The sequence below is a fragment of the Variovorax sp. FW301-JW7 genome (assembly GCF_058788795.1).
In genome coordinates this window covers 458,719-511,896 of the sequence record NZ_JBYTBC010000001.1, presented here as the reverse complement: position 1 = coordinate 511,896, position 53,178 = coordinate 458,719, and the positions used below count along the sequence as shown (strand labels likewise).

General features: G+C 68.2%; 58 protein-coding genes and 2 tRNA genes (2 of these 60 cut by a window edge). 27 read left to right on the top strand and 33 right to left on the bottom strand.

The window, feature by feature from the left end; all coding sequences use genetic code 11:
- From AC3WQM_RS02185 to AC3WQM_RS02165, 5 genes are all read left to right on the top strand, one after another.
- Positions 1-208: the 3' portion of a UBP-type zinc finger domain-containing protein gene (locus tag AC3WQM_RS02185; RefSeq protein ID WP_492676766.1), read on the top strand. 56 nt of this gene lie to the left of the window's left edge; the window shows 208 of its 264 coding nt (coding positions 57-264); the start codon falls outside the window, past its left edge; it ends in the stop codon at positions 206-208.
- A 101-nt stretch (positions 209-309) separates the two neighbouring features.
- Positions 310-1,014, top strand: a complete 705-nt coding sequence (locus AC3WQM_RS02180; protein WP_492676764.1) for a glutathione binding-like protein — start codon at positions 310-312, stop codon at positions 1,012-1,014.
- 35 nt (positions 1,015-1,049) lie between these two features.
- Positions 1,050-1,126 (top strand) — tRNA-Pro (locus AC3WQM_RS02175).
- A gap of 330 nt (positions 1,127-1,456) precedes the next feature.
- A complete protein-coding gene (locus AC3WQM_RS02170; RefSeq protein WP_139140528.1) occupies positions 1,457-1,642 on the top strand; it encodes a hypothetical protein in 186 nt (61 codons plus the stop codon).
- A 561-nt stretch (positions 1,643-2,203) separates the two neighbouring features.
- Positions 2,204-2,280 (top strand) — tRNA-Arg (locus AC3WQM_RS02165).
- A 164-nt stretch (positions 2,281-2,444) separates the two neighbouring features.
- Here the strand turns inward: AC3WQM_RS02165 and AC3WQM_RS02160 are convergent.
- Positions 2,445-3,446: a methyltransferase domain-containing protein gene (locus AC3WQM_RS02160; protein WP_492676762.1), complete on the bottom strand. Its 1,002-nt coding sequence runs from the start codon at positions 3,444-3,446 to the stop codon at positions 2,445-2,447.
- A gap of 367 nt (positions 3,447-3,813) precedes the next feature.
- Between AC3WQM_RS02160 and AC3WQM_RS02155 the strand changes: the two genes are divergently transcribed.
- Positions 3,814-5,406 (top strand): MORN repeat-containing protein, encoded by a 1,593-nt coding sequence (locus tag AC3WQM_RS02155; protein WP_492676761.1) that lies wholly within the window; start codon positions 3,814-3,816, stop codon positions 5,404-5,406.
- Positions 5,407-5,459: 53 nt separating this feature from the next.
- Here the strand turns inward: AC3WQM_RS02155 and AC3WQM_RS02150 are convergent, their stop codons facing one another.
- Entirely contained in the window at positions 5,460-5,999 is a 540-nt protein-coding gene (locus tag AC3WQM_RS02150; RefSeq protein ID WP_492676760.1) for a hypothetical protein, read from the bottom strand.
- A 145-nt stretch (positions 6,000-6,144) separates the two neighbouring features.
- On the opposite strand from AC3WQM_RS02150, the gene AC3WQM_RS02145 reads away from it, so the two are divergent.
- Complete coding sequence (locus AC3WQM_RS02145; RefSeq protein WP_492676758.1) at positions 6,145-7,410, top strand: hypothetical protein; 1,266 nt, start codon at positions 6,145-6,147, stop codon at positions 7,408-7,410.
- Between the two features lie 19 nt (positions 7,411-7,429).
- On the opposite strand, the gene AC3WQM_RS02140 is transcribed toward AC3WQM_RS02145, so the two are convergent.
- Positions 7,430-8,044: a hypothetical protein gene (locus AC3WQM_RS02140; protein WP_492676757.1), complete on the bottom strand. Its 615-nt coding sequence runs from the start codon at positions 8,042-8,044 to the stop codon at positions 7,430-7,432.
- Between the two features lie 144 nt (positions 8,045-8,188).
- On the opposite strand from AC3WQM_RS02140, the gene AC3WQM_RS02135 reads away from it, so the two are divergent.
- A complete protein-coding gene (locus AC3WQM_RS02135) occupies positions 8,189-8,509 on the top strand; it encodes a hypothetical protein (RefSeq protein WP_489058352.1) in 321 nt (106 codons plus the stop codon).
- Here the strand turns inward: AC3WQM_RS02135 and AC3WQM_RS02130 are convergent.
- Positions 8,506-8,718, bottom strand: a complete 213-nt coding sequence (locus AC3WQM_RS02130; RefSeq protein ID WP_492676755.1) for a hypothetical protein — start codon at positions 8,716-8,718, stop codon at positions 8,506-8,508. The two genes, AC3WQM_RS02135 and AC3WQM_RS02130, sit on opposite strands and share 4 nt — an antisense overlap.
- Positions 8,719-8,994: 276 nt before the next feature.
- Between AC3WQM_RS02130 and AC3WQM_RS02125 the strand changes: the two genes are divergently transcribed.
- Together AC3WQM_RS02125 and AC3WQM_RS02120 are read left to right on the top strand one after the other, a co-directional pair.
- The gene (locus AC3WQM_RS02125) at positions 8,995-10,626 is read left to right on the top strand and encodes a YadA family autotransporter adhesin (protein ID WP_492676754.1); all 1,632 of its coding nucleotides are present in this window, start codon (positions 8,995-8,997) and stop codon (positions 10,624-10,626) included.
- A gap of 134 nt (positions 10,627-10,760) precedes the next feature.
- Positions 10,761-12,044 (top strand): acyl-CoA dehydrogenase family protein, encoded by a 1,284-nt coding sequence (locus AC3WQM_RS02120; protein WP_492676753.1) that lies wholly within the window; start codon positions 10,761-10,763, stop codon positions 12,042-12,044.
- Between the two features lie 21 nt (positions 12,045-12,065).
- Here the strand turns inward: AC3WQM_RS02120 and AC3WQM_RS02115 are convergent, their stop codons facing one another.
- Together AC3WQM_RS02115 and AC3WQM_RS02110 are read right to left on the bottom strand one after the other, a co-directional pair.
- Positions 12,066-12,347, bottom strand: coding sequence for a hypothetical protein (locus tag AC3WQM_RS02115; RefSeq protein WP_489058355.1), 282 nt, complete (start codon positions 12,345-12,347; stop codon positions 12,066-12,068).
- A gap of 348 nt (positions 12,348-12,695) precedes the next feature.
- Positions 12,696-13,523, bottom strand: a complete 828-nt coding sequence (locus AC3WQM_RS02110) for a crotonase/enoyl-CoA hydratase family protein (protein WP_070060971.1) — start codon at positions 13,521-13,523, stop codon at positions 12,696-12,698.
- A 104-nt stretch (positions 13,524-13,627) separates the two neighbouring features.
- On the opposite strand from AC3WQM_RS02110, the gene AC3WQM_RS02105 reads away from it, so the two are divergent.
- On the top strand, positions 13,628-15,505 hold the full coding sequence (locus tag AC3WQM_RS02105) for a PhoX family protein (protein ID WP_492676752.1): 1,878 nt from the start codon (positions 13,628-13,630) through the stop codon (positions 15,503-15,505).
- A gap of 42 nt (positions 15,506-15,547) precedes the next feature.
- On the top strand, positions 15,548-15,937 hold the full coding sequence (locus AC3WQM_RS02100; protein WP_095745624.1) for a DUF488 domain-containing protein: 390 nt from the start codon (positions 15,548-15,550) through the stop codon (positions 15,935-15,937).
- A gap of 10 nt (positions 15,938-15,947) precedes the next feature.
- On the opposite strand, the gene AC3WQM_RS02095 is transcribed toward AC3WQM_RS02100, so the two are convergent.
- Positions 15,948-16,559 (bottom strand): glutathione S-transferase, encoded by a 612-nt coding sequence (locus tag AC3WQM_RS02095; protein ID WP_492676751.1) that lies wholly within the window; start codon positions 16,557-16,559, stop codon positions 15,948-15,950.
- 125 nt (positions 16,560-16,684) lie between these two features.
- Between AC3WQM_RS02095 and AC3WQM_RS02090 the strand changes: the two genes are divergently transcribed.
- Positions 16,685-17,143 (top strand): Lrp/AsnC family transcriptional regulator, encoded by a 459-nt coding sequence (locus tag AC3WQM_RS02090; RefSeq protein ID WP_062481605.1) that lies wholly within the window; start codon positions 16,685-16,687, stop codon positions 17,141-17,143.
- A gap of 3 nt (positions 17,144-17,146) precedes the next feature.
- Here the strand turns inward: AC3WQM_RS02090 and AC3WQM_RS02085 are convergent, their stop codons facing one another.
- Entirely contained in the window at positions 17,147-18,049 is a 903-nt protein-coding gene (locus tag AC3WQM_RS02085; RefSeq protein ID WP_307635602.1) for an SDR family oxidoreductase, read from the bottom strand.
- A gap of 165 nt (positions 18,050-18,214) precedes the next feature.
- Between AC3WQM_RS02085 and AC3WQM_RS02080 the strand changes: the two genes are divergently transcribed.
- The gene (locus AC3WQM_RS02080) at positions 18,215-19,087 is read left to right on the top strand and encodes a CoA transferase (RefSeq protein WP_492676750.1); all 873 of its coding nucleotides are present in this window, start codon (positions 18,215-18,217) and stop codon (positions 19,085-19,087) included.
- 6 nt (positions 19,088-19,093) lie between these two features.
- Here the strand turns inward: AC3WQM_RS02080 and AC3WQM_RS02075 are convergent, their stop codons facing one another.
- From AC3WQM_RS02075 to AC3WQM_RS02065, 3 genes are all read right to left on the bottom strand, one after another.
- Positions 19,094-21,175 carry an esterase-like activity of phytase family protein gene (locus AC3WQM_RS02075; RefSeq protein ID WP_492676748.1) on the bottom strand — a complete coding sequence of 694 codons (2,082 nt, stop codon included), beginning with the start codon at positions 21,173-21,175 and terminating at the stop codon, positions 19,094-19,096.
- Positions 21,176-21,317: 142 nt separating this feature from the next.
- Entirely contained in the window at positions 21,318-22,241 is a 924-nt protein-coding gene (locus tag AC3WQM_RS02070; protein WP_492676747.1) for a hypothetical protein, read from the bottom strand.
- Positions 22,242-22,245: 4 nt separating this feature from the next.
- Positions 22,246-23,166, bottom strand: coding sequence for a DMT family transporter (locus AC3WQM_RS02065; RefSeq protein ID WP_492676746.1), 921 nt, complete (start codon positions 23,164-23,166; stop codon positions 22,246-22,248).
- 291 nt (positions 23,167-23,457) lie between these two features.
- Here AC3WQM_RS02065 and AC3WQM_RS02060 point away from each other — a divergent pair, with 291 nt between their 5' ends.
- The gene (locus AC3WQM_RS02060) at positions 23,458-24,099 is read left to right on the top strand and encodes a DUF1294 domain-containing protein (RefSeq protein WP_492676745.1); all 642 of its coding nucleotides are present in this window, start codon (positions 23,458-23,460) and stop codon (positions 24,097-24,099) included.
- A gap of 19 nt (positions 24,100-24,118) precedes the next feature.
- Here the strand turns inward: AC3WQM_RS02060 and AC3WQM_RS02055 are convergent, their stop codons facing one another.
- Positions 24,119-26,506 (bottom strand): YgiQ family radical SAM protein, encoded by a 2,388-nt coding sequence (locus AC3WQM_RS02055; protein WP_492676744.1) that lies wholly within the window; start codon positions 26,504-26,506, stop codon positions 24,119-24,121.
- Between the two features lie 156 nt (positions 26,507-26,662).
- On the opposite strand from AC3WQM_RS02055, the gene AC3WQM_RS02050 reads away from it, so the two are divergent.
- Positions 26,663-27,604: a bifunctional helix-turn-helix transcriptional regulator/GNAT family N-acetyltransferase gene (locus AC3WQM_RS02050; protein ID WP_492676742.1), complete on the top strand. Its 942-nt coding sequence runs from the start codon at positions 26,663-26,665 to the stop codon at positions 27,602-27,604.
- Positions 27,605-27,731: 127 nt separating this feature from the next.
- On the opposite strand, the gene AC3WQM_RS02045 is transcribed toward AC3WQM_RS02050, so the two are convergent.
- From AC3WQM_RS02045 to AC3WQM_RS02030, 4 genes are all read right to left on the bottom strand, one after another.
- A complete protein-coding gene (locus AC3WQM_RS02045) occupies positions 27,732-28,514 on the bottom strand; it encodes a 3-hydroxybutyrate dehydrogenase (protein WP_099790010.1) in 783 nt (260 codons plus the stop codon).
- A gap of 44 nt (positions 28,515-28,558) precedes the next feature.
- Entirely contained in the window at positions 28,559-29,308 is a 750-nt protein-coding gene (locus tag AC3WQM_RS02040; RefSeq protein WP_492676740.1) for an acetoacetate decarboxylase, read from the bottom strand.
- Positions 29,309-29,410: 102 nt separating this feature from the next.
- Entirely contained in the window at positions 29,411-30,649 is a 1,239-nt protein-coding gene (locus AC3WQM_RS02035; RefSeq protein WP_492676739.1) for a patatin-like phospholipase family protein, read from the bottom strand.
- A gap of 73 nt (positions 30,650-30,722) precedes the next feature.
- Positions 30,723-31,175 carry a CHRD domain-containing protein gene (locus AC3WQM_RS02030; RefSeq protein WP_492676738.1) on the bottom strand — a complete coding sequence of 151 codons (453 nt, stop codon included), beginning with the start codon at positions 31,173-31,175 and terminating at the stop codon, positions 30,723-30,725.
- 106 nt (positions 31,176-31,281) lie between these two features.
- Between AC3WQM_RS02030 and AC3WQM_RS02025 the strand changes: the two genes are divergently transcribed.
- A complete protein-coding gene (locus AC3WQM_RS02025) occupies positions 31,282-31,836 on the top strand; it encodes a DUF924 family protein (protein ID WP_492676737.1) in 555 nt (184 codons plus the stop codon).
- Here the strand turns inward: AC3WQM_RS02025 and AC3WQM_RS02020 are convergent.
- Positions 31,833-32,762, bottom strand: a complete 930-nt coding sequence (locus AC3WQM_RS02020) for a YihY/virulence factor BrkB family protein (RefSeq protein ID WP_492676736.1) — start codon at positions 32,760-32,762, stop codon at positions 31,833-31,835. The two genes, AC3WQM_RS02025 and AC3WQM_RS02020, sit on opposite strands and share 4 nt — an antisense overlap.
- 46 nt (positions 32,763-32,808) lie before the next feature.
- Between AC3WQM_RS02020 and AC3WQM_RS02015 the strand changes: the two genes are divergently transcribed.
- The 3 genes from AC3WQM_RS02015 to AC3WQM_RS02005 are packed head-to-tail and all read left to right on the top strand — an operon-like array spanning position 32,809 to position 35,003.
- Entirely contained in the window at positions 32,809-33,399 is a 591-nt protein-coding gene (locus AC3WQM_RS02015; protein WP_062481071.1) for a chromate transporter, read from the top strand.
- On the top strand, positions 33,396-33,995 hold the full coding sequence (locus AC3WQM_RS02010; RefSeq protein ID WP_070060988.1) for a chromate transporter: 600 nt from the start codon (positions 33,396-33,398) through the stop codon (positions 33,993-33,995). The genes AC3WQM_RS02015 and AC3WQM_RS02010 overlap by 4 nt, the downstream gene beginning before the upstream one ends.
- Positions 33,996-34,040: 45 nt before the next feature.
- Positions 34,041-35,003 (top strand): aldo/keto reductase, encoded by a 963-nt coding sequence (locus AC3WQM_RS02005; protein WP_492676735.1) that lies wholly within the window; start codon positions 34,041-34,043, stop codon positions 35,001-35,003.
- A gap of 3 nt (positions 35,004-35,006) precedes the next feature.
- On the opposite strand, the gene AC3WQM_RS02000 is transcribed toward AC3WQM_RS02005, so the two are convergent.
- A complete protein-coding gene (locus tag AC3WQM_RS02000; protein WP_492676734.1) occupies positions 35,007-35,528 on the bottom strand; it encodes a GNAT family N-acetyltransferase in 522 nt (173 codons plus the stop codon).
- Between the two features lie 42 nt (positions 35,529-35,570).
- Between AC3WQM_RS02000 and AC3WQM_RS01995 the strand changes: the two genes are divergently transcribed.
- The 3 genes from AC3WQM_RS01995 (at position 35,571) to AC3WQM_RS01985 (ending at position 37,763) form a co-directional block, all read left to right on the top strand.
- On the top strand, positions 35,571-36,170 hold the full coding sequence (locus AC3WQM_RS01995; RefSeq protein ID WP_492676732.1) for a helix-turn-helix domain-containing protein: 600 nt from the start codon (positions 35,571-35,573) through the stop codon (positions 36,168-36,170).
- Between the two features lie 101 nt (positions 36,171-36,271).
- Positions 36,272-36,442 carry a SoxR reducing system RseC family protein gene (locus tag AC3WQM_RS01990; RefSeq protein ID WP_143605928.1) on the top strand — a complete coding sequence of 57 codons (171 nt, stop codon included), beginning with the start codon at positions 36,272-36,274 and terminating at the stop codon, positions 36,440-36,442.
- 115 nt (positions 36,443-36,557) lie between these two features.
- Entirely contained in the window at positions 36,558-37,763 is a 1,206-nt protein-coding gene (locus AC3WQM_RS01985) for an NAD(P)/FAD-dependent oxidoreductase (RefSeq protein ID WP_492676731.1), read from the top strand.
- Between the two features lie 8 nt (positions 37,764-37,771).
- Here the strand turns inward: AC3WQM_RS01985 and rlmB are convergent, their stop codons facing one another.
- From rlmB to AC3WQM_RS01965, 4 genes are all read right to left on the bottom strand, one after another.
- On the bottom strand, positions 37,772-38,518 hold the full coding sequence (rlmB, locus tag AC3WQM_RS01980; RefSeq protein ID WP_492676729.1) for a 23S rRNA (guanosine(2251)-2'-O)-methyltransferase RlmB: 747 nt from the start codon (positions 38,516-38,518) through the stop codon (positions 37,772-37,774).
- 124 nt (positions 38,519-38,642) lie between these two features.
- Complete coding sequence (locus AC3WQM_RS01975) at positions 38,643-39,632, bottom strand: hypothetical protein (protein ID WP_492676728.1); 990 nt, start codon at positions 39,630-39,632, stop codon at positions 38,643-38,645.
- Between the two features lie 4 nt (positions 39,633-39,636).
- Positions 39,637-40,155, bottom strand: a complete 519-nt coding sequence (locus AC3WQM_RS01970; protein ID WP_492676727.1) for a ribosomal protein L7/L12 — start codon at positions 40,153-40,155, stop codon at positions 39,637-39,639.
- 60 nt (positions 40,156-40,215) lie between these two features.
- Positions 40,216-40,938 carry an ABC transporter ATP-binding protein gene (locus AC3WQM_RS01965; protein ID WP_095947226.1) on the bottom strand — a complete coding sequence of 241 codons (723 nt, stop codon included), beginning with the start codon at positions 40,936-40,938 and terminating at the stop codon, positions 40,216-40,218.
- A gap of 36 nt (positions 40,939-40,974) precedes the next feature.
- On the opposite strand from AC3WQM_RS01965, the gene AC3WQM_RS01960 reads away from it, so the two are divergent.
- Positions 40,975-41,601, top strand: coding sequence for an arylesterase (locus AC3WQM_RS01960; protein ID WP_492676726.1), 627 nt, complete (start codon positions 40,975-40,977; stop codon positions 41,599-41,601).
- Positions 41,602-41,688: 87 nt separating this feature from the next.
- On the opposite strand, the gene AC3WQM_RS01955 is transcribed toward AC3WQM_RS01960, so the two are convergent.
- Both AC3WQM_RS01955 and AC3WQM_RS01950 read right to left on the bottom strand, forming a co-directional pair.
- Positions 41,689-41,892, bottom strand: a complete 204-nt coding sequence (locus AC3WQM_RS01955) for a hypothetical protein (RefSeq protein WP_055796387.1) — start codon at positions 41,890-41,892, stop codon at positions 41,689-41,691.
- 104 nt (positions 41,893-41,996) lie between these two features.
- Positions 41,997-43,190: a PLP-dependent transferase gene (locus AC3WQM_RS01950; RefSeq protein WP_095745643.1), complete on the bottom strand. Its 1,194-nt coding sequence runs from the start codon at positions 43,188-43,190 to the stop codon at positions 41,997-41,999.
- A gap of 134 nt (positions 43,191-43,324) precedes the next feature.
- On the opposite strand from AC3WQM_RS01950, the gene AC3WQM_RS01945 reads away from it, so the two are divergent.
- From AC3WQM_RS01945 to AC3WQM_RS01935, 3 genes are all read left to right on the top strand, one after another.
- A complete protein-coding gene (locus tag AC3WQM_RS01945) occupies positions 43,325-44,080 on the top strand; it encodes a M48 family metallopeptidase (protein WP_492676725.1) in 756 nt (251 codons plus the stop codon).
- A gap of 80 nt (positions 44,081-44,160) precedes the next feature.
- On the top strand, positions 44,161-45,042 hold the full coding sequence (locus AC3WQM_RS01940; RefSeq protein WP_492676723.1) for a helix-turn-helix domain-containing protein: 882 nt from the start codon (positions 44,161-44,163) through the stop codon (positions 45,040-45,042).
- A 74-nt stretch (positions 45,043-45,116) separates the two neighbouring features.
- On the top strand, positions 45,117-45,584 hold the full coding sequence (locus tag AC3WQM_RS01935) for a VOC family protein (protein ID WP_492676722.1): 468 nt from the start codon (positions 45,117-45,119) through the stop codon (positions 45,582-45,584).
- Positions 45,585-45,615: 31 nt separating this feature from the next.
- Here the strand turns inward: AC3WQM_RS01935 and AC3WQM_RS01930 are convergent, their stop codons facing one another.
- The 9 genes from AC3WQM_RS01930 to der all read right to left on the bottom strand — a co-directional run.
- A complete protein-coding gene (locus tag AC3WQM_RS01930) occupies positions 45,616-46,140 on the bottom strand; it encodes a phosphoribosyltransferase (RefSeq protein ID WP_062480750.1) in 525 nt (174 codons plus the stop codon).
- Between the two features lie 18 nt (positions 46,141-46,158).
- On the bottom strand, positions 46,159-47,490 hold the full coding sequence (locus AC3WQM_RS01925; RefSeq protein WP_101490073.1) for an adenylosuccinate synthase: 1,332 nt from the start codon (positions 47,488-47,490) through the stop codon (positions 46,159-46,161).
- Positions 47,491-47,513: 23 nt separating this feature from the next.
- Entirely contained in the window at positions 47,514-48,674 is a 1,161-nt protein-coding gene (locus AC3WQM_RS01920; protein WP_447744891.1) for an ATP phosphoribosyltransferase regulatory subunit, read from the bottom strand.
- 44 nt (positions 48,675-48,718) lie between these two features.
- Positions 48,719-48,907, bottom strand: coding sequence for a DUF2065 domain-containing protein (locus tag AC3WQM_RS01915; RefSeq protein ID WP_489058385.1), 189 nt, complete (start codon positions 48,905-48,907; stop codon positions 48,719-48,721).
- A 37-nt stretch (positions 48,908-48,944) separates the two neighbouring features.
- Positions 48,945-49,832, bottom strand: a complete 888-nt coding sequence (gene hflC / locus AC3WQM_RS01910) for a protease modulator HflC (RefSeq protein WP_062480758.1) — start codon at positions 49,830-49,832, stop codon at positions 48,945-48,947.
- A 17-nt stretch (positions 49,833-49,849) separates the two neighbouring features.
- On the bottom strand, positions 49,850-51,226 hold the full coding sequence (hflK, locus tag AC3WQM_RS01905) for an FtsH protease activity modulator HflK (protein ID WP_492676721.1): 1,377 nt from the start codon (positions 51,224-51,226) through the stop codon (positions 49,850-49,852).
- A gap of 74 nt (positions 51,227-51,300) precedes the next feature.
- Positions 51,301-52,470 (bottom strand): GTPase HflX, encoded by a 1,170-nt coding sequence (gene hflX / locus AC3WQM_RS01900; RefSeq protein ID WP_070061004.1) that lies wholly within the window; start codon positions 52,468-52,470, stop codon positions 51,301-51,303.
- A gap of 53 nt (positions 52,471-52,523) precedes the next feature.
- Entirely contained in the window at positions 52,524-52,769 is a 246-nt protein-coding gene (hfq, locus tag AC3WQM_RS01895) for an RNA chaperone Hfq (RefSeq protein ID WP_056582504.1), read from the bottom strand.
- A gap of 164 nt (positions 52,770-52,933) precedes the next feature.
- Positions 52,934-53,178, bottom strand: the 3' end of a protein-coding gene (der, locus tag AC3WQM_RS01890; RefSeq protein ID WP_489058387.1) for a ribosome biogenesis GTPase Der. Its footprint extends 1,099 nt past the window's final position; 245 of the gene's 1,344 nt are visible here — the last part of the coding sequence; its start codon lies beyond the right edge, outside the window; the stop codon is at positions 52,934-52,936.

Sequence of the window (53,178 nt, the reverse complement as noted above, 5' to 3'; positions counted from 1 at the left end):
CCACGGCTGCGAAGACTGCCTGAAGACCGGCGACACCTGGGTGCACCTGCGCCTGTGCGTGCACTGCGGCCATGTGGGCTGCTGCGACTCGTCGAAGAACCGCCACGCCACGAAGCATGCGCGGGCCGAAGGGCATCCGGTGATCCAGTCGATCGAGCCCGGCGAGCACTGGATGTGGTGCAACGCGCACGAACGACAGGTGGGATGACCAGCGGCTGAACGGCCAATGCCCGCACCCGCACGCGTCTGGAAGCGCGTGTATATGCTGCCGTTCTCCCGTCACAACCCTCTCACTCTGGAGCCCGCGACATGCCCGCATCGCCCATCGAGGTCTATTCCTGGCCCACGCCGAACGGCCACAAGATTCACATCATGCTCGAGGAGTGCGGCCTGCCGTACCACGCGCACCCGGTGAACATCGGCACCGGCGACCAGTTCGCGCCCGAGTTCCTGAAGATCAGCCCGAACAACAAGATCCCCGCCATCACCGACCCCGACGGACCGGACGGCCAACCGATCTCGCTCTTCGAATCGGGCGCCATCCTCGTGTACCTCGCGGGCAAGACCGGCAAGTTCTTGCCCACGGGCGACCGCGAACGCTACGACGTGCTGCAGTGGCTCATGTTCCAGATGGGCGGCGTCGGCCCGATGCTCGGCCAGGCGCACCACTTCCGCATCTACGCCCCCGAGAAGATCGCCTATGCCGTCGATCGCTACACCAACGAGGCCAGGCGCCTGTACGGCGTGATCGACCGGCAGCTGTCGAAGCACAAGTTCATCGCCGGCAAGAGCTATTCGATTGCCGACATCGCCATCTTCCCGTGGCTGCGCAGCTGGGAAAACCAGGGCATCACCCTCACCGACTACCCGCACCTGAAGGCCTGGTTCGACGGCATCGCCGCGCGCCCCGCCGTGCAACGCGGCGTGAAAGTGCTGGCCGATCTGCGCCGCCCGATCACCGATGACAAGGCGCGCGAGATCCTTTTTGGCAAGACACAGTACGAGAAGCGCTGAGCGGGCCTTTATTCGGGCTAGAATGGAAGGCTTGGCGGGGTGTAGCGCAGCCTGGTAGCGCATCTGGTTTGGGACCAGAGGGTCGAAGGTTCGAATCCTTTCGCCCCGACCAAAAGAAAAGTGAAAGCCTGCAACGATGAAAGTCGTTGCAGGCTTTTTTCTTTTCCGGGCCGCTCGCGATCACCGCGAATCTCACCGCCCTTTAGACGTTTCGTAGCACGACCCACGGCTTTCCGTACATCGGGCAACGCCGCTGCCTTGTTGTTACACCGTCAAGACAACCTTTTTCTTAAGGAACTACCCGCGAGGCCCTCGGCGCTCACGCAGAATCGAGCCAATCGTGATCGTGTTTACAAAGTAAGCGGAATCGCGTTTACAAAGCCGAAGAGCTGAGTCAGGGATGGACGTCGCAACAGAACCCTCACCCCTGGACCCTTTTCCGATGCTGAATTACTTTTCCCGCTGTTCTTGCGGCCTCAGGCATCTCGCACGCATCGAGCGCCGGCCATGGATGCGACTCTTCTCGAGCCTGCGCTTCTACCAATGCAGCGCCTGCGGAAAGAAGCAACTGGCGTCCGAACGCGCGGTGAACGACGCGGTCTGGAAGTACCGCTCGGAAAACGTCTGACGCCCCCTCGGCCCCAGCGATCCTCAGAGGCATCGGACGGTCGAAACGCCGTCCTTAGCAATCTGTTGCGCATGCAGCCCTTTCGCTGCATGCCTTGCGCCCCCACAGAATCGAACGCGGGTGCTTCACGGTTGCGCAAACCGCGAAGCAGCATCGGGGAAAGAGTGTCCACACCTTCCCGGTTTGAACTCTTCTGTGATGCTGGTGAATCTGTTTTTCCGATGTTCCTGCGGGTTGGCCGGTCTTCGTCGCGTCGAGCGGCGGGCGTGGATGAGGGTGTTCCCCGCCCTCAGGCTCTACCGGTGCAGCGCCTGCGGCAAGAAGCAACTCGTGTCCAAGCAGGCAGCCGAGACCGCCAGGGTCTCGTCCCGCGCCATCCCCGCGCATTCGCCCCCTCAGCAGCGACCACCCACGAAGGCGTCGTGCCTGGAGGGTTGTAGGTAGAATCCGCGCTTCCCCGGTCAGAGGCAGAAGCGTCCAGACCGTTGATTTTTCGGTCTGCTGCCGCACTGCGTGCGGCCCGAGGACTGAAGGCTGCGGCCCTCGTTTCTCGACCGGAATCTGCCCGTAGCTCAGTTGGATAGAGCACCTGCCTTCTAAGCAGGTTGTCGGGGGTTCGATCCCCTCCGGGCAGGCCAATTTTTGGCTCCACGTTCCCCCCACAAAGAGCCGGAAACAGCCATTTCCCCTCCGTAGAAGCCGGCGTTTTTGCGCCACGAGCAACGGAGGCCGCCGACCCTGCTCACCCTTTCCCTTGGTCGCTGCGGCGGATGCCCGTACCTGCTTGGTGGTAGGCGCCAGATCAGCGACCGCGCCGCAGGGCGTGCACGACTGAACGCATGGGCGCAGTGACCTTCCAGGAGTTCGAATCCTTCAAGGCCTTGATGGTTGCCTTCAGGTTTGCCATCTGTGCCTGAAGTGCCTCGATCTCGGTATCTCGCGAAGCCATTGCCCGTTCCAGAGCCGCAGGCTCCGCCTTCTCCACGGCATCGCGCTCCACATCAACGAACATCGCTTGCCAGCTCGCGGCCGCCTCTGCGGCATTCGCACCTGGTTGGGCGTGTACGATGAATTCGTTCTGGTGGTATTCGGTCGGGAAATGTCGAGTGCACTTGAACGAGTGGTAGCCCAGTTCGGCCATCCGCCCCATGAGCTGGGCGAACGACGACGGGGTGAACACCCAGCAATGCACATCATGGTACGTCTGGTTCTCCAGCACGTCGCGCGCCAGCATCTCAATGTCGACCGGCGGATGCAGCAATGCTAGGCGCGAGCGGTCGAGCGTTCCGTCCCAGACGTGCCACGTATCGACCTCGGCAACGTTCGCCACGTCGTCGATCACCTGCCGGATCTGAGGAATACGCGCGCCAACGAGATAGGCGGACAGGACATCGGCCAGCACGGTTTCAGTTCGCAGCAGGTCGAAGGTGTAGCGCCGGTCTGGGATCGCCAAGCGCAGGCTCCCCGTGGGCTTCAGCACCGCCTCGATTTCCTTCAGCCAGGCGATGAGGTTGGGAACATGCTCGATGACGTGCGAGGCGACAAGGAAATCCACGGGAGCCACGGAAGCTGCGATCTCCGGTAGACCCTTCTCGCCCCAGACTCCACCGACATGAACAAGGTTGTCCACGTTGACCTGCGGATCGTCGCCGTACTTCTCGCGCAAGGCTGGCGTGTCTACGTGGTCAACATAGAACACCCCGGGCGATTCCCTTGGAATGATGGGCTTGTCCAGTGCTCCGATCTCGATCCCCGCCGCAGCCTGAAGATCGATCCCCTCAAGTAGTTTTTCGATGCGAGTCATCGCACCAGTATTGCACGGTCCTCGGCCCTGACCGAAGCCAGGATCGAGGCGCAATTCAGGGCGGTTAAGGCTCCGTGGCGTCGGCCCAGCGACCAACTTCCCACAGCCGATCAAAAACGGCGCACTGGCGACCTGACGACCTGGTTGCGCGCACCCTTCAATCCCCTCCGAGCACCATTTCCCCTCTGTCGTCCGCGTCCTGACCGCAGGTCGGAAAGCCCTGCCTCCCATCCGAGGGGCCGGCATGCGCCTCTCGTCTCGCCCCAGGCGACACGCCCCACCGATTCCCGTGGCCTCCCACAAAAGCGGTATTTGGTTTGCAGATCGCTCCGCTAGATTCGGCCGATCACAGACCGAGGAGAACGTCATGACGATGGCGACCACCGCACGAGAACCTGCGCCCATTTCCACTCTCATGCGCAGAGGGCGTCGGTGCCCCAGGCAAGCGACCCGGTTCCCGCACTTTTTGCTGTCGGCACTCGTCCTCTCGGCCTGTGTGGTCGCCGTCCCCATGGAAGCCCGGGCCCAGGTCAATCCCGAGATCGCGAATTGCCTTGAACTCAAGGACGAAGCCACCATCACCCAGGCCGACCTTTGCTCGGCCCACATCGGTTGCCGTTTCGTATTGAGCGCACAGAAGACCTGCGCGCGCGCCAAGGGCTACCTCGAGCGGCTGCAGGCAGCCATCGGCGAAGGCACGCGCAACTTCCTCGGCTTCTACCGCAAGGAGGTCACGCCCGATGCGATGTTCACCGCGGTGCTCAACGGAGATGACCGCGAGAACGAGCGCAAGCTCGGCGGCCTGGCGCAGCCGCAGCGCCTGTCGCAAGAGATCGGGGCACGCGTGCGCGAAGTGGGCACGGGCGACATGCTGTCGGGCAAGAGCAACGGCGACACGACCTGGGTCTACTACGGGCAAGTCAAGGACGGCAAGGCAGACGGCACCGGCACACGCGTCTTTTCCGACGGCGAGATCCAGCGCGGGCAGTTCAGTACCAATCGCGTGCAGGGCGCCGCCGACATGCTGTATGCCCCCAACGGCAATCGCTACGTGGGAAACGTGGTCGATGACAACCGTGAAGGACAAGGTCTGCAGGTACTCCGCGACGGCGGGACGAAGTCAGGCAGCTGGAGCAAGAACGCGTCCTTCCAGGGTACTTTCTTGCGCGCCGACGGCACACGCTTCGAGGGGAGCATGAGCACCAATTGGCGCACGCAAGGACGTGAGTACCGCGCCGATGGCACACTGGCCGAAGAGGGCCGCTACGAAAGCGGCAAGCTGTCGGTAGGCACGCAGTACGACTTGGCCGGCGTTCGCACCGAGGTCAATCTGCCGGCCGCGCGCGAAGCCGCTGCCCGCGAGACCGCCGAGAAGACCCGGCTCGCCGCAGAGGCCGAGAAGCAACGCAAACGCGAAGAGGCCGCACGCGCCGAACAGCAGTTCCAGGCCAGCCTGCAAACCATGAACCCCGGCCAGTTGTTCGCACGTGCCGACGAGCTGAACGCGCAGGGCGACCGCGCCCGTGCGCGCGAAGTGCAGCGCACGTTGATGAGCCGCTTTCCCGATCACCCGCTGGCGGCCACGGCGGCGCGGCAGATGACGGGTGAGTCCGGTGGCGGCTCGTCGCCAGGAGGCGCCGCCAATGCGGCCGGTCGCCCCGCAGGCACGCGCCCTTCCAGTCAGACGTGCGAGGCCATGAAGCAGTCGGTCATCGCGACGAAGGTCGCACCCAATGCCTCGATCACCGCCAGCCAGGAAACGGTGATGTTCATGACGAAGACGGTGCTGGACATGATCGCCGCCAACTGCCCCACCGAGCCCGGCGTGACACCCGCCCAGATCGCCTCGGAACGCCAGACGCGTCAACAGCAGTACGCAGCCGCCGAGAACGCCTGCAATGCCGTGCAATCCGGCGGGCGCCGGTGTGTTGCGCAGAATCATTTCGGGCCCGGCCGTTGAGGCCCTGCGAGCGCAGGCCTCACGGCGTCACGCGCCGCCGTTTTTCGCGGGCCTCAGCACCTCGCCCTGAACTGCTGATCCCGCGCCTCCTTGCGCTGCTCGGCGATCCAGGATTGGGTCGCGCCACTCTGCGGCTGTCGCGCCATGCGGTCGTAGTACGCCACCCGCTCGTTGAAGTGCGCGCAGCGCGACGCGTCGCCACTGCCCCTCGTCACGCCTGGCGAGGTCGCGCCGCGTTGTTGCGCGGCCTGTTGCTGCACCGCATAGCCTTGCCTGGTTTGCCGGTCGGCCATCTCCACCTGCTGCTCCCACGGCAATCCTGCCGGGACCGGTTCGATGCGCTCGACCAGCGCACCCCGCTCGCGGCAGTGATTCGGCGACCAGAACCGCCCTCCGCTGTTGCTGACGCAGAGAAACACCTGGGACGCGCCTGCCGCATCGAGGTTGCGCACCGGAGGCGACACGTCGATCACGCGGCCTCCGCCGCTCCCACACGGCTCGCCGCTGTACTGGTTGCCGCATCGGTAGACCTGCTGCGCCTGGGCCATGCCGCAGGCGGTCAGCAGAAGGCTGGCGAGGAAGGTGAGGCGCATGGATGCGATGGTAGCGAGGCCCGTGCCGCATGGGTCGCCTGCGGCCGATGCGCACCACCGGTTTCCGTGGACTCCCACAGACACGGTATTTGATTTGCCAGGCACGCCGCTAGATTCAAGTGCCTTGAAACCCACAAAGGCTCGCATGTCGATCCGACGCTTCCTGATAGCGAGCCTGTTGATGCTGGGTGCGTTGCATGCGCACGCGGCGAGCGACGGCACCGACAGCCATTGCGTCGTCGAGAAAAACCGGACGCTGTTCAACCGGTGCGACTACCCGGTCGACGTTGGCTTCTGCGTCGAGAACCCTCGACAAACCCAGAATTTCTTCGACAGCTCCGACGCGTTCAGGTGCCCCAATGGCGGGCTCAGCACGCTGCTCCCCGGCCGGGAGGAAGGCAACATCCTCAATGGCACGGTGCATTGGTTTGCCTGCGCCACGAAGCACCGAGGCGCAGCGAAATGGAGCTATGTGCCCGGCTCTGGCTACAGAGGAAATTGCACCCAGGACGAATCGAGCGCCGGCCGTGGCTCGAAGCCGGCCGCGCCTGTTGTCGTTGCAAGCACGAAGGACGCAGAGATTTGGGGCGAGGTCTTCGAATGCAACGACTGGATTCCAGATCAGCCGGGCGTTTGGAAAGAGGTGGACCCCGTGACCAGGAAAGAGATGTGCAAGAGCGCGCGATCGCCTGCCGCACAGGACGTTGCGGCACGCGCATTCGCCGAACGCAAGCGGGTCGCGGCGGAGGTCGTGCAGCGCACACGCGATGAAGTCGCGCAAGCGGAGCAACGCAAGCGCGACGAGGCCGCACGATCGGAGCAGCAGTTCCGCACGAGCCTGCAGGCCATGAACCCGGGCCAGCTCTTCGCCCGTGCCGACGAATTGAACGCCCAGGGCGACAGCGCCCGTGCGCGCGAAGTGCAGCGCGCGTTGATGAGCCGCTTCCCCGATCACCCGCTGGCCGCCACAGCGGCACGGCAGATGGCAGGCGAATCCGGCGGCGGCCCGGCGGGTGCCGTCGAGGCGACCCCTCGGCCTGCGGGAGGACGCCTTTCCGCCCAGCAATGCGAAGCCCTGAAGCAGGCCGTCATTGCCACAAGGATTCCCTCCAATGCGGCCGTCACCTCCAGCCAGGAAACGGTGATGTGGATGACGAGCACCGCAGTCCAATTGATCGATGCCGGCTGCGGCGATGGCACGCCTCAACAGCGCGCCGTCGAACGCCAGCAATACCAACAGAACTACACCACTGCAAGCCAGGCCTGCAACCAGGTACAGGCCAGTGGCCGGCAGTGTGTCGCTCGCAACCACTTCGGCCCGGGTGCGGCGCCGGAGGCCGGCATTCGCAGCCCCTATCCCAACATTCCGGTGGGCACGGTGCCCAGGATCACGTCGCCGGGTGGGCGCTGATACCGGGCGCTCATCACCATCACGCCCGTGTCGACGAGCTCGCTCGCATGGCCTCCCGCGCGCGTCCCGAAAGCGGCACGCTCTCGGGCAGCAACGACAGCGCCTGCGCACCGCGCGCCGCAGTGCCCACATTCGCCACGAAGGTGCGCCGCGTGTCGTGGAACTCGAAGATCAGGTTGAAGGTGCCGTAGGCCTCGCGCACATCGACCTGGCGAATGTCCGCAAAGGGCCGCTCGCGCTGGCGCAGCACGCGGTACACCAGCTGCTCGCGTTCGATACGGAAGACAGGGTTCAGGCTGTTGGTCGCCAACGCGATCCACGGCATTCCGCGCAGGCCGGTGAACGTGGCCACGGCGGGGATCACCCCGCCCTTGATCACAAGAGGCGCAGCACCCGCCCGGGGCGCCTTGGGCGTGCGAAGCTTCTTCCAGAGCCAGTAGAGGAACCAGAACGACAGCCCCTGCAGGACGATCACTGCGACGGTCCCCAGGACGGTCATCCAATCCATCTGCACGTCGCCTTCCTCTGTGAAACAAGCCTGGGCCCTTCCGGGCAAGGCGCCATTAAAGCAGAGGGTTCCAAGCGTCAGATGTACGCCGCCTGTCATTTGAATTCTGGATTCAATACTGTACATTTAAACAGTATTCTCAAGGAATCCACATGCCGAAGAACGCATCCCAGTCCACCGCGTGGGTGAGCCATGACCCAAGCTGAACTCTTCTTCCCCCGGCCGGCAACGCCGCCCTCGACCGTCTTCCACTTTCACGAGCCCGCCCCTATGGTCCTGCCTGAGGCATCCGAAGACGAACGGGGCGAAGCCTTCTGCGCCAAGCTGATCGACTACCCCCATTCGTCGGCCGACGCGGTCAGGGTCGCAGAACAACGCTTCCGGCGCGAACTCGAAAAGCAGCTGGGCGCCGACGTGCTGCCCGTGATGCGCGCGTTCCAGAACGCCAGCGAATCGAGCGACACCGACCTCACCAAGACCGAGATCGCCCTGGCCGCGCGCTGGATCAAGGCCTACGACGCCGCGCGCAAGGCAGGCTTTCGCGACCTGGGCGACACGGACGAGGCGTACTTCGAAGTCAAGGCGATCTAGCACCCCGGCGAGGGCTCGTACCAGTTTTCGGTGATGGCCTCCTCGAAGGCGAAAAGACACACTTCGACGCGTTTGTCTTGTTTGCTTTCACAGGGGAAGAGTCCATGCCGATCCACGTCCACATCCATGGTGTCCATGGACAACCACCGCGCGTCCGCGCCCTTCGGCATCTGGCTGCCACGGCCTTGTGGGTTGCCGGCAGTGTCCATGCGGCCGGCTTGACGCACGGCGATGCGGGGAGCGCAGGCGCGGGCAGTTCGGGTGGCACGGGCGGCCTCGGCGGCGCTGCAGCCTCGGCCGCCTTCGATGGCGCGACAGCACTGGGTGGGGGCGGCAATGGCGGGTCCGGGACCTCTGGCGGAACCGGTGGCTCGGGTGGCACCGGTGCCAGCGCCACCGCCGGCGGTGCTACGGCCGTCGGCGGCGGAGGGACCGGCGGATCGAGCGACGCAGGCGGCATAGGCGGCGCCGGAGGACGTGGCGCCGTGGCATCGGCGGGCGGGGCCATCGCACTCGGCGCGGGAGCCGCAGGCGGCAACGGTTGTTGCACCGGCACCGGCCCGTCGGGCGGCAGCGGCGCACAGGCATCGGGCAACGCCGCGGTCGCCATCGGCAGCGCCTCGGGCGCCAGCCAGGGCGCCGTGGCATCCGGCAACGGCAGCACGGCCATCGGCGGCGCGGACAACGGGGCCTCGGGCGCCGCTGCACTGGCCACGGGCAGTGTGGCGATCGGCTCCGGCAGCCGGGTCGTGAACGGTGCGAACGGCGGCGTGGCCATCGGCGCGAACTCGGTCGCCACATCGGCCAACACCGTGTCTTTCGGCAGCGCGGGACAGACGCGTGGCCTGGTCAACGTGAGCGCCGGCGCGGTGAACGCCACCAGCACCGATGCCGTCAACGGCGGCCAGCTGTACACCGTGCAGCAGAGCGCGGCCAACGCACAGGCCACGGCCTCCGCCGCCAATGGCACGGCCCTCACCGCCATGGTCGACGCGGGCGCAGCGCAAGGCACGGCCAACACAGCCCTGAGCGCCGCGCAAACCGCGCAGGCGGGCGTCGCCACCGCGCAGGCCGCGGCGGTGGCCGCCCAGGGCACCGCCAACGTGGCCCTCGGCGCGGCGCAGGGTGCGCAAGCCAGCGCCACGGATGCCAAGGCCACCGCCGTCGCCGCGCAAGGCACGGCCAACACGGCGCTGGGCGTGGCGAACAACTCCGTGCAGTACGGCGCGGGCGGTGCCCAGGTCGCGCTGAACGCCAACGGCGGCGCCGGCACCACGCTGAGCAACGTGCGCGCGGGCGTCGCCGCCACCGATGCCGCCAATGTCGGCCAGCTGCAGCAGGTGCAGCAAGGCGCGCTGACCACCGCCAACACCTTCACGATGCAGCAGATCGCCGCCTTGCAGGGCGTCATGAACCAGGCGCTGTCCAACGGCCTGTGCAGCTTCAGCGGCGGCAACGTGACCTGCGGCACCGGCACGCAGGCCACGGGCACGGGCGCCACGGCACTGGGCACCAACGCCACGGCCCAGGGCGACAACACCACGGCGATCGGCAACGGGGCGCAGGCGCGCTACGCGGGCTCGGTGGCGATCGGCGCGGGCGCGAAGGCGCTGGCCGATCCGACGACCGCCGTCGGCAACGACGCCGTCGCCACCGGCAACAACGCGGTGGCGCTGGGCGCCAACACGCTGGCCGCAGGATCGAACTCGGTTGCTCTGGGCCAAGGCTCGGTGGCCACGCGCGACAACTCGGTGTCGGTGGGCAACGCGGCCACCGGCCAGACGCGCAGCATCGCCAACGTGGCGCCCGGCGTGCTGCCCACCGATGCGGTCAACCTGCAGCAGGCCCAGCAGCTGACGGCGGCTGCGGTGTCGGAGGCGCGCAGCTTCGCGGCCAAGGGCGTGGCCGCGGCGATGGCGATGGGCGATGCGCCGATGCCGTCCGCACCGGGCAAGACCAGCTGGGCCGCGCAGCTGGCGAACTACAAGGGCCACTCCGCGATGGGTGCCAGCGTCGTGCACCGCCTCGCGACGGACATGCCGCTGGCGCTCTCCGCCGGGGTCAGCGGCTCGAGCGGATCGGTGGGTGTGCGCGTGGGGCTGAAGGGCGAGTTCTGACGCGATGACACAGCACACCTGCCGCGCATAAGAAAACACGAAAAGCGTATTTCCCCCCGAGGGCATGGCGCGGGCACAGTCCCACGCCTGTATCGCTCTTTTTCCGGCGCGCCCTCGGGGCCGCCCGGCTCGCCATGGCATCCCTTCACGACACGCCGACGCGCCCTGCCGCGCCCACGGCCCCCACCCGCCCTTCCACACCCGCCCCCTCGTCGCAGCAACTCGCCGAGCGCTTCCGCCCCGTCTTCGACCGCATCGCCGAGCACGCGGCGCAGCGCGAGAACGAGCGCGAACTGGCCTACGCGCCGGTGGCCTGGCTCAAGGCCGCCCGCTTCGGTGCGCTGCGCGTGCCGCTCGCACACGGCGGCCTCGGTGCCTCGGTCGAGCAGCTGTACGACCTGCTGATCGAACTCGGCGAGGCCGACTCCAACCTGCCGCAGATCCTTCGCGCGCACTTCGGCTTCATCGAACGCCTGTTCGCCGAGATCGATCCCGCGCTGCACGGCCCGTGGATGCGCCTGGCGGCCGACGGCGTGATCTTCGGCAACGCCACCACCGAGCTCGGCGAAGGCGCGCTCGGCGCGCTGCAGACCACGCTCACGCGCGACGCGCACAGCGCCGACACATGGCGCCTGGACGGCGACAAGTTCTACAGCACCGGCACGCTCTACGCCGACTGGATCTCGGTCGCGGCCCAGCGCCTGAACGACGACGGCAGCAGCGACCGCGTGATCGCGCTCGTGCCTGCGGAGGCGGCGGGCGTGGAGCGCGTCGACGACTGGCGTGGCTTCGGCCAGCGCCTGAGTGCCTCGGGCACGACGCGCTTTCGCCAGGTCCGCGTGAAGCCCGAGCACGTGCTGCTGTACGTGCGCGATCAACCGACGCCGCTCACCGCGCATTTCCAGCTCACGCACCTGGCCACGCTGGCGGGCATCGCACGCGCCATCGTGCGCGACGCGGTGGCCTTCGTGCAGCCACGCAAGCGCGTCTACAGCCACGGCAGCGGCGCCACGCCGCGCGAAGACCCGTTGGTGCAGCAGGTGATCGGCCAGCTCGCGAGCACGGCCTTCGTGGCCGCGTCGACGGTGCAGGCGGTGGCGCGCGGCCTGGGCGAGGTCGACCGCCACCTGCAGCGCGGCGAGGCCGTGCCCGAGCAGCTGCTGTTCGAGGTGGAGCTGAACACCGCCAAGGCGCAGGCCGGCATCGTCGATGCGGTGCTGCAGGCGGGCACGCGGCTGTTCGACATCGGCGGCGCTTCGGCCTTGCAGGAAGACCGGCGGCTCGACCGGCACTGGCGCAATGCGCGCACGCTGGCGTCACACAACCCGACGATCTACAAGGGGCGCGTGGTGGGCGACCACCTGCTCAACGGTGCGCGGCCGACCTTCTACTGGGCGGTCGGCGCCATTGCCAGCTGAGACGAGAAACGAGGAAGGTGTTCAGACCCGCGGCAACGCCGCGAGAAAGGTCGACACCACGATCGCAGCCGCGCGATCGAGCTGCAGGATGTCGGCGACGTCGAAGGCGTTCGGCGCCGTGTGGCCGCTGGTGCCGAGCGGCTTGCGGATTTCGACCAGCACTTCGGCGGCGAGTTCGCGATCGCTGCGCGGCCGGCCATCAGGGTGCATCACCCAGGCGTCGACCTGTTCGATGGGAATGCTGCGAAACACCCCCACGATCGGGACGTACTTGTAGCGGTCCTCGCCCACGAGGATGGGCACGCTGAGATTGCAAAAAAACGTATTCGTCGACATGCAGGACGCCGTCGCTAGCCAAAGCAAGAAGTTGATTAATTGTTTTCGAGTGTGACTCCGATAGCCATTTCCCCGACCGAGGGCATACGACAAGTCGTGATCTTCCGCACACTAAGTGCGGTCAATTCCGTCGAATTACTCGGGAAAACAACTACTTAATTCTTACACGAAGACACGGCTGGTGCACTTTGTGTACGATTTTTGGCATACGAAATGTTGCGAACGCCCCTTCTACCGGCAGAAACGGGCGCGCCAACAGCTGCGCCTCGCGGTGTCGGCACCGCGAGGAACGCAGGAAAAACCAGAAGAGAAAACTCAGGCCGGCGCGCTGAACTGCGGCGCGCGCCGCTCGATGTTGGCCTTCACGGCCTCGAGCTGGTTCGGGCTGCCGATCAGCGCCTGCTGCTCAACCGACTCGGCGATCAGCAGCTCGGCAGCGCTGTGCGCGAGCGACGCATTCAGCAGCCGCTTGCCGGCGCGGATCGCGTCGGGGCTCTTGGTTGCGATCTCATGCGCCATCTGCAGCGCCTCGGCCAACGGGTCGGCGGCCACGCGCGTGGCCAGGCCCAGGCGCACGGCCTCCTCGCCCGAGAAGATACGGCCGGTGAAGGTGAGTTCGCGCACGACGTCGGTGCGCGCCAGTTCGCGCATCAGCACCATGCCCGCCATGTCGGGCACGAGGCCCCACTTGATCTCCATCACCGACAGCTTGGTGTCGGCCGCCACGAGCCGGATGTCGGCGCCCAGCGCCACCTGCAGCCCGCCGCCGAAGGCCACGCCATGCACGGCCGCGATGACCGGCACCGGCACTTCGCGCCACACCATCGCCACCTGCTGCGCGGCATTCGAGAGGCCGTGCGTGCGCGCGACCAGGTCGGTGCCGCCGGCCGCCGCGCCCAGCACGTCGCTGGCGGCGCCCTGCCCCATGCGTTCGAACGACGCCATGTCGAGCCCCGCGCAGAAGGCCTTGCCGCGGCCCGCGATGACCACGGCGCGCACGCTCCTGTCGTCGCGCAGCGCTTCGCCCGCCTGGACCAGCGCGTCGAACATCGCGGGGTCGAGCGCGTTCATCTTGTCGGCGCGCGCCAGCTGCAGTTCCACCACGCCGTCGGCGTGGCGGGTCCATTCGATACGGTCGCTCATTGCATGTCTCCTGTCGGTGTCCGGGTATCGGTCCAGTATCGCGCGACCGGGCCGCTGGGCGATGATGCGCACTGTCGCCGACCCAACACCTCCGCCGCCTCGCCATGACCCTGGACCGCCGTCACTTTCTCCTGCAATCGGGCGCCACCGCCGCCGTCGTCGCGCTGTTCGGCCAGGGCTGCGCGCGCTCGCAGCTGCCGCCTTCCACGGGCGCGACGAGCCCGTCGGGCTTCTTCACCAGCGTGCCCATTTCGCAACGCGATGCGGTGGTGGTGCCGCCGGAGTACGAGTGGCAGATGCTCTACCCCTGGGGCGCGCCCACGGGCGTTGCGGGCCGCATGCCGGCCTTCGCGCCCGACGCCGGCAACAGCGCCGACGAGCAGGCCCTGCAGGCGGGCATGCACCACGACGGCATGCACTTCTTCGCGCTCGATGCGCGCGGTGAACGCGGCCTGCTCGTGATGAACCACGAGTACACCGACGAGCAGCTGCTGCACACCGACGGCGTGAAGGCCTGGAACGCCGACAAGGTCCGCAAGTCGCTGCATGCGATGGGCGTGTCGGTGATCGAGGTCCGCCGCACACAAGAAGGCTGGCGCCAGGTGCTGCCCTCGCCCTACGCGCGCCGCGTGCACGGCCGCACGCCGATGCGCATCGCCGGCCCCGCCGCGGGCACGCCGCTGATGCGCACCGCCGCCGACCCGGCGGGCACCGGCGTCTTCGGTACCTTCGCCAACTGCGCGATGGGCGTCACGCCCTGGGGCACCTACCTGACCTGCGAGGAGAACTTCCACGGCTACTTCGGCGGCCCCAAAGAGGCCGCGAACCACGCGACACCCGCGCAGCGCCGCTATGGCACGGTGCCGGGCGCGCAGTGGGTGGAGTACTGGCGCTTCGACGAGCGCTTCGACCTGAGCCGCCATCCGAACGAGCCGCACCGCTTCGGCTGGGTGGTCGAGATCGATCCCTTCGACCCCGAGTCGGCGCCCGTCAAGCGCACCGCGCTCGGCCGCAAGCGCCAGGAAAGCGCGACCTGCACCGTGGCCAGGGACGGCCGCGTGGTGGTCTACATGGGCGACGACGCGCGCTTCGAATACATCTACAAGTTCGTGAGCCGCGACCCCGTGCGCCCCGGCACCGATGCCGCCGCGCGCGCGGCCAACCGGCACCTGCTCGACGAAGGCACGCTGCACGTCGCGCGCTTCGACGCCGACGGGCGGGGGCGCTGGCTCGAGCTGGTGCACGGCCGCCAAGGCATCGACGCCGCCAGCGGCTTCGCCAACCAAGCCGAAGTGCTGATCCACGCCCGGCTGGCGGGCGACATCGTCGGCGGCACGAAGATGGACCGCCCCGAATGGATCGCCGTGCATCCGCACAGCGGCGAGGTGTACGTCACGCTCACCAACAACACGCAGCGCGGCGACCTCGGCAAGCCCGGCGCCGACGCCGCCAACCCGCGCGCGCCCAACTTCTTCGGCGGCATCCTGCGCTGGCGCGAGGACGGCGGCGACGCGGCGAGCACCGCCTTCGCCTGGGACCACTACGCGCTCGCGGGCGACCCCGCGCAGCCCGGCGCCGGCACACGCTACCCCGGCGACCACGCCGACGTGTTCGGCTGCCCCGACGGCCTGCACTTCGACAGCGGCGGGCTGCTGTGGATCCAGACCGACATGAGCGGGCAGTCCATGGGCAAGCCGCCCTATGCCGCGCTCGGCAACAACCAGATGCTGTGCGCCGACCCGGCCACGGGGCGCATCCAGCGCTTCCTGACCGGGCCCAACGGCTGCGAGATCACGGGCTGCGTGGTCACGCCCGACCGGCGCACGCTGTTCGTCAACATCCAGCACCCGGGCGAGTCGCGCGACGACGGCGACGCGAAGCACAACAGCGCCTGGCCCGACGGCACGGCGCCCGGCAGCGCGCGCCCGCGCTCGGCCACGCTGGCGATCCGCCGGCGCGACGGCGGTATCGTCGGCACCTGACCGTCGAACACATCACAACAACAGCCCCAGGAGATTCCCGTCATGAGCATCCGCATCGTCCGCCTCGGCACCCCGCGCGCACCCGGCGAGGGCCTGCGCATCGGCACCGTGCGCCGCCCGCCGCGCGGCGTGCCGAAGACCGAGTTCGCCGCGCAGAACTGGTACGACGTGTGGTACCCCAACCTCGCGCCGTCGGCCGAGACGATGAAGCTGGGCCAGGAAGCCGAGACCCCGGCGCAATGGAACGCCTTCATGCGCAAGTACAAGGCCGAGATGGCCGAGGCCGACGCGAGCCGCAGCCTCGACCTGCTCGCGGCGCTCTCGCACACCGCCGCGCTGGCGGTCGGCTGCTACTGCGAGGACGAGTCGCACTGCCACCGCTCGCTGCTGCGTGGCCTGCTGGCCGAGCGCGGGGCGGACATCGCGGCCTGAGCGCGGTCGCTCAGGCCAGCGGCGCGCCGACGAACACCGGCAGTTGCTCGGCCTGCGCCGTGTACGCGGCGAGCAGCGGAAAGTCCGACGGGCGCACCGCGTCGGGCAGGATGAACTGCGTGAAGGTCCAGGCCACCGCCGCCGAAATGCCGCCCTGCGTGATCGTGTTTTCTGCGGGTGCCGCCAGCGGCGCAGCCGCCAGTTCGCGCTCCACCTCGGCATAGGCCGTATTCAGCTGGCCCTGCACGCGATCGACCCACGGCTGGTGCTGCTTCTCACTGGGGCGCAGGTTGCGCTCGTAGACGATCTGCACCGTCTTCTCGCAGGCCGCGAGCGCGAGCCCCGTGAGGCGCAGGTCGCGCAACCGATCGGCCGGATCGGCAGGAAACAAGCTGCGCCCCGCCACAGCCTGCGCGTGGTCGATGATGAGCGTCGAATCCATCAGCACCGTGCCGTCGTCGCACACCAGCGTCGGGGCTTTCACCACCGGGTTGATCGCGCGAAACTGCTCGAAGGTGCTGAAGACCGAGATCGAGCGGTGCTCGAAACCGAGGCCGAGCAGGCGCAGCGAGATCGCGGCGCGGCGAACGAAAGGCGAGTCGAGCATGCCGACGAGTTGCATGGGGTCTCCTGAAGAAAGATGACCATCACCATAGCGCCCGCGCCGCGTGCGCAGAAGGGCAACCCATCGAAAATCGGCGCCGCCCGCCGATCGATCATCGGTCCCCTCTTCTTTCGCCGCACGCCATGACCCTCGACAAGAAAGACCGCCTCATCCTCGAAGCCCTGCAGACCGACGCGCGCCAGAGCCTGGCCGCGATCGGCAAGCGCATCGGCCTGTCGCAGCCGGCGATGAGCGAGCGCGTGCGCAAGCTCGAGCATGCAGGCGTGATCGAGGGCTACGGCGCGCGCGTGAACCTGCGCGCGCTGGGCGTGGGGCTGGAGGCCATCATCCGCATCGACACCACGCACGCGGCCATTGCGCGCTACCTCGCGCTCTTCGAGGCCATGCCCGAGGTGCTCGCGGTGGACCGCGTGACCGGCGCCGACTGCTTCTTCGTGCGCTGCGCCATCGCCGAGCCGACCGACCTGGAGCGCGTGGTGGATGCGCTGGCGGTCGACGGTTCGGTGACCACCTCGCTCGTGCTGTCGAGCCCCGTGCGCAAGCAGGTCACCGTGGGCGCGGCAAAGGCGCCGCGCAAGTAAGCGTCAGCGCTGCGCCTTGTCCTTCTGGTTCTGCGCCTCGATGCGTTCGCGCGCGGCCAGCCAGTCGGCGTCGCTCCACTCGCGCAGCTCGTAGAAGTTGCCGCCGGTGGCCAGCGCGTTGCCGCCGTCCATCATGATGCTCTGGCCCGTGAGCCAGTCGCACTGGCCCGGCGCCATCAGGAAGGACGCGAGGTTCTGCAGCTCGCTCATGCGGCCCACGCGCGCCATCGGGTTGGTCTTGATGCTGCGTGCGCCGGGCTCCTCACCGGGGTTCAGGCGCTTGCTCATGCCTTCGGTCGGAATTTCGCCGGGGCCTACGGCGTTCAGGCGGATGCCGTGGCGCGCCCACTCCACCGCGAGCGACTTGGTCATGACCTCGATGCCCGCCTTGCTCATGGCCGAAGGCACGACATACGGGCTGCCGTTGTCGACCCAGGTGACGATGATGCTCATCACGCTGCGAAAGGCGTCGCCCGGCTTCCACGCGCCCGACTTGGCCTGCGCCACCCAGCGCTTGCCCACCGCCTGCGTCACGTAGAAGCTGCCGTGGAACACGATGTTGGCCACGGCGTCGAAGGCGCGCGGCGAGAGGCTCTCGGTCGGCGAGACGAAGTTGCCCGCCGCGTTGTTCACGAGGCCGGTGAGCCCGCCGCTCTGGAACAGGCTCTCGACCATCTCGTCGACCTGCTGCGCGATGCGGATGTCGACGCCGAAGGCATCGATGCGCCGATCGGGAAACTGCTGGCGCCAGGCGGCGGCGGTTTCTTCGCAGACCGCCTGGCGCCGGCCGCAGATGGCGACATCGGCGCCCAGGCTCAGAAAGCGCTCGGCCATGGCACGGCCGAGGCCGGTGCCGCCGCCGGTGACGAGGATGCGCTGGCCGCGCATCAGGGATGCTTCGAACATGAGGGGTCTCCTTGGCGTTGCGGCAGCGGCAGGAGCGCGTGCTGCCATCGGCCGCATGCTACGACCGACAGGCCGCCATGGCTTGCGGAATCTGGCTCTGCCGGCGGGTGAAAATGGCCGCGCCCCCTTTCCCCTTCACCCCTGGACCTTCCGGACACACGACCCATGCCCCGTTCCTCCGATGCTTCCTTCCTGCCGCTCGACGGCGTGCGCGTGCTGAGCCTGGCGCTCAACCTGCCGGGCCCCGCCGCGCTGCTGCGCTGCCGCACGATGGGCGCGGCCTGCCTCAAGCTGGAGCCGCCCGGCGGCGATCCGATGGGGTTGTACAACCGGCCCGCGTACACGGCGCTGCACGAGGGCGTCGAGGTCCGCACGGTCGACCTGAAGACCGAGGCCGGCCAGGCGCAGCTGCACGCCGAGCTGGCCCGCACCGACGTATTGCTGACCTCGTTCCGCCCCTCGGCGCTGCAAAAGCTGAAGCTCGACTGGGCCTCGCTGCGGGCGCGGCATCCGGCGCTGTCGCAGGTCGCCATCGTCGGCGCCCCGGGCGAACGCGCCGAGGAGCCGGGCCACGACCTGACCTACCTTGCCGAAAGCGGCCTCGTCACCGGCACCGCGCTGCCGCCCACGCTGTACGCCGACATGGGCGGTGCGCTGCTCGCGAGCGAGGCGGTGCTGAAGGCCGTGCTGCAGCAGACCCGCCAGCGCGGCGGCGTGTACCTCGAGGTGGCGCTGAACGCCTCGGCCGACTGGCTCGCCCTGCCCCGCACCTGGGGACTGACGAAGCCCGACGGCGCGGTGGGCGGCGCGCACGCCGGCTACCGCGTCTACCCCTGCGCCGACGGCCGCGTGGCCGTGGCGGCGCTGGAGCCGCACTTCGCCGCGCGCCTGTGCGACGTGGCCGGCGTGGCGCCGCCGGACATGATGGCGCCGGCCACGCACGCGGCGCTGGCCGCCTGGCTCGCGACGCGCACGCGCGCCGAGCTGGAGGCCATGGGCCGTGAGCGCGACGTGCCGCTGCTCACGCTGGCCGACTGACGGCGCTCAGGACGCCGGCAGGCGCAGGTCGCTCAGCTTGCGGTCGAGCTTGATGAGCCAGATGCGCGTCGGCCGCTCCAGGTCGGAGCCGCGCGTGATGCGCGCCCGGGTTGCGCCCGCGGGGCAGCCGCTGAGCTGGCCGTCGACGGCGGCCGTGCAGTCTTCCACGCTGCCGGCCAGGCGGGTGCCATCGGCGCCGAGCAGCACGGTGCCCAGGCCGAAGTCGTTGTCGTTCACCAGCGCCAGGGTCTGGTCGTCGACGATGGTCAGGCCCTCGGCCTTCTCGGCCAGCCAGCCCAGCACGTTGAGGTCGAGCAGCTCGGTCTTGCGCATCGTCACCACGGTCGAATAGTCGACGCCATTCGAGGGGGCCTGCGTGATGCTGCTGATCTCGAGGTTGTGGTTGAACTCCGGGGCTGCGATGTTCGTCGCGTTGGCCGGCAGCTCCACCAGCATCAGCTTGTTGAACACCTTGCCGTCGCTCTTGCGTGCGCCCTGCTCGATGACGATGAAGCGGCCGTTGCCCAGGCTCACCATGTCGCCGAGCTTGGCGTTGCCGGTGCGGTCCTTGTCGTACTGGCTGCCGTCGATCGGGTAGGCGTAGAGCTTGGAGGTCTCGGTGGCCGGATCGAACGCGAGCCAGCGCGTGAACTTCGCGATGTGGCGCACGTCGGTGTTGCTGCCGCCCGGCGGCTTGGCCTTGATCGACTTGCCGTTGGCGTCGCGTGGGTCGATCGGGCTCTGCAGGAAGCCGTGCAGCACGCCGCTGGCCACATCGAGCGTCAGGCCTTCCATGCCGCGGTTGGGGCGGCGCTGGGCCAGCACCGCCGGCAGGTCGGTGGCGCCGGGGCCGGGCGCGTACTTCTTCTCGATCACGCCGCTGGCGATGTTCAGGCGCGCGATGAAGGGGCCGTACTCGTCGCTGGTCCACAGCACGTTGCGCGCCTTGTCGAGCACCAGCGTCTCGGGGTCGAGGCCGTTGGCGTCGTAGCCGGCCTTGGCCTCGTCGAACGTGTACTGGTCGGTCAGCGGGGTCTCGCCGGTCGAGCCCACGCCCGAGCGCGGTGGCAGGCCGGTGATCTTCTTGCCGGCATCGAGCCGCAGCGGCACGCTGGTGCTGAGCACCGCGCCGGTCTTGCCCACGCGCACGATGCCGAAGCTCGGCGCGAACGACGGCGCCGGGAACACCTTGCTGATGTTGGTGGCGCCGTTGCCGCCGGGCACGGGCGCGGTCGGGCCGTCGCCGTTCGGGCCGCGGTCGGTGATGGCGTAGAACTCGAGCGTGCCGTCGTCGGCCTTGCCCTTGAACGCCAGGCCCGAGCCGTAGGCCGGCAGGAAGCCCTGGGGAAAGTCGGCCTTGATGTCCGCGTTGTCGCCCTCGTAGGGGACGTGGAAGCGGGCATCGGCTTGCAGCTGGTAGCGCGTGACGGCGATGCCGATGGCGCCGAGCTGGTTCGTCTGCTTCGATGCCTCGGTGACCGGTGCCCCCAGGCGCGAGGCCAGCGTGTCCTCGAAGTGTTCGCGGGCCAGCATGCGGCGGCTCGCGTCGACCGTGCGGGCGTTGTAGGGAGCGGGCAGCGCGGCCAGCACCGCGTTGAGCGCGGTGTGGAAGGCGTCGGGCGCGGCGTTGAAATCGAGCGCGCCGGCCGTCAGCGCAGCCTTGAGCGCCGGCGTCAGGCGGATGCCGTTGGCGGGGTCGCGGTCTTCATCGAAGCTCTGCAGCGCAAGCAGGCGGTTGACCACGGCATCGGCCTTCACGTCGCTGCCGCCGGCCAGGGTGAGCGGCGTGATCGCTTCGCCGCAGGCGGCGCTGCCCAGGGCCAGCGCGCCGGCGCTGAAGGTGACGGTCTCGCCGTCCTTGCAGGTGAACTCGCCCTTGGCGTTGGTGGCGGCCTTGGCGGCGCTGCCGGCCACGTAGTCGAGGCCTTCGACTGCGGCATCCAGGAAGGTGCCGGTCTTCGACTGTGCAGCGGGCGGATTGGTGGTGCCGCCGCCGCCCACCGGGAACGACCAGCCGCCCCCGCCGCCGTTGCCGCCGCCGCAGGCGGTCAGCACCGCGCCAGCGCCCACGAGCGCCAGCCATCCCATCCTCGATCCTCTTGTTGTCTTGCGCATTGCTTGTTGTCCTTGTGATGCGCCCGCGCAAAGGCGCAAGCCCCGGCGATTAATGCCGAGGCAGATGACAAGCCCGTGAAACTGCAACCGAAAGGTTGCGATGGTCGGCGCCCTCTCAGCGGCCGTTGCCGTCGCGCTGGCGGTCTTCGCGCTTGACCGCGAGGTAGGTGTCCAGGTCGACCTCGTGCAGCTGGCGCGGGTAGCGCTCGGCCGCCGCGAACCAGTAGCGCTGCCGGCGCTCGGCCGGGTCGGTGGCGCCGGTGGCGCCGGTGGCCAGGTAGGCGTCGAGCGTGAGGAAGTAGCGCATCGCATTGCGCTCCACCAGCCCGCGCAGGCCCCGGATGTACTCGGGCTGGCCGTCGGGCCCCTTGCCCACCACGGTGAAACCCACCTTGCCGCTGCCGAAGGTGGCCAGGTAGGCCTGCGTGGCCAGCCGCACCATCGTGTTGTGGTCGTAGCCGTAGCTGAAGTGCAGGAAGGTCTTGCGCTCGTCGAGCGCCACCGCCTCCAGCCGCACGCGGTAGTTGCTGGTGCCGAACGGGCCGGCGTCGGCTGACAGCTCGACCTGCAGGTGCTCGGGCGTGGCGCTGGCCACGCGGTAGGCAAAGGGCAGCTCGAAGGCCTGGTCGACCGGCTTGTCGTAGCGGCGCACCACGAACAGCGTGAGCGTCTCCTTGCCCTGCGGCGAGGTGCTCACGCGGCAGCGCCGGTTGTTGATGTGCAGTGTGAGCAGTTCGCACCAGTGGTCCGAGCCCTTGAGCGCCGCGCTGACCTTCGACAGCGGGTGCTCGACCACGGCGTAGATGTCGCCCTCGAGGCCGCCGGGCGTCTCGGTGGAATCGAGTTGCACGGGACGCCCGAAGCGGCTCTGGTCGAGCTTGTCGCTGAGCTTCTGGTGCTCGGCCCGCAGGGCCTGGGCACCCGTGGGCGCGGAGGCCTCGGGAGCCGCCGCCTGCGCCAGCAGCGACACAGCGCAGCATCCGGCCATCGCCAGGATGCGCTTCCACGAAACCGGCACGGGGGGCGAACTGCTCGTCATGGGGCTACACGATACCCCGGTTCCGCCGCACCAGCAGCAGCATCGCCCCCGCCAGCAGCGCCGCCCCCAGGCATTGGCGCGGTGCCATCGGCTGCGCCAGCCACAGCGCCGCGAGCCAGGCCGCCACCAGCGGCTCGATCAGCGTGCCGACCACCGCCGCCGTCGGCGACAGCCGGCGTGCACCCCAGGCGAAGGCCAGGTAGGCGACCGAGGTGGTGGCCACGCCGGTGTAGGCCGCGCCCGTCCATTGCGCAGCACCCTCGGGCCAGGTGATGCCGTTCGCAACCGCGACGCCGAGCATGCACAGCGCCGCGGCGCTCATGCCCCAGGCGGACGCCGTGACGGCCGGCACCCGCGCCGGCATGCGCGCGTTGCCCAGCACCACCAGCGCATAGCAGACGGCCGAGCCGAAGGACCACGCCAGCCCGGCGCCGTAGCCCGTCGGCAAGGCGCCCCAGCCGGCGTCTGGCATCACCAGCAGCAGCACGCCCGCCAGCGCCAGCACGAGGCCGCCGAGCAGGCGCGCGCCGAAGGGCTCGTAGCCGCGCAGCACCGACACGCAGGCCACGATCAGCGGCGCGCAGCAGATCGAGATCACCGTCGGCAACGCGGCGCCCAGGTGCGCGATGCCGGCGAACCAGCAGCTCACGTTCAGCGCCATCGCGGCGCCGGTGCCGACGACGTGCCCCTGCTCGCGCCGCGTCAGATGGCGCCACGCGGCATCGGCGGCCGGCGCGCGCCGTGTCGCCTGCCAGTGCAGCCACCACAGCAGCGGCATGCCCAGCGCGAAGCGCGCCAGCGACAGGCTGTGCGGCGCGATGCCGCCGTCGATCAGGAATTGCGCCACCAGGGCGCCGCCGCCCCAGAGCACGCCGGCCAGCAGCACGCCGCCCCAGGCCAGGGCGGCCGTTGTTCTTGCATTCATGTTGAAACTCTCCGTGAGGCCCGTCGCCTCGGCGTCGCGTCGACGCATTGCCGGGGGCGGGCATGACCATCCGGCCACCGCCCGGCCTGTCTTCGCTCAGCGGAAGAAGGCGGACGGCAGCGACCACTTGCGGGCCTGACGGGCGCGGCGCGAAGCGCGCGCGAACGTCAGCGGCAGGTCGAGGAAGGGGGAGAGTGATGCAGGTGCATGAGCGGTCGATGATAGGAGCGGCGCCCCGCGCCCACAAGAGAGAATCGCCCGCATGTGCCCTGCCCTTTCTCACTGCATGCCATGAAGCGCCAAGGTCGACTCGTTCGTTGGGAGGCCGAGCGCGGCTTCGGTTTCATCCGCAGCCCGGAGGTGTCGGCCGACGTCTTCGTGCACCTGCGCGACTTTCGCGACCGCCAGCTGAAGCCGCAGGTCGGCATGGCGGTGCACTTCGACGAAATTCATGTCGGCGGCAAGGGGCCGCGGGCGGTGGCCGTGGAAGCGGCTGCGGCCTCTGCGGGTGCGGTGCCTCGTGCAGCGTCACGCGCACAGCCGCGCCGGCCTTCGGGTCGCGGCACGGCCGGCACGCCGTGGGGCGCGTGGCTGATCGGGATCTACGCGCTGGGCCTGGGCGCCGCCGTCTGGCTCGGCCACCTGCCGCTGCTCGCGCTGGCGGTCGTCGCGGGGCTGAGCCTGCTCACCTTCGGGGCCTACGCCTTCGACAAGCGCGCGGCGCAGGCCGGGCGCTGGCGCACGCAGGAAAGCACGCTGCATCTGCTCGCGCTCGCGGGCGGCTGGCCGGGCGCGTGGTGCGCGCAGCGGCTGCTGCGGCACAAGTCGAGCAAGGCGAGCTTCCTGTGGAGGTTCTACGCCACGGTCGCGCTGCATTGCGCGGCACTGGGGGCGTGGGTGTTCTGGCTGTCGAAGCACGCGGCCTTGGGCTGACCGCGCCTTCGACCAGGCCTCAACGCACCTTGCGTGAAGGCTTGTTGAGCGGCTTGCCACCGCTGCCGTTGTCGCGCGGCGGCAGGCCCGTGTGCTGCGTGAGGATGCGGCCCTTGGAGGGCTTCACCGGCGCCAGCCGGACCGGTGCCGCGGTCTTGGCGGCCACCGGCGCCGAGGTCGAGTTCTTGCGGCGCGCGCTCGTGTAGCCGCCATCGGTCAGCGGCTGCCACGTCGGGATCAGATGGTGCTTGCCGTTGCCGATGAGGTCGGCGCGGCCCATGCTCTTGAGGGCTTCGCGCAGCAGCGGCCAGTTGTTGGCATCGTGGTAGCGCAGGAAGGCCTTGTGCAGGCGGCGGCGCTTGTCGCCACGCACGATGTCCACCGTCTCGCTCTCGCGCGTGATCTTGCGCAGCGGGTTCTTGTTGGTGTGGTACATCGTCGTCGCCGTGGCCATCGGGCTCGGGTAGAACGTTTGCACCTGGTCGGCGCGGAAGCCGTTCTTCTTGAGCCAGATCGCGAGGTTCATCATGTCCTCGTCGCTGGTGCCCGGGTGCGCGGCGATGAAGTACGGGATGAGGTACTGCTTCTTGCCCGCCTCGGCCGAGTACTTCTCGAACATCTGCTTGAACTTGTCGTAGCTGCCGATGCCGGGCTTCATCATCTTCGTGAGCGGGCCCTGCTCGGTGTGCTCGGGCGCGATCTTCAGGTAGCCGCCGACGTGGTGCTGCACCAGCTCCTTCACGTACTCGGGCGACTGCACGGCCAGGTCGTAGCGCAGGCCGGAACCGATGAGGATCTTCTTGATGCCCTTGAGCGCCCGCGCGCGGCGGTAGATCTTGATGAGCGGGTCGTGGTTGGTGCCCAGGTTCGGGCAGATGCCCGGGTACACGCAGCTGGGCTTGCGGCACGCCGCCTCGATCGCGGGGCTCTTGCAGCCCAGGCGATACATGTTGGCCGTGGGGCCGCCCAGGTCGGAGATGGTGCCGGTGAAGCCGCTGACCGAATCACGGATGGCCTCGACCTCCTTGATGATCGAGTCTTCCGAGCGGCTCTGGATGATGCGGCCCTCGTGCTCGGTGATCGAGCAGAAGGTGCAGCCGCCGAAGCAGCCGCGCATGATGTTCACGCTGAAGCGGATCATTTCCCACGCGGGGATCTTGGTCGCGCCGTCGTGGCTGCCGTTCTCGTCGGCGTAGCGCGGGTGCGGGCTGCGCGCATACGGCAGGTCGAACACATGGTCCATCTCGGCCGTGGTGAGCGGAATGGGCGGCGGGTTGATCCACACGTCGCGCGCCGTGGCGCCCTCGCCGTGCGCCTGCACCAGTGCGCGGGCGTTACCGGGGTTGGTTTCGAGGTGCAGCACGCGGTTGGCATGCGCGTAGAGCACCGGGTCGCTGCGCACCTGTTCGTACGACGGCAGGCGGATCACCGAGCGGTCGCGCGGCGGCACGGCGATCTTGCCGCGGCCTTGCAGCGCCGGGTTGGGCACGAAGTTCAGCGGCTTGATGGCGGGGTTGACGACCGAGCCCGCAGCGGAGCCCGCGGCTTCGGCGGCCTTGGCGACGGCTTGCGCCTCGTCTTCCTTCGCGCAGGTGGCGCCGTTGGCCTTGGCCTGGTCGGACACCATCAGGTACGGGTTGACGTGCGCCTCGACGCGGCCCGGCTCGTCGACGCTGGTGGAGTTGATCTCGAACCAGGCCTCGGGCGTTTCGCGCCGCACATAGGCGGTGCCGCGCACGTCGGTGATCTGCTGCACCGGCTCCTTGGCGGCCAGGCGGTGCGCGATCTCGACGATGGCGCGCTCGGCGTTGCCGTACAGCAGCAGGTCGCACTTGGCGTCGACCACGATGGAGCGGCGCACCTTGTCCGACCAGTAGTCGTAGTGCGCGATGCGGCGCAGCGAGCCTTCGATGCCGCCCAGGATGATCGGCACGTCGTTCCAGGCTTCCTTGCAGCGCTGCGAATACACGATGGCCGCGCGGTCGGGGCGCGAGCCGCCGACGTCGCCGGGGGTGTAGGCGTCGTCGCTGCGAATCTTCCGATCGGCCGTGTAGCGGTTGATCATCGAATCCATGTTGCCGGCCGTGACGCCGAAGAACAGGTTCGGCTTGCCCAGCACCTTGAAGGGCTCGGCGCTTTGCCAGTCGGGCTGCGCGATGATGCCCACGCGAAAGCCCTGCGCCTCGAGCATGCGGCCGATCACCGACATGCCGAAGCTGGGATGGTCGACGTAGGCGTCGCCCGTGACCACGATGATGTCGCAGCTGTCCCAGCCGAGCGCGTCCATCTCCTTGCGCGAGGTCGGCAGGAACTTGGCCGTGCCGAAACGGGCCGCCCAGTACTTGCGGTAGCTGGTCAGCGGCTTGGCGGCACGCGCAAAAAAGGAGACGTCGACGGGGGCGTTCATCGGTGGGAGCGGACAGCGCCGGGGCGCCGCCTGTGTGGGCAACCCTCGATTTTAGGGTTTTCCAGCATTTCTGTCGCCCTGAAGATCCCTTGCCCCGGAACGAGAGGGCTCTTATTTGATTGCCAAAGTCAATCAAATTGAATGACAATGGCAACCATGCCCACGCCAACGCCCTCCGTCGACCCGTCCGCCGTCAAGGCCATCCGCCGGTTCAACCGCTTCTACACCCGCCGCATCGGCGCCCTCGACCCCTACCTGGGCAGCGACCTGTCGCTGACCGACGTGCGCGTGCTCTACGAGCTGGCGCACCGCGAAACCCCCGTCGCCAGCGAGATCGGGCGCGACCTGGGCTTCGACGCCGGCTACCTCAGCCGCATCCTGCGCCGCTTCGAAACCCACGGCTGGCTCACGCGCGAGCCGCACCCGCGCGACGCGCGCCAGAGCGTGCTGCGCCTGGCCGACGCCGGCCATGCCGCGTTTGCGCCGCTGCAACAGAAATCGCGCGACGAAGCCGCCGCCCTGCTCGCCGCGCTGCCGCCGGCGCAACAAAACCAGCTGGTGCAGGCCATGGACACCGTGCAGTCGCTGCTCGAACCGGCCGCATCGCCGGCCCGCCCCCAGGCCGCCGTGCTGCGCGACCCGGCACCCGGCGACATCGGCTGGGTGGTGCAGCAGCACGGCGAGCTGTACGCACGCGAATACGGTTGGGACCACCGTTTCGAAGCGCTCGTGGCAGGCATTGCGGGCGAGTTCCTGCTCAAGTTCCAGCCCGAATGGGAGCACTGCTGGATCGCCGAGCTCAACGGCGAACGCGTCGGCGCGATCTTCGTGGTGCGCAAGTCGGCCACCGTGGCGCAGCTGCGCATGCTGATCCTCACGCCGGCCGCGCGCGGCCTGGGCCTGGGCGGGCGCCTCGTGGACGAGTGCATCGCCTTCGCGCGCCGCAAGGGCTACAAGAAGATGACGCTGTGGACCAACAGCTGCCTCACGGCCGCGCGCAGCATCTATGCCAAGCGCGGCTTCCAGCTCACGCACTCGGAGCCGCATGAGGGGTATGGCCAGCCGCAGGTCGGTGAGACCTGGGAGTTGAAGCTGTAGCGTTTGCCTTGCTCCTTCCCCCGTTGGGGGAAGGTTGGGATGGGGGCATGCCTTCGATCAAGCGCGCGGCTGAATCAGCGCCGCCGTGCCCCCACCCCTGCCCTCCCCCAAAGGGGGAGGGAGAAATTCACTGCATGAACCAGCCGTGGCTCACCACGAGCGACTGGCCCGTCAGCGCATTCGTCGGGAACCCCGCGAACAGCAGCGCCACGCGTGCCACGTCTTCCGTGGTCGTGAACTCGCCATCCACCGTTTCCTTGAGCATCACGTTCTTGATCACTTCCTGCTCGCTGATGCCCAGCGTCTTGGCCTGCTCGGGAATCTGCTTTTCCACGAGCGGCGTGCGCACGAAGCCCGGGCAGATCACGTTGGCGCGCACGCCGTGCTTGGCACCTTCTTTCGCGACCGTCTTGGCCAGCCCGATGAGGCCGTGCTTGGCCGTGACGTAGGGCGCCTTCAGCAGCGATGCTTCCTTGGAGTGCACCGAGCCCATGTAGATCACGCTGCCGCCGCGGCCTTGCGCGTACATGTGCTTGAGGCACGCCTTCGTCGTGAGGAACGCACCGTCGAGGTGAATCGCGAGCATCTTCTTCCAGTCGGCGAAGCTGAACTCTTCGACCGGATGCACGATCTGGATGCCGGCGTTGCTGATGAGGATGTCGATGCCGCCGAAGGCCTTCGCGCCCTCTTCCACCGAGGCATTGACCTGGTCTTCGTTCGTCACGTCGACCGCCACGCCGATGGCCTGTGCGCCCGTGGCCTTCAGTTCGGCGGCGGTGGCGTCGGCCGCTTCCTTGTTGAGGTCGGCAATGATGATCTTCGCGCCTTCCTGCGCGAACAGGATGGCGATTTCCTTGCCGATGCCGCTGGCCGAGCCGGTGATATAGGCGACCTTGTCCTTGAGTTGCATGGTGAATGTTCCTTGAGGGTTGGATGAAAAGAAGACAGCAAGAATCAGGCGAGGTAGTCGTGTTCGACCGTGCCCAGCGCGAGCGTCATGTCGGCGATGTAGTGCACCGCCGATTCGACCTTCAGCACCGGCAGGTCGGCCACCGGCGCCAGCGCATGCGGATGCAGCTCGAGCGAAGCCGGCGCAGTCCATGCGCCGTGCAGCGTCACGTCGACCATGTGGTAGCGCACCAGCTCGCAGATGCGGGCCGTGCCATCGACGTGCGGAATGATCTTGAGCAGGAAGTTGGGCTGCGCAATGCCCGCAAGGATCGGTGCGGGGTCGAGCGCGCGGTGCTTGAAACCCATCGTGGCCTTGGCCACGCGCACCTTGCCGTAGTCGAGCGTGCCGACGATCACATCGGTCTCGTAGTCGAGCGACGGCAAGGCCAGCTTCTTGGGAAAGCCCCACAGCTCGCGGCCGCCGGCAATGGGCGGATGGTCGTTCAGGTACATCGCGTGCACGTAGGCACCCTTCTCCACGCCCTGGGCGGTGCGCAGCTGCACCGGAATGACCTGCCCCGACTCGGTGTAGTCGCCGAAACCGGTGGAGTCGGGCATGCGGATGAATTCGTACTTGACCAGCGGCTCGACCACTTCGAGCGGCTCGGGCACCACGGCGCGCAGCGCGTCCATGTCGGTGCGGTAGGTGACGATGAGAAATTCGCGACGCGTGAAGCGGTAGGGCCCGGGCGGAAACGCCGGGCTGGTCAACGGCATGGCGAAAGCCGTTCGTCGCACATCTTCAATGTTCATGAAAACATTTCCTCCTGTTGAAGTGACGACCCAGTCTGGCGCTGGTTTCTTAGCCCAAGCTGAATGGCCGCCGCTCGTGGCAAGCGGCGACCGCTGCGACGCTCAGCGCGACAGCCCCGGCCGCTTGATGCGCCCGGTGCCCGGCTCGCCGAGGTCGAAGGTGGTCACGCCGTTCACCGTGGCATCGGCGCGCAGCGTCTCGGGGTGCGCGAGCGTCTTGCGCATGTCGCGCACGCCCGACTCCCAGTGCTCTTCGACCGCGGCGCGCGAGAACTCGTAGTCCTTCGACTCGAGTTCGTACGACTTGTCGCGGTAGATCAGGTGAAAGATGTCGATCGGCTCGTGCGTGAGCTGCGCCTGCACCTCGACCACGCTCGGGTCGCTGCGCAGGCCGGGCGGCAGTTTGGCGATGAGGTCGGCAATGGCCTGCTGCAGGTTCATGTTGGCCGCGAGCGCGTCGGTGTTCATGCGCGTGCGGCTCGAATAGGTGATGTCCTTCTGGCGCTCCATCACGCCCGACAGCGTGTGCGGCATCTCGCCGCGCGCGTTGAACAGGTCGACCTGCAGCACCACCAGCGCCTCGGCGCGCGGATGCGTGTCGAGCACGTACTGCAGCGGCGTGTTCGAGACGATGCCGCCGTCCCAGTAGTCGTCGCCGTCGATGTGCACCGGCGCAAAGCCCGGCGGCAGCGCGCCGCTGGCCATGATGTGCTCGGGGCCGATGCGCTGGCGCGTGTTGTCGAAGTACACCGAGTTGCCGGTGCGCACGTTGACCGCGCCCACGCTGAAGCGTGCCTCGCAAGCGTTGATGCGGTCGAAGTCGATGAGCCGCTCCAGCGTGGCCTTGAGCGGCGAGGTGTCGTAGTAGCTCAGGAGCGGCGCCGCACCGCCCATCAGCAAGGCCGGCGAATAGCGCGGCTCGAAGAAGCCCGGAATGCCGACCAGAGAGGCCATGGTGGCGCTCCACTGGTTCTGCGTGGCGCGGTCGCCCAGCCACGACGGCAGGCGCTGCGCCGGCCCCGAAGACACCAGGTGCCAGAACTCGCGCAGCCGGTCGACCCGCTGCGCGGGCGCGTTGCCGGCGATGAGTGCAGCGTTGATGGCGCCGATCGACACGCCCGCGATCCAGTGCGGCTGCAGATCGGTCTCGCTGAGCGCGGCGTACACGCCCGCTTGGTAGGCCCCGAGCGCACCGCCGCCCTGCAGCACGAGCGCCTTGCGGGCGGCGCGCATGTCTTCGCGGCGGGCGATGAACGGATGGGGCGGTGCAGTGGAGGAAGCGGGAGAAGAAGAGGAAGCAGCGGTGGCGGCGCGAGGCTTTTTCTTGGGTGTCGTCGTCATGCGTTCATTGGACACCAGCCTTGCGACAGCTACCTGACCTGGGGCCTTTTCGCTGCTTCAGCCCGGACGAATCTCACATCTTCGGCAGCATCTGCCCACGGATCTCGCCGCCCGGATTGGCGGCCGTGTGGATGTTGGCGTACCACTTGCCGGCCACGAGGTCGGCCGCCTGCGCCGGCGTGAGCGTGGCCTGGCCCTCGATCGGGCTTGCCGGACTCGCGAAGGGCAGCACCACGCCGGCATTCGCGCCCGCGGCGGCGGGGCCGTGGAAGTGGGCCGCCGTGGCCGGGCCGCTCAGACCTTCGTAGGTGATCTTGTACTTGAGCACGTTGGTGTCGCGGTTGAGCCAGGCCTCGGCCATGCCGCTGCCGCGCGTCATGTTGGGCGGCACTTCGCTGGCCGCGTTCATCGCGCCGCTGAAATTCGCGACGTTCGACTTCGACATCATTCCGCAGCCGGCCAGTGCGACGGCGGCCAGGCCGGCGACGAGGGTGGTGCGCCAGAGTGTGCGAGTGCTGTTGTTCATGGTCGTTGTCTCCTGAGGATGTAAAACATTCAGCATAGGCAGACACCGCCTGCGGCCTTGTCGGCCAGCACCCCTTCTTCGCACGCCTGTGCAAGAGAATGCAACGATGATTTCCGACGACACACTCCCCTCTGCACACGACGTGGTCGGCTTCTGGCGCGATGCCGGCCCCGAGCGCTGGTTCGCGAAAAGCGATGCCTTCGATGCCGCCTGCATCGACCGGCTGGCCGCCGCCCACCAGGCCGCGGCCAGTGGCCGGCTCGACCACTGGGCCGACACCGGCGAAGGCGCGTTGGCCTTGCTGGTGCTGCTCGACCAGTTCCCGCGCAACGCCTGGCGCCAGAACCCGCACATGCTCGCCACCGACGGCCTCGCGCTGGCCGTGGCGCGCCGCGCCGTCGAGGCCGGCTTCGACCGGCAGGCCGACGCTCTGATGCAGCGCTTCTTCTACCTGCCCTTCATGCACTCGGAAGTGCTGGCCGAGCAGGAGCGTTCGGTCGAACTCAACGCCACGCAGGACGCCAACACGCAGCACTTTGCCGTGCTGCACCGCGACATCGTGGCGCGCTTCGGGCGCTTTCCGCACCGCAACCGGATGCTCGGGCGCACGTCCACGCCGCAAGAGCAGAAGTTTCTCGACGAAGGCGGTTTCGCAGGCTAAGCGGCATCGACGTGCACGGGCAGCGGCACGTCACGCGTCGGCGAGGCGTGACCTGCCGGCTCAGCCAGGGTGTCTTTCATCGAGCCGTAGGTGCGCGCATAGACCCAGGTGAACTCGGCGCCCAGCAGGAAGATCTGCGCCGAGTAGTACACCCACACCAGCACCACCACCAGCGAGCCGGCCGCGCCGTAGCCCGAGGCCACGCTGCTCTTGCCGATGTACAGGCCGATGAGGTGCTTGCCCACGGTGAACAGCAGCGCCGTCACCGCCGCGCCCACCCACACGTCGCGCCACTGCACCTTGGCGCGCGGCATGATCTTGTAGATCATCGCGAAGATCACCGTGACCATCGCGAAGCTGAAGACGAAGTTCACCACCTGCGCCAGCGTGGCCCAGGCACCGAACACCGGCGACCACCACTTGCCCAGCGCGGCCAGTGCCGCGCTCGCCACCAGCGACACCATGAGCAGGAAGCCGATGCCCATGATCATGCTGAACGACAGCAGGCGCACGCGCAGCATGTTGAAGACGCCCTTGTTGCGGGTGCGCGCGGGGGCACGCCAGATGCGGTCGAGTGCGTCCTGCAGCTCGCCGAAGACGGTGGTCGCACCCACGATCAGCAGCGCGATGCCGACCACCGTGGCCACGATGCCCTCGGTCGGCTTGTTGACCGCCTGCAACATGCCCTGCACCGCTGCCGCACCCTGCTCGCCCATGAGGCCCGAGAGCTGCGCGAAGATTTCGCCGCGCGCGGCCTCCTGCCCGAAGACGAGGCCGGCCACCGCGATCACGATCAGCAGCAGCGGCGCGATCGAGAACACCGTGTAGTAGGCCAGCGCCGCGCCCATGCTCGGGGCGTAGTCGTTGGACCAGGAAGCGAAGGCGCGCCGGCAGAGATCGAAGAGTGCGCGAAGTCGAATGAGCATGGCGTCGGGTCCCGGTGAAGCAGTGCGCCTACGATAATCGTTCCACATGCATCCGTCCGCCCCCGCCGCGGCATCGCCGCCCGACCACCCCCAGCCCGCGTCGCCACGCGACCTTTTTGTTTCATTCACCTGGCTCGCGCTGCAGGGCTTCGGCGGCGTCCTCGCCATCGTCCAGCGCGAGATGGTCGAGAAGAAGAAGTGGCTCACGCCCGACCAGTTCCTCGAGGACTGGGCCGTCGCCCAGGTGATGCCGGGGCCGAACGTGATCAACCTCGCACTGATGATCGGCGACCGCTACTTCGGCCTGCGCGGTGCCGTGGCCGCGGTGGCCGGCATGCTCACCGTGCCGCTGTTCGTGATCCTCGCGCTGGCCGTGCTCTACGCACACTACGCCGCCAACCCGCAGGTGGCGGCAGCGCTGCGCGGCATGGGCGCGGTGTCGGGCGGGCTCATCGCCGCCACGGGCATCAAGCTGATCCCGCAGCTGCGCAAGCACCCGCTGGGCTTTGCGACCTGCCTCGCGTTCGTGGCGCTGGTGTTCGCGGCCATCGCCCTCCTGAAGATTCCGCTGGGGTGGGTGCTGCTCGCGGTGGGCGGCGTGGCCTGCGTGTGGACCTGGAAGAAGATCGCACCATGACCATCGCGATGCAATGGCACGACTGGCTGGCCCTCTTCGGCCAGTACCTGCTGCTGTCGCTGCTGTCGATCAGCGGCGCGATCACCACGGTGCCCGACATGCACCGCTACCTCGTGGCGCAGCACGGCTGGCTCACCGAGGCGCAGTTCACCTCCTCGGTCGCCATCGCCCAGGCCGCGCCCGGGCCCAACGTGCTGTTCGTCGCGCTGATGGGCTGGAACGTCGGGCTCAACGCGGGCGGCGGCATCGGCGCCGGGCCCATGGCCTGGCTGCTCGGCTTCTTCGGCCTGATGGTCACCATGGTCGGCATCATGCTGCCGAGCACCACCCTCACCTACGTCGCCACGCGCTGGGGCCACCGCAACCGAACGCGCCGCGAGGTGCGCGCCTTCAAGCAGGGCATGGCGCCGGTGGTGGTCGGGCTGCTCATCGCCACCGGCTGGGTGCTGGCCGGCGGCAACCAGTCGAGCGGCGTGCCGGCCTGGCACCTGTGGCTGCTCAGCGGCGTGGCCGCGCTGGTGGTCTGGCGCACGCGCATCCACCTGCTGTGGCTGCTGGGCTGCGGCGCGGCGCTGGGCGCGGTAGGCTTCGTTTGAGCCGTTTTCCTTTCTGCATACTTTTTCTTTCAGGAGCCCTCTGCCATGTCGCAACTTCGTCCGCTCGGCCGTTCCACCCTTCGGGTGTCTCCCCTCGCCTTCGGCGGCAACGTGTTCGGCTGGACCGCCGACGAGGCGACCTCGTTCAAGTTGCTCGACGCCTGGCTCGACGCCGGCTTCAACTTCGTCGACACGGCCGACGTCTACTCGGCCTGGGTGCCGGGCCATGTGGGCGGCGAATCGGAAACGATCATCGGCAAGTGGCTCAAGCACAGCGGCAAGCGCAACCGCTTGGTGCTGGCCACCAAGGTCGGCAAACCGATGGGCGAAGGCAAGGTGGGCCTGTCGCCCACCTACATCCGTGAGGCCGTCGAGGCGTCGCTCAAGCGCCTGCAGACCGACTACATCGACCTGTACCAGTCGCACGACGACGACGCGAACACGCCGCTCGAAGACACGCTGGGCACCTTCGACGCGCTCATCAAGGAAGGCAAGGTGCGCGCCATCGGCGCCTCGAACTACACGGCGCCGCGGCTGGCCGAGGCGCTCGACGTGTCGGAGCGCCTGGGCATCGCGCGCTACGAAAGCCTGCAGCCGCTGTACAACCTGTACGACCGCGCGGTGTTCGAAGATGCCCTCGAGCCGCTGTGCCTCAAGCGCGAAGTTGGCGTGATCAACTTCTATGCGCTGGCGGCGGGCTTTCTCACCGGCAAGTACCGCACCGAGGCCGATGTGGCCAAGAGCGCACGCGGCACCACCACGAAGAAGTACCTGAACCCGCGCGGCCTGCGCATCCTCGATGCGCTGGACAAGGTGGCCCAGCAGTACAACGCCAAGCCCGGCCAGGTCGCCATCGCCTGGCAGATCGCACGGCCCGGCGTGACCGCGCCGATCGCCAGCGCCACCTCGCTGGCGCAGCTCGAAGAACTGGTGGTGGCCACGCAACTCAAGCTGGACGCGGGCACCATCGACGTGCTCAACCGGGCCAGCGCCGAGACGCCGGCCTGAATCTCAACCGTCGACGGGGTTCAGCGGCGTCGCCAGGATGCGCTGGTAGAACGCCACGTCGAGCCAGCGGCCGAACTTGAAGCCGGCCTGCCGCACAGTGCCTGAATGCGTGAAGCCCAGGCGCTCGTGCAGCGCAATGCTGCCGGCGTTCGAGGCGTCGATGGCGCCGACCATCACATGCACCTCGCGCGCGATCGCCTCGGCCACGATCGCCTCCATCAGCGTGCGGCCCAGGCCCTCGCCACGGTGCGCGGCATCGACGTACACCGAGTGCTCCACCGTGTACTTGTAGGCCGGAAAGGCGCGGAACGCGCCGTAGCTTGCGAAGCCCAGCAGCTTGCCGTTGTCGTCCACCGCACCGATCACGGGAAAGCCGCCGGCGCGCTTGGCGGCGAACCACGTCACCATGTTCTCGGGCGTGCGCGGCTTGTAGTCGTACAGCGCGGTGGAATTGACGATGGCCTCGTTCAGGATCGCCAGGATGGCGCCTGAATGGGCTTCTTCGGTGCAGGCGATGAGACGCATGGTGTTTCTCTGTCGTTCAATATAAGAGAATAATAATCTCATATGGGAAACACTTCACCCTCCACCCCCTCGGCGGCGCCGGCCGACGGCCACATCGACGCACTCATCGCCACCCGGCTGCTGGCGCTGCGCCAGGCGCAGGGGCTCAGCCTCGCGGACCTGGCCGGGTTGTCGGGCGTGAGCAAGGCGATGATCTCCAAGGTCGAGCGCGCGCAGAGCAGCCCGACGGCCGTGCTGCTGGGAAAGCTCGCCGCCGGCCTCGGGGTCTCGCTGGCGCAGCTTCTCACCGAGGACAAGGCCCAGCCGCAACGCCTGCGCAAACGGGCCGCGCAGGAGGTCTGGCGCGACCCCGAAGCCGGCTATGTGCGCCGCCAGGTCGCCGAGCGCGGCGCGGGCAGCGGCGTGGAGCTGGTCGAGGTCGAGCTGCCGCGCGCCGCGCAGGTCGGCTACCCGCGATGGAGTGGCACGCCGTACCGGCAGAGCCTGTGGATGCTCGAGGGCGCGCTGCAGGTCGACTACGGCGACGAGCGCTTCGAACTCGCCCCGGGCGACTGCCTCGACTTCGGCGTCGACCGGCCGCTGGTCTTCAAGGCGCTGGGGCCCAGCGCCTGCCGCTACCTGCTGGTCGCCGTACCTGATTGATTGCGGTAGGCAAGCTCCCACACGCAGAGACGACTCAGGCCGGTCCGGGCAACAGGGTGCGTCGGGATACTGCAAGGCATCTCAGCTACCGGAGCCGCACGATGTCCTTTGCGCTTTACATGATCGGCTTTCTGATCTTCCTGGCCGGGGTCGCCTGGGGCGCCTCGGTGGCCGGCGTGCCCACGCTCTACATCGGCATCGGTGCGCTGATCCTGCTGGGCATCGGCATCTTCAGCGCGGTGGGTCGCACGCGCAGCAAAGACCCGTCCTGAACGAGCCTGACGCCTTCACAGAGCAGTTCACACAGGCTTCACGCCCGGCGCACATGGCGTCGCTAACTTCGCAGGCGCACCACAGCCCGTGGTGCGCATTGCAAGTCAGCCTCCCATGCACGCCTCTTCTTCCTGTCTCTTTTCTCCCCACGCGCCATCCTCGTCGGCCGCGCCCTGCCCCGCACCGGCCTTCGTGAGCGACCCGGGTACGGCCTGCACCCAGGTCGACCTGCTCGTCATCGGCGCGAGCTTTGCCGGGCTGGCCTGCGCCCGTGCCGCCGCCAAGGCCGGCCTGCGCGTGATGGTGCTCGAGAAGAAGGCCGCCGCCGGCGCCAAGCTGCACACCACCGGGATCATCGTCAAGGACGCGGTCGACAGCGTGCCGTGGCTGGCCGAAGTGCCGCCCGCGCTGGTGCGCCGCATCGAAGGCGTGCGGCTGTACGCGCCCGACATGCACCACGTCGACCTGCACGCGCCCGGTTACTGGTTCTGGGCCACCGACGCGCCCGCGCTGCTCGACTGGATGGTGGAGTCCACCCGGGCCTGCGGCGTCGAGGTGCGCCTGGGCACGCTGTTCGAGCAGGCGCTGTGGGCGAACGGCCGCTGGGAGGTGCCGGTGGCGCAGGGCCCGTGCATCCGCGCGACCTACCTCGTGGGCGCCGACGGCCCGCATTCGCGCGTCGCCAAGGCACTGGGGCTGTCGCGCAACACGCGCTTTCTCTACGGCGTGGAGCACGAGTACCAGGGCGCGCGCATGGCGCCCGACCTGCTGCATTGCTTCATCGACAAACAACTCGCGCCGGGCTACATCGGCTGGGCGCTCGACGGTGTCGGCGTGAGCCAGATCGGCCTGGCGCGCCGCATGAGGCGCCACGACACGGGCGCGCTGCGCCTGGACCCGCTGCTGCGCAAGATCGCCTCCGTGGTGTCGCCCGGCGACGCGCCGCCGGTTGCCGTGCGCGCCGGGATGATCCCCTGCGGCGGCGTGCTGCCGGTGGTGGCCCGCGAACGGGCGCTGCTGGTGGGTGATGCGGCGGGCATGGTGTCGCCCGTGACGGCCGGCGGCATCCACACGGCGCTGCAGCACGGCGAGCGCGCCGGCGAGGCCGTGGCGCGCTTCGTGCGCGGCGAGGCGGACGACCCCGCAACGTGGTTCGTGCGCGGCTACCCGCGCTTTCTGATGAAGCGCACGCTGCGCTGGGCCTTCGACCACTTCCAGAGCGACTGGATGTTCAACCGCCTGCTCGGCACGGCGCCGATGCGGCGTGCGGCGGAGCTGGTGTACTTCCACCGCAAGGGCAGCGGGCCGGTGGCCCGCTAGGTCCAGGATCAACCGCCGCGCTGGCGCATGGCCTCGAAGAGGCACACGCCGCTGGCCACCGAGACGTTCAGGCTCTCGACCGCGCCGGCCATGGGAATGCTCACCAGCTCGTCGCAGGTCTTGCGCGTGAGCTGGCGCATGCCCTCGCCCTCGGCGCCCAGCACCAGCGCCAGCGGACGCTTGAAGTCGCTCTGGTAGATCGTGCCCGGCGCGTCGTCGCTGGTGCCCACGCACCAGATGCTGCGTTCCTTGAGCTCGTTGAGCGTGCGCGCGAGGTTGGTCACCATGAAGTACGGCACGGTCTCGGCCGCGCCGCTCGCCACCTTGGCCACGGTGGCGTTGATGCCGGCCGCATGGTCCTTGGGCGCGATCACCGCATGGGCGCCGGCGCCGTCGGCCACGCGCAGGCAGGCACCGAGGTTGTGCGGGTCGGTCACGCCGTCGAGCACCAGCAGCAGCGGCACGGTGCCGGCCTCCTCGAGGCCTTCGAGCAGCTCGTCGAGCGAGCGGACCTGGGCCACGGGCTCGACCCGCGCGACCACGCCCTGGTGGCCGTGGCTGCCGCTGAGCTTGGACAGCCGCAGGCCGTCGGCCTCGACCAGCCGCACGCCGGCTTCTTGCGCTCGCGCGATGAACTGTTTCATGCGCGCATCGCGCCGGCTGGCGTCGAACATCACTTCGAGCACCGATTTCGGCGCGGTCTTGATGCGCACGCCCACGGCATGGAAGCCGAAGATCACTTTAGGGGAAGACATCCCCTGATTATCCCTACCCCCAGGCTTGCCCACTTCGTGTGGCCTCCTCCCCCCTGGAAGGGGGCAACATCAGCGGCCCGGCAAAGCCGGTTCCTCGGTGTTTCTCGAATAAATCCCTCGTCAGTCAGGCCAAGGGCAAGCCGCTGTTCGCGCGGGTGCGTTCGTCGTGCAGTTCCTGCACCACCAGGGCGTTCATGTGCACCTTCAGCGTGTTGCCCACGCTGCCCAGGTACTGGCAGGCGGCATACCCCTCGGCCGCCTTTTCGTAGCGTGCCACCCAGGCGTCGCGCGCAGGCAGCCGGTCGGGCGACACGGGCCAGACGCCCGGGCGCGGGCGCAGGTGTTCGCCGATGCCCACGCGCCAGGGCTTGGCGCTCAGGCGGGCGCGAAAGCAGCTCTGGTTGCGGCACATGCGCGCATAGACCTTGTCGGCGCCCAGCGTCTGGAACACGTCGGTCACGGCGGCGTCGGACGGTGCGAAGACATCGTGCATGGCCAGCACGCGCAGCCCGGCCGGCGTGCGGTACAGGCGCAGGTGCCAGTCGGGATGCTGGTGAATGAAGCGCTCGACACGCGCCCGTGCGCCCGCCAGCGGGTCGCTCTTGTCCTCGACCACGGGCAGGCCCTCCTTGTGGGCGCGCCAGAAGCCGAAGGCCGCCACCAGCATGAAGGCGGCCACGCCGGCCATCGCCGAGCGCGTGGCGTAGCCCGCGACCATCGCACCGATGAACGCCGCGCCGATCACCGTCAACCCGCGTGCGCTACCGCGCGCGCCCTGGTTCTCGAAGTCGACGTCGACGAACAGCACGTCGGGCGTGTTGAGGCAGCGCGCGCCGTAGCCGTTGCGGGTGACGATGCTGTCGCCCTGGCGTTCGACGATCTCCTCGCGGATCGGCACGCCGTTGGCGCCGTTGTAGGCCAGCTTGCGCTCGCGGCGCTCCAGCTTTTCACCGTCGACCACGATGCGGTCATAGGCCTCGCGGGTGCGCTGGTCGGCATGGGCCTGCGCGGCGAGCGGGCTGTCGTCGGACCAGCCGAAGCGGCGCACCGTGACCTGCCGGCCGGCCACGCGCTCCTGGATGCGGCCTTCGGCCCAGAACTGGGGAACGATCACGGCCTCAGGCGCCCTTGAAATACGACCACGCTGCCGCCGCGATCAGCAGCACGACGATCACCGGCAACCACTTGAAGCCGCCGCCCGACACCCGGCCCGGTTCGGCCATCGGGTTCACCGCGGCGCTCGACGGCAGATGACCGAAATCGCCGACGGCGGGGTTCTGGTGCGCCTCGACCAGCTGCTTGGCCTCGGCCAGGCCCAGGCCGGTGGCCTCGCGCGTGAGGCGCACGGCCTCGACTTTCTGGCCCCGCGCCAGGGCCGCGAGCGCGGCGGCCGGCACCGCAGCGGGGCCGTTGCCCTGCATGCCGCCCGTCTCGGCCCCGGCGTCGCCCCGGCCCCAGTCGCCTTCCTGCCAGTCGGCCGGCGCTCCCGCGGCGACCGCACCGCTGTTGGCATAGCGCTCGACGGCCTCCTTGGACGACTTGAGGTCCATGCCGGTGCGATCGCGCACGATCTTGATGGCTTCGATCAGGTTGCCGCGCTCGAGGGCGGCAATGGCTTCGGGGGGAAGCTGGGTCATGAACTCTCCTCTGTGTTCAGGGGAGCGCCGCGGGAGCCGGGCGCTGTCTTTTTTGCTGGCTCAGGCGGCCTGGGCGACGGTCGATTCTGGCGTTTTTTCGTTGAGCGCCACGCGCCCGGCCTCGATGGTGATGCGCCGCTCGCACTGCGAGGCAATGCCGCGGTCGTGCGTGACCAGCACCAGCGTGGTTCCCAGTTCGCGGTTCAGGTCGAACATGAGTTTCATGACCTGCTCGCCGGTGGCGAAGTCGAGGCTGCCGGTGGGCTCGTCGGCCAGCAGCAGGGCCGGCTGCACCACGAAGGCCCGCGCCAGCGCCACGCGCTGCTGCTCGCCGCCCGACAGCACCTTGGGGTAGTGGCCCAGGCGCTGGCCCAGCCCGACGCGGCCCAGCATCTCGGTGGCGGCCTTGCGCGCGTCCTTGCGGTTGGCCAGCTCCAGCGGCAGCATGACGTTCTCGAGCGCGCTCAGGTTGCCCAGCAACTGGAAGCTCTGGAACACGAAGCCCACGCGCTGGGCGCGCAGCGCGGCGCGCTCGTCCTCGTCGATGGCGAAGATGTCGTCGCCCGCCAGCTTCACGGTGCCGCGCGTGGGCGTGTCCAGCCCGGCAATGATCGACAGCAAGGTGCTCTTGCCGGAGCCCGAGGCGCCGACGATGGCGGCGGTTTCCCGCGCGCCCAGGGTGAAATGGATGTCCTGCAGAATGTCCAGCGTGCCGGCCGAGTCGGTGACGGACTTGAAGACATGCTCGACGGCGACAATGGCATCAGACGGGGGTTGGGACATGAAAGGCTTTTCGTTTTGAATCGACGTGACTTTATCTTGACCACCGCCGCGCTCGGCAGCGCGGGGGCATGGACGGGTGCTGCGGCCCAGGCACCGGCCGGCAAGCCGGTGATCCTGGTGCTCGGTGATTCGCTGAGCGCAGAGTACGGCCTCAAGCGCGGCGAAGGCTGGGTACCCTTGCTGGAAAAAAGGCTTGCGCAGCAGAAGATCGCGGCCTCGGTGGTCAACGCCAGCATCAGCGGCGACACCAGCTCCGGCGGTCGCGCCCGCTTCCCCGCCCTGCTGACGCAGCACAAGCCCAGCCACGTGGTGCTGGAGCTGGGCGCCAACGACGCCCTGCGCGGCCTGCCGCTGTCGAACACCGAAGACAACCTGCTGCAGATCACCAAGGCCGCGCAGGCCGCGGGCGCGCGGGTGCTGATCGTCGGCATCCAGGTGCCGCCGAACTACGGCGGCGACTACACGCGGCGCTTCGAGGCGGTGTTCGCGAAGGTGGCGGGCACGACGAAGTCGGCGCTGGTGCCGTTCCTGCTCAAGGGCGTGGCCGACGCGCCCGACGCCATGACACTGTTCCAGTCCGACCGCATCCACCCGACCGCCGCGGCGCAACCGCAGATCCTGGACAACGTCTGGCCGGAGCTGCGCAAGCTGCTACCCAAGTAACGCGCCCTCGCGCGACCAAAGAAAAAGCCGCAGCAGGCCTTCGCCTGCTGCGGCTTTTCTATGTCCGGGGGTGCAAGAAACGGGCAATCACCCGTTCTTGGTCGGCAACTCGGGCACCGTGGGGGGATCGCGTTCGAGCGAGGCCACGTCGGTCTCCGGGTCTCCGGGCGCCAGTCCGTCGCTGCTCGGGCTGAGCTTGCGGTTCGCCTTCTCCCGAAGCTTTTCTTCCTTCTTCTTCTTCTTGGCCAGCTCTTTCTGGCGCTTCTCGTAGCCGTAATTGGGTGTTGCCACTGCTTTTCCTTCAGGCGAGGCAGTCAGGGTGACTGCGATTCGGCCTACTGTAAGCGATAACGGTGCACTCCCAGCCCGGCGGCGGCCCGGGCCTGGCGCATTGCTTACATCTGCAGCAATGCCTGTTGCAGGTCGGCACGCAGGTCGTCCACGTCTTCCAGGCCGACCGAAAAACGCACCAGCGTGCCCTTGTAGGGCCAACGGGCGACGCTGGCGTCGCGCATCAAACCGATGTCGTAGGGCACGACGAGGCTGATCGGGCCGCCCCACGAATAGCCGAGGCGGAACAGCTTCAGGCTGTCGCAGAAGCGGTCGACCTGCTCGGTGCTGAAGCGCTCGTCGAACACCACCGAGAACAGGCCCGCGGCCAGGTCGGTGGCGCCGCACAGCGCGCGCCAGTTGGCATGGCCCGGCGAATCCTCGAGCGCGGGGTGCAACACCTGTGCAATCTCTTCGCAGCCATTGAGCCAGCCGGCCAGTTCGCGTGCGGCGCGGTCGTGCGCGCCGTAGCGCAGCGCCATGCTCGGCAGCGAACGCAACAGCGTTTCCACGTCGCCCACGCCGATGCCGAAGCCGGTGCGCATGTGGGTGAGCTTGAGCGCGCGGTGCAGCCGCTCGTCGCGCGTGACGACGCTGCCCATGAGCACGTCGCCACCGCCGCTGGGGTACTTGGTGAGCGCATGCACCGACACGTCGACGCCCTGCCCCGTGCCGTTGAAATCGAAGGGCGCGAAGGCCAGGCCCGCACCCCAGGTGTTGTCCAGCGCGGTCATCACGCCGCGCTCGCGGCAGACCTCGGCCAGCGCCGGCAGGTTGGGGAATTCCATCGTCACCGAACCGGCCGCTTCGAGCCACACCAGCCGCGTGCGGTGCGAGAGCTTGGCTTCCAGGTCGGACGGATTCATCGCGTCGTACAGGCGGTGCGTGATGCCGAAGTTCGCGAGCTCGCCGGTGGCCAGCGCCTTGGTGGGGCCGTAGGCGTTGTCGGGAATCAGCACCTCGTCGCCGGTTTTCAGGAACGCGAACGAGACCAGCGAGATCGCGGCCAGCCCGCTGGGCACGAGCAGGCATTCGGTGCCGCCTTCGAGCGTGGCCAGGCGCTCCTCGAGCGTGAAGGTGGTGGGCGTGCCGTGCAGGCCGTAGGTGTAGCCGGCCTTGGTCTTCCAGTCGCGCGCGCGCATGGCGGCGACGTCGGCGAAGAACACGGTCGAGGCCTTGAACACGCCGGGCTGCGGCGCAGCGAAGGTGGCCGGCGGCGTGTAGGGATGGTGGATCAGGGTCGTGGAAGGCTTGCTCATGTGCCGATGCTAGCGCCCCGCGAGGAACCCTCAATGGTCGTGACATTCTCCGTGCGATGTCGACGGCCTTGGCCGGATCGCCCGTGCATTGCGGATAGAGTTGCCCCTCCGAAAATAAAGGGAGGATTTTCTCGATGCGTCATCTGCTCATCACCATCACGGCCGCTGCGGCCCTGTCCGCCTGCGGCGGCATGAAGAACCTGGATTCGAACGCGCTCGCGGGCGCCGGCGGCAGCGCCTTCAAGGCCATGTCGCTCACCGACGGCGACGTGCAGGCACTGGCCAACCAGTCCTGCGCCGAGCTCGACAAGAGCTCCAAGGTCGCGGCACCCGCCGATGCCTACAGCAAGCGCCTGGAGCGCGTGCGCCAGGGGCTGCCGACCACCATCGGCGGCCAGCCCGCCAGCTACAAGGTCTACCTCACGAAGGACGTGAACGCCTGGGCCATGGGCAACGGCTGCATCCGCGTCTACAGCGGCCTCATGGACCTCATGAACGACGACGAGCTGCGCGGCATCATCGGCCACGAGATCGGCCACGTCGCCCTGGGCCACAGCAAGAAGGCCATGCAGACCGCCTACGCCGTGTCGGCCGCGCGCGGCATCGCCGGCGCCACCGGCAATGCGGCGATCACGCAGCTGTCGTCCTCGCAGATCGGCGACTTCGCCGAGAAGCTGGTCAACGCGCAGTTCTCGCAGTCGCAGGAAACCGACTCGGACAACTACGCCTTCGACCTGCTGACCACGCAGAAGCTCAAGCGCGAAGGCCTCGTCACCGCATTCCAGAAGCTGGCCAAGCTCGACGGTGGCAAGAGCTCGATGCTCAGCTCGCACCCCGCTTCCGGCGATCGCGCAGCCAACATCCAGAAGCGCCTCGCAACAAGCAAGTAAGCAGCCTGGGCCGGAGCGGTTCCCTCGGCGCACAATGCGCCGATGGTCACCCGCCCGCCTTTCCCGGGGCCCGTCGCGCCATGCAGCTGACGCGGCCCCCGTCCCCTCCTCTGCGGCCCTTCCTGCGGCTGCTGTGGGCCTCGGCGCCCGAGGGCACACCCGACACACGCACCGGCGCGCGCGAGCACGTGCTGCCCACGGGCGGCATGCACCTCGTCTTTCGGCTTTCAGGGCCGCCGCTGCAGCTCTTCGACGACACACGCGACCTGCGCGGCCACACGGTCGGCTACGCGATCGTCGGCGGCGCGCGCGCCGCTTTCTACCTGCGCGATGTGTCGGTATCGACACGCTCTGTCGGCGCGCAATTGCACCCCGGTGCGGCCCGCCTGCTGCTGGGCGCACCGGAAGACGCACTGAGCGGTCGCCACACGCCGCTCGACGCGCTGTGGGGCGAAGGCCAGACCGGCGACGCGCTCGAGCAGCTACATGCAACGGCCGACAACCCGGCGCGGCAACTGGACGTATTCGAAGCCTTGCTCACCCAGCGCCTGACCGCTGCCGCCCTGCCCCGCACCAGCCCCCGCGGCCTGCACCCGGCCGTGGCCGCCTCGCTGGGACAGATGAAGCGCGGCACGCCCGCGCCGATCGCCACGCTGGTGGCGCACAGCGGCTACACCCATCGGCGCTTCATCGCGCTGTTTCGCGCGGCGGTCGGGCTCGCGCCCAAGGAGTACGCCCGCGTGATGCGCTTCGACCGCGTGCTGGCGCTGGCCGCCGACGATCCTGCGCGCGCCTGGGCCGACATCGCGCTCGCCGCGGACTACAGCGACCAGGCGCACCTGAGCCGCGAGTTCTCGGCGCTGGCCGGCCTGTCGCCGCAGGCCTGGCGGCAGACGGGGGCGGCCTCGCCGCGTCATGTGCCGGCTGTCAGTGCGGCAGGTCAAATTCCTTCAAGACGCTAGCGCCGGGGCTGCGCAGAATCGGCGCCACGGTCCCGTTTCATCACCCGATTCAAGAAAGAAAGGCAGGTCCCGCCATGGCCATCCACGAGCTGTTTCCGTACCTCTGCGTCGACAACGCCGCCGCGGCCGTCGACTTCTATTGCCACGTGTTCGAAGTGAAGGAAATCTTTCGACTGACCGAGCCCAGCGGCCGCATCGGGCACGTCGAGCTGGACTTTCACAACGGCGCGATCCTGATGATCTCGGACGAATTCGCCGAGTTCAACATCCGCTCGCCCAAGGCGCTCGGCGGCAGCGCGGTCTCGCTGCATTTGCATGTGGACGATGCCGACGCGCTGGTCGCGCGCGCGGTCGCCGCGGGGGCCACGCTGGACATGGCACCGCAGGATCAGTTCTATGGGGAGCGTTCCGGCGTTTTCCGCGACCCCTTCGGTCACCGGTGGAACGTGGGGCACAGCATCGAGAAGCTGACGCCGGAGGAGATGCAGCGGCGCTACACCGCGATGTTCGACACCCCCGGCGGCGGCTGCAGCAGCAGCTGAGCGCGCCGGCCGGTGGTGCCAGGGCCGGTCGTCAGACCGACCACTTCTCGATCAGCTTCTCGGCGCCGAGCGAGTCGTAGCCCTCGAAGGGCTGGTGGATCCACGGGTTGGTGGCCAGGAACTCGACCGAGTAGTCGGGCGTGAAGGTCGACAGCGCCTTGGTCCAGATGACCGCGCTGCGCAGCTCGGTGATCGGCTGGTAGTTGTTGCGCAGCATGTCCATCACGGCGTGCAGCGTGTGGCCCGAATCGGCCAGGTCGTCCACCAGCAGCACCTTGCCGGCGATCTCGCCCTTGGGGGTCGTGATGTAGCGGGCGATGTCGAGATGGCCCTGGATCGTGCCGGCATCGGCGCGATAGGAGCTGGTCGACATGATCGCCAGCGGCTTGTCGAAGATGCGCGAGAGCACATCGCCCGGGCGCATGCCGCCACGCGCCAGGCACAGGATGGTGTCGAACTCCCAGCCCGACTGGTGCACCTTGATCGCGAGCTTCTCGATCAGGTTGTGGTACTCGTCGTAGCTGACGTAGAGATGTTTGCCGTCTTCGGTCAACATGGTCTGGTTCGTTCCTGTTCAGTCTGCGAGGTAGGGGTGGCGCATCATGATCGTGTGATCGCGATCGGGGCTGGTCGACACCATGTGGATCGGCACGCCGGTGATCTGCTCGATGCGCTGCAGGTACAGGCGCGCATTGACCGGCAGCTTGTCGTGCTGCGTGACGCCCACGGTGCTTTCGGTCCAGCCTTCGAGGGTTTCGTAGATCGGCGTGCAGCGCTCGATTTCGTCGGCGCCCATCGGCAGGATGTCGGTGATTTCGCCGTCGAGTTCGTAGCCGGTGCACAGCTCTAGCTTCTCGAGGCCGTCGAGCACGTCGAGCTTGGTGATGCACAGGCCCGACAGGCCGTTGACCTGCGCCGAGCGCTTGAGCAGCGCGGCGTCGAACCAGCCGCAACGGCGGCTGCGGCCGGTGGTCACGCCCTTTTCGGCGCCCACGGTGCTCATGTGGTAGCCGGGGGTGCCCGGCGTGGCCCAATCGAGCTCGGTGGGGAACGGACCACCGCCCACGCGGGTGCAGTAGGCCTTGGTGATGCCGAGCACGTAGTGCAGCATGCCCGGGCCCACGCCCGAACCGGCGGCGGCGTTGCCGGCCACGCAGTTGCTCGAGGTGACGTACGGGTAGGTGCCGTGGTCGACGTCGAGCAGCGTGCCCTGCGCGCCTTCGAACAGCAGGTTGGCGCCGGCCTTGTGGGCGTCGTTCAGCTCGCGCGACACGTCGGCCATCATGGGCTTGAGCAGCACGGCGTGGCGCATGGCCTCGTCGAACACCGTGTCGTAGTCGATGGCGGGTGCGCCCAGCACCTGGGTCAGCACGTGGTTGTGCAGCTCGAGCAGCACGCGCAGCTTGGCGGCAAAGCGCTCAGGGTGCTTCAGGTCCTGCACGCGCAGCGCGCGGCGGGCGATCTTGTCTTCGTAGGCCGGGCCGATGCCGCGACCGGTGGTGCCGATCTTCTCGATGCCGCCCTTTTCACGGTAGGCCTCGCGCGCGATGTCCAGCGCGGCGTGGAACGGCAGGATCAGCGGGCAGGCCTCGCTGATGCGCAGGCGCGAACGCACTTCGACGCCGGCTTTCTCCAGGCCTTCGATTTCCTCGAAGAGCTTGGCAGCCGACAGCACCACGCCGTTGCCGATGTAGCACTTGACGCCGGGGCGCATGATGCCGCTCGGGATCAGGTGCAGCGCGGTCTTCACGCCGTTGATGACCAGCGTGTGGCCCGCGTTGTGGCCGCCCTGGAAACGGACCACGCCTTGGGCGCTTTCCGTCAGCCAGTCAACCAGCTTGCCCTTGCCTTCGTCGCCCCACTGGGTACCGACGACGACCACGTTTCTTCCGGTGGTTACGCTCATGCTCGTTCCATTACTTCAAAAATTCAGATCGCTCGGACATTCCATTGGCCGGCCTGCTCGACGAGCTCGCGGTCGCAATGGAATTCATCGATTTCGCTGCCGTGGCCGGGCAGCACGCAGACTACCGTTTCGCCGGCCTTGCGCAATTGGGCAATCGCCTGACGCAGGCCGGCCGCGTCGCTCCAGGGCGCACGGATGGCGGCGCGCAGCGGACGGGCCGGCAGCACGCCGACGAGTTCGCGCACATCGAGGCTGAAGCCGACGGCCGGACGGTTGCGGCCGAACACGGCGCCCACCTCGTCGTAGCGGCCACCGCGCACCAGCGAATCGGCCGCGCCGGGCACGTAGATGCCGAAACGCATGCCGCTGTAGTAGGCATAGCCGCGCAGGTCGGCCAGGTCGAAGCTAATCTGGCGCCCTGCCGTGCCGTTCAGGCCGGCCGCAAGTTGCTTCAGGTCGGCCAGCGCAGCCGCCACGGCGGGCGTGCCCTTCAGGGCCTTGGCGGCCTCGTCGAGCACGGCCACATCGCCGTACAGGCCCACGAGGGCGCGCAGGCCGTCGCGTGACGCAGCGGGGAAATCCTTGGTGAGCGCCTGCAGCTCGCTCGCGTCCTTGGCGGCCAGTGCGGCATGCACGCGGGCGATCGCGGCAGCATCGACCGGCACGCCGGCGAACAGCGCGCGCACGATGCGGGCGTCGGCCAGGTCGACGATCACGCCGTCGCGCAGGCCGGCGGCGTCAAGGCAGTCGAGCGCCAGCAGCAGGGTTTCGGTGTCGGCTTCCAGGCCGGCGTGGCCGTAGATCTCGGCGCCGAACTGCAGCGGCTCACGGGTGGCGTGCGGGCGGTCGGGCCGGGTATGGACCACCGGGCCGCAGTAGCACAGCCGGGCCACGCCGTCGCGGTTCAGCAGATGGGCATCGATGCGCGCCACCTGGGGGGTGGTGTCGGCACGCAGGCCCATGCTGCGACCGGACAGCTGGTCGACGAGCTTGAAGGTTTGGAGGTCGAGCGCCTCGCCGGTGCCCGAAAGCAGCGACTCCAGGTGCTCGAGCAGCGGCGGCATCACCAGCTCGTAGCCATAGCCACGGGCGGTATCGAGCAGCTGGCGTCGAAGTTCTTCGATGTGGCGCGCCTCGGAGGGCAGCACATCGGCAATGTGATCCGGGAGGACCCAGGCGGACATGGGGATCGGGGGCGTGGTTAAACCGGGATTCTACCGGGCCCGCGTTACCCCAGAACCCAAAGGAGTACCAAACCCAGCAGGATGCTGCAAAGACCGAAGAAACGCAGCTGGCCATCGCGCAGCTGCAGCAGCTGGCTGAAGCCGCGCCGCCACCCACCCGGCGAGATGAAAGGCAGGATGCCTTCGATCACCAGGACCAGCGCCAACGCGCTCCAGAGGGTGTCGGCGCTCACGGCTCCAGGCAGGACAGCGGAAACGGACGGCCTGTTGTTACTTGCGCGCCGAGCCGGAGCTCTGCATGGCGCGGAAGAAGTCCGAGGACGGGTCGAGCACCATCACGTCGCTCTTCTTGTTGAAGCTCTGCTTGTACGCCTCGAGGCTGCGATAGAACTGGGCGAACTGCGGATCGCGGCCGAAGGCCTCGCTGTAGGTCGCGGCAGCCTGGGCATCGCCCTCGCCCTTGATCTTCTGGGCATCGCGGTAGGCGTTGGCCACGATCACTTCGCGCTGGCGATCGGCGTCGGCGCGGATCTTCTCGCCTTCGGCCGTGCCGGTGGAACGCAGCTCGTTGGCCACGCGCTTGCGCTCGGCCTCCATGCGGCGGTAGACCGATTCGGTGATGGCTTCCACGTAGTCCACGCGGGTGATGCGCACGTCGACCACGTCGACGCCCCAGGGCTTGGCGCCCTTCACGACGGCCAGCACTTCGCGCTGCACGTCGGCCATCAGGGCCTCGCGGCGCACCGAGATCAGGTCGCGCACGGTGCGCTTGTTGATGTTTTCCTGGAACGCATTGCGCACCACGCGGTTGAGCTGCATGGCGCCCGCGTTCTCGTCGAGGCCAACGTTGCGGATGTAGGCCTGCGGGTCGGAGATGCGCCAGCGCACGTACCAGTCGATCACCACGCGCTGCTTTTCAGCGGTGAGCATGGGCTCGGTGTCGAGGCTCGAGAGCGTCAGCAGGCGCTTGTCGATGTACGACACGTTCTGGAACGGCGGCGGCAGCTTGAAGTTGAGGCCGGGCTCGGTGATGACCTGCTTGATCTGGCCGAGGGCATAGACCACGCCGAACTGGCGCTGGTCGACCACGAAGAGGGTCGAGCTCAGCAGCACGAGCAGGACGAGGACCGAGGTGGCGATGAAACCGATTCTGTTCATGTTGTTCCGGGCCTTTCTCAGCGCACGTCGCGGTCACGCGAGCGGCCGTCACGGGCGCGCACGTCGGTGGTGGTGGGTGCCACCGGGATCACCGACGACTGGGTCGGTGCGGTGCCGGCCACGTTGGGGTTGGCAGCGTCCACGGGCGTGGCCGCGGTGTTGCCGCCTTGCTGCATCAGCTTGTCGAGCGGCAGGTACAGCAGGTTGGAACCCTGCTTGCTGTCGACCAGCACCTTGGTCGTGCTGGCGTAGATCTGCTGCATGGCGTCGGTGTACATGCGGTCGCGCGTCACCTGCGGTGCCTTCTGGTATTCGGCCAGCACCGAGCTGAAGCGGCCCGCATCACCCTGTGCCTGCGCCACGATCCGCGCCTTGTAGGCCTCGGATTCTTCCTTCAGGCGCGACGAGGTACCGGTGGCCAGCGGCACGACGTTGTTGGCGTAAGCCTCGGCGTCGTTCTTGGCGCGTTCGCGTTCCTGGCCGGCCTTGAGCACGTCGTCGAAGGCGGCCTGCACCTGCTCGGGCGGACGCACGCCGCCCTGCTGCAGGTTGATGCCGACGACTTCGACGCCGACCTTGTAGCGATCGAGGATGGTCTGCATCAGCGCGCGCACGCGGGGCGCGATCTGGTCGCGCTCTTCGGCGAGCGCCGCATCCATCTTCATCTTGCCGACCACTTCGCGCACGGAGCTTTCAGCCACCTGCACGATGGTTTCAGCAGGCGACTTGCTCTCGTAGAGCCAGGCGCGCGCGTCGCTCAGGCGGTACTGCACGGCGAACTTGATTTCGACGATGTTCTCGTCTTCGGTCAGCATGGCCGATTCGCGCAGGCCGGTGGAACGCACGATGGCGTCGCGGCCCACGTCGGTGGAGCGGATCTGCGTGACCACCACCAGCTCATGGCGCTGGATCGGGTACGGCAGGCGCCAGTTGAAACCCGCGCCCACGGTGCTCTTGTAGCGGCCGAACTGCGTGATGACGGCCTGCTGGCCTTCGTTCACGATGAAGAAGCCGGTGCCGAGCCAGATCAGGACCGCCACGATGGCCACGAGGCCGATGCCGAAGCCGGCGTTCTTCATGTCGGGCTTGTAGCCGTTGCCGCCACCGCCGCCGGCGCCATTGGGACGATTGCCACCGCCCTTGCCGCCGCCGAAGAAACCACCGAGCTTGCGATTGAGGTCGCGCCAGAGTTCGTCGAGGTCGGGCGGGCCCTGGTTGGGGCCCTGGCCGCGCGGGCGATTGCCGTTGCCGTTGTTGTTCTGGTTGCCGCTCGAAGGCGGCGGGATCGGGGCGCCGGGGGGATCGGCATCGGGCGGCCGGTTGCCGGCCGGGCGGTCGCCGTTGGAGGACGGCTCGTCGCCGCGACCCCATCGGCCATCGTTCAGATTGAACATGCCCAGAAACCCTCTCCGCGCTGGCTTTGCATTCATTCGCTTCGTTCTCGTGTCAGTGGCGGGATTGTGCCCAATCAAGGGGCCGCATCGTGCAATTCAGCGTCCGCCTCAGGGGTCATCGTATCGGCGACGGAACCCGATTGCCGGGCCAGCTCGGCCCGCAGCAACGGCAGGCCTTCACCGGTCTTGGCGCTGAGGAAGATGCGGGGAACCTGCACGCCGTCGATTTCCATCTCGTCCTGCAGATGCAGCGGATGTTGCGCGCTTTCAAGGGCGTCGAGCTTGTTGAACACCAGCAGTTGCGGCACGTCGCCTGCGCCGATGTCCTGCAGCACCGACTGGACCTCGGCCATCTGCTCGGGATAGTGCGGATTGGAGGCATCGATCACGTGCAGCAGCAGGTCGGCGTCGACCGCTTCCTGCAAGGTGGCCTTGAACGCGTCGACCAGCCCGTGCGGCAGGTCGCGGATGAAGCCCACGGTGTCGGAGATCGACACCTGCCGGCGCGCGTCGCCCAGGTAGAGGTTGCGCGTGGTGGTGTCGAGCGTGGCGAACAGCTGGTCGGCCGCATAGGCGCGGGCCTTGACCATCGCATTGAAGATCGACGATTTGCCCGCGTTGGTGTAGCCGACGAGCGAGATGTTGAAGGTCTCGCGGCGTTCGCGCTGGCGGCGCTGCGTGCTGCGCTGCTTCTGCACCTTGGCCAGGCGCTCGCGCGTGCGCTTGATCGACTCGTTGATCATGCGACGGTCGAGCTCGATCTGCTTCTCGCCCGGGCCGCCGCGCACACCTGCGCCGCCAGTCTGGCGCTCCAGGTGGGACCAGCGACGGACCAGCCGCGTGCTCAGGTACTGCAGGCGAGCCAGCTCGACCTGCAGCTTGCCTTCGTGCGAGCGGGCACGCTGGGCGAAGATTTCGAGAATGAGGAAGGTGCGGTCGTAGACCGCGACATCGAGCTGGCGTTCGAGGTTGCGCTGCTGCGCAGGGCTCAAGGACTGGTCGAAGATGACCTCGCTCGCCCGGTGCATCGCGGCGAGCTCCTTGATCTCTTCGGCCTTGCCGCTGCCGACGAACAGCGCCGCATCGGGCGCCTTGCGCTTGCAGGCCAGGCGGGCAACGGGCGTCAGGCCCGCGGTTTGTGCGAGCAGGCCGAGTTCTTCGAGCTCGCTGTCGAAATGGGGCAGCCCGAAATCGACGCCGACGAGAACGGCGGCGCCTTCCTGGCGGGGGATCGAATCAGACAAGCGGAATCAGATATGGAAAAAGCGCGGCGGGGTTACCGCCGCGCTCCGCGCGATCAGGCGGCGGCGTCGTCGTTCTCGTTGGCCGAGAAGTTGACGGCACGACCCGGCACGATGGTGGAAATGGCGTGCTTGTAGACCATTTGCGTCACTGTATTGCGAAGCAACACGACGTATTGATCGAAAGACTCGATCTGGCCCTGCAGCTTGATGCCGTTCACCAAATAAATGGAAACCGGCACATGCTCGCGACGCAAGGTGTTCAGAAACGGGTCTTGCAGAAGTTGCCCTTTATTGCTCACGATATTCTCCGTGTTCAAGAGTAGTTGTTGGAGAGATGACCTTAACACAGGGTTTCTGCGCCGCAGCAATCGGGGTCAAAAGCCTTGAGAAAATAACGGTTCTCAAAAGACGGAACTTCCGCTCCTGCTGCGGCTCATCGGCTGCCATCGGCAGCCAAGCGCCCTCAGTTGTCCTTGTCCGCAAACGGATTTTGCGAGCTTTTGAACTGGATCCGCAAGGGCGTGCCCACGAGGTCGAATTCCTTGCGGAAACGCCCTTCCAGGAAACGCTTGTAGGCGTCGGTCACGTGCTCCAGCGAATTGCCGTGAATGATGATCACGGGCGGATTCATGCCGCCCTGGTGCGCATAGCGCAGCTTCGGCCGGTACATGCCGCCGCGTTGGGGCGCCTGGAATTGCACCGCCTCCA

Coding starts and splice junctions, on each gene's coding strand:
- AC3WQM_RS02010 (WP_070060988.1), top strand. CDS start 33,396: ATGACCATCGCGATGCAATGGCACGACTGGCTGGCCCTCTTCGGCCAG.
- AC3WQM_RS02095 (WP_492676751.1), bottom strand. CDS start 16,559: ATGCAACTCGTCGGCATGCTCGACTCGCCTTTCGTTCGCCGCGCCGCG.
- AC3WQM_RS01970 (WP_492676727.1), bottom strand. CDS start 40,155: ATGACCCAGCTTCCCCCCGAAGCCATTGCCGCCCTCGAGCGCGGCAAC.
- AC3WQM_RS02040 (WP_492676740.1), bottom strand. CDS start 29,308: ATGAACATTGAAGATGTGCGACGAACGGCTTTCGCCATGCCGTTGACC.
- AC3WQM_RS01925 (WP_101490073.1), bottom strand. CDS start 47,490: ATGAGCGTAACCACCGGAAGAAACGTGGTCGTCGTCGGTACCCAGTGG.
- AC3WQM_RS02075 (WP_492676748.1), bottom strand. CDS start 21,175: ATGGGATGGCTGGCGCTCGTGGGCGCTGGCGCGGTGCTGACCGCCTGC.
- AC3WQM_RS02155 (WP_492676761.1), top strand. CDS start 3,814: ATGACGATGGCGACCACCGCACGAGAACCTGCGCCCATTTCCACTCTC.
- AC3WQM_RS02080 (WP_492676750.1), top strand. CDS start 18,215: ATGCCCCGTTCCTCCGATGCTTCCTTCCTGCCGCTCGACGGCGTGCGC.
- AC3WQM_RS01995 (WP_492676732.1), top strand. CDS start 35,571: ATGGGAAACACTTCACCCTCCACCCCCTCGGCGGCGCCGGCCGACGGC.
- AC3WQM_RS02085 (WP_307635602.1), bottom strand. CDS start 18,049: ATGTTCGAAGCATCCCTGATGCGCGGCCAGCGCATCCTCGTCACCGGC.
- AC3WQM_RS02070 (WP_492676747.1), bottom strand. CDS start 22,241: ATGACGAGCAGTTCGCCCCCCGTGCCGGTTTCGTGGAAGCGCATCCTG.
- AC3WQM_RS02025 (WP_492676737.1), top strand. CDS start 31,282: ATGATTTCCGACGACACACTCCCCTCTGCACACGACGTGGTCGGCTTC.
- AC3WQM_RS02015 (WP_062481071.1), top strand. CDS start 32,809: ATGCATCCGTCCGCCCCCGCCGCGGCATCGCCGCCCGACCACCCCCAG.
- AC3WQM_RS01945 (WP_492676725.1), top strand. CDS start 43,325: ATGCGTCATCTGCTCATCACCATCACGGCCGCTGCGGCCCTGTCCGCC.
- AC3WQM_RS02035 (WP_492676739.1), bottom strand. CDS start 30,649: ATGACGACGACACCCAAGAAAAAGCCTCGCGCCGCCACCGCTGCTTCC.
- AC3WQM_RS02130 (WP_492676755.1), bottom strand. CDS start 8,718: ATGGACACTGCCGGCAACCCACAAGGCCGTGGCAGCCAGATGCCGAAG.
- AC3WQM_RS02030 (WP_492676738.1), bottom strand. CDS start 31,175: ATGAACAACAGCACTCGCACACTCTGGCGCACCACCCTCGTCGCCGGC.
- AC3WQM_RS01985 (WP_492676731.1), top strand. CDS start 36,558: ATGCACGCCTCTTCTTCCTGTCTCTTTTCTCCCCACGCGCCATCCTCG.
- AC3WQM_RS02045 (WP_099790010.1), bottom strand. CDS start 28,514: ATGCAACTCAAGGACAAGGTCGCCTATATCACCGGCTCGGCCAGCGGC.
- AC3WQM_RS02110 (WP_070060971.1), bottom strand. CDS start 13,523: ATGAGCGACCGTATCGAATGGACCCGCCACGCCGACGGCGTGGTGGAA.
- AC3WQM_RS02090 (WP_062481605.1), top strand. CDS start 16,685: ATGACCCTCGACAAGAAAGACCGCCTCATCCTCGAAGCCCTGCAGACC.
- AC3WQM_RS02050 (WP_492676742.1), top strand. CDS start 26,663: ATGCCCACGCCAACGCCCTCCGTCGACCCGTCCGCCGTCAAGGCCATC.
- AC3WQM_RS02160 (WP_492676762.1), bottom strand. CDS start 3,446: ATGACTCGCATCGAAAAACTACTTGAGGGGATCGATCTTCAGGCTGCG.
- AC3WQM_RS01920 (WP_447744891.1), bottom strand. CDS start 48,674: ATGTCCGCCTGGGTCCTCCCGGATCACATTGCCGATGTGCTGCCCTCC.
- AC3WQM_RS02020 (WP_492676736.1), bottom strand. CDS start 32,762: ATGCTCATTCGACTTCGCGCACTCTTCGATCTCTGCCGGCGCGCCTTC.
- AC3WQM_RS02145 (WP_492676758.1), top strand. CDS start 6,145: ATGTCGATCCGACGCTTCCTGATAGCGAGCCTGTTGATGCTGGGTGCG.
- AC3WQM_RS01950 (WP_095745643.1), bottom strand. CDS start 43,190: ATGAGCAAGCCTTCCACGACCCTGATCCACCATCCCTACACGCCGCCG.
- AC3WQM_RS01935 (WP_492676722.1), top strand. CDS start 45,117: ATGGCCATCCACGAGCTGTTTCCGTACCTCTGCGTCGACAACGCCGCC.
- AC3WQM_RS02150 (WP_492676760.1), bottom strand. CDS start 5,999: ATGCGCCTCACCTTCCTCGCCAGCCTTCTGCTGACCGCCTGCGGCATG.
- AC3WQM_RS01990 (WP_143605928.1), top strand. CDS start 36,272: ATGTCCTTTGCGCTTTACATGATCGGCTTTCTGATCTTCCTGGCCGGG.
- AC3WQM_RS02100 (WP_095745624.1), top strand. CDS start 15,548: ATGAGCATCCGCATCGTCCGCCTCGGCACCCCGCGCGCACCCGGCGAG.
- hflK (WP_492676721.1), bottom strand. CDS start 51,226: ATGTTCAATCTGAACGATGGCCGATGGGGTCGCGGCGACGAGCCGTCC.
- AC3WQM_RS02000 (WP_492676734.1), bottom strand. CDS start 35,528: ATGCGTCTCATCGCCTGCACCGAAGAAGCCCATTCAGGCGCCATCCTG.
- AC3WQM_RS02135 (WP_489058352.1), top strand. CDS start 8,189: ATGGTCCTGCCTGAGGCATCCGAAGACGAACGGGGCGAAGCCTTCTGC.
- AC3WQM_RS02120 (WP_492676753.1), top strand. CDS start 10,761: ATGGCATCCCTTCACGACACGCCGACGCGCCCTGCCGCGCCCACGGCC.
- AC3WQM_RS02060 (WP_492676745.1), top strand. CDS start 23,458: ATGAAGCGCCAAGGTCGACTCGTTCGTTGGGAGGCCGAGCGCGGCTTC.
- hflC (WP_062480758.1), bottom strand. CDS start 49,832: ATGAACAGAATCGGTTTCATCGCCACCTCGGTCCTCGTCCTGCTCGTG.
- AC3WQM_RS02170 (WP_139140528.1), top strand. CDS start 1,457: ATGCTGAATTACTTTTCCCGCTGTTCTTGCGGCCTCAGGCATCTCGCA.
- AC3WQM_RS02055 (WP_492676744.1), bottom strand. CDS start 26,506: ATGAACGCCCCCGTCGACGTCTCCTTTTTTGCGCGTGCCGCCAAGCCG.
- AC3WQM_RS02005 (WP_492676735.1), top strand. CDS start 34,041: ATGTCGCAACTTCGTCCGCTCGGCCGTTCCACCCTTCGGGTGTCTCCC.
- AC3WQM_RS02105 (WP_492676752.1), top strand. CDS start 13,628: ATGACCCTGGACCGCCGTCACTTTCTCCTGCAATCGGGCGCCACCGCC.
- rlmB (WP_492676729.1), bottom strand. CDS start 38,518: ATGTCTTCCCCTAAAGTGATCTTCGGCTTCCATGCCGTGGGCGTGCGC.
- AC3WQM_RS01940 (WP_492676723.1), top strand. CDS start 44,161: ATGCAGCTGACGCGGCCCCCGTCCCCTCCTCTGCGGCCCTTCCTGCGG.
- AC3WQM_RS02180 (WP_492676764.1), top strand. CDS start 310: ATGCCCGCATCGCCCATCGAGGTCTATTCCTGGCCCACGCCGAACGGC.
- AC3WQM_RS01930 (WP_062480750.1), bottom strand. CDS start 46,140: ATGTTGACCGAAGACGGCAAACATCTCTACGTCAGCTACGACGAGTAC.
- AC3WQM_RS02140 (WP_492676757.1), bottom strand. CDS start 8,044: ATGTACAGTATTGAATCCAGAATTCAAATGACAGGCGGCGTACATCTG.
- AC3WQM_RS01965 (WP_095947226.1), bottom strand. CDS start 40,938: ATGTCCCAACCCCCGTCTGATGCCATTGTCGCCGTCGAGCATGTCTTC.
- AC3WQM_RS02065 (WP_492676746.1), bottom strand. CDS start 23,166: ATGAATGCAAGAACAACGGCCGCCCTGGCCTGGGGCGGCGTGCTGCTG.